This window comes from Tissierella sp. (genome assembly GCF_032104385.1).
GTDB lineage: Bacteria > Bacillota > Clostridia > Tissierellales > Tissierellaceae > Tissierella.
In genome coordinates, this window is the sequence record NZ_DAMCHJ010000002.1 from 233,856 (window position 1) to 291,526 (window position 57,671).

The 57,671-nt window shown below is 29.5% G+C and carries 58 protein-coding genes, 1 pseudogene, 2 riboswitches and 2 other annotated features (2 of these 63 cut by a window edge); of the genes and pseudogenes, 13 read left to right on the plus strand and 46 right to left on the minus strand.

The window, feature by feature from the left end; genetic code table 11:
- Positions 1-21: riboswitch (SAM riboswitch) on the plus strand (it extends 94 nt beyond the left edge of the window).
- A gap of 95 nt (positions 22-116) precedes the next feature.
- From RT714_RS03110 to RT714_RS03120, 3 genes are read left to right on the plus strand one after another with little or no spacing between them, the layout of a single operon-like run.
- Positions 117-1,121 (plus strand): ATP-binding cassette domain-containing protein, encoded by a 1,005-nt coding sequence (locus RT714_RS03110; RefSeq protein WP_313756149.1) that lies wholly within the window; start codon positions 117-119, stop codon positions 1,119-1,121.
- Positions 1,121-1,762 (plus strand): methionine ABC transporter permease, encoded by a 642-nt coding sequence (locus RT714_RS03115; protein WP_115322192.1) that lies wholly within the window; start codon positions 1,121-1,123, stop codon positions 1,760-1,762. Before RT714_RS03110 ends, RT714_RS03115 begins: the two co-directional genes overlap by 1 nt.
- A gap of 14 nt (positions 1,763-1,776) precedes the next feature.
- On the plus strand, positions 1,777-2,574 hold the full coding sequence (locus tag RT714_RS03120) for a MetQ/NlpA family ABC transporter substrate-binding protein (protein WP_313756150.1): 798 nt from the start codon (positions 1,777-1,779) through the stop codon (positions 2,572-2,574).
- Between the two features lie 48 nt (positions 2,575-2,622).
- Here the strand turns inward: RT714_RS03120 and RT714_RS03125 are convergent, their stop codons facing one another.
- From RT714_RS03125 to RT714_RS03205, 17 genes and pseudogenes are all read right to left on the minus strand, one after another.
- Positions 2,623-4,767 (minus strand): M1 family metallopeptidase, encoded by a 2,145-nt coding sequence (locus RT714_RS03125; protein ID WP_313756151.1) that lies wholly within the window; start codon positions 4,765-4,767, stop codon positions 2,623-2,625.
- A 121-nt stretch (positions 4,768-4,888) separates the two neighbouring features.
- Complete coding sequence (locus RT714_RS03130) at positions 4,889-5,329, minus strand: NUDIX domain-containing protein (protein ID WP_313756152.1); 441 nt, start codon at positions 5,327-5,329, stop codon at positions 4,889-4,891.
- A 108-nt stretch (positions 5,330-5,437) separates the two neighbouring features.
- A complete protein-coding gene (locus RT714_RS03135) occupies positions 5,438-6,073 on the minus strand; it encodes a hypothetical protein (RefSeq protein ID WP_313756153.1) in 636 nt (211 codons plus the stop codon).
- Between the two features lie 390 nt (positions 6,074-6,463).
- A complete protein-coding gene (locus tag RT714_RS03140; protein ID WP_313756154.1) occupies positions 6,464-7,282 on the minus strand; it encodes a dipeptide/oligopeptide/nickel ABC transporter ATP-binding protein in 819 nt (272 codons plus the stop codon).
- A complete protein-coding gene (locus tag RT714_RS03145) occupies positions 7,263-8,240 on the minus strand; it encodes an ABC transporter ATP-binding protein (RefSeq protein WP_313756155.1) in 978 nt (325 codons plus the stop codon). Before RT714_RS03145 ends, RT714_RS03140 begins: the two co-directional genes overlap by 20 nt.
- Before the next feature lie 16 nt (positions 8,241-8,256).
- Positions 8,257-9,060: an ABC transporter permease gene (locus RT714_RS03150; protein ID WP_313756156.1), complete on the minus strand. Its 804-nt coding sequence runs from the start codon at positions 9,058-9,060 to the stop codon at positions 8,257-8,259.
- Positions 9,047-9,985 carry an ABC transporter permease gene (locus RT714_RS03155; protein ID WP_313756157.1) on the minus strand — a complete coding sequence of 313 codons (939 nt, stop codon included), beginning with the start codon at positions 9,983-9,985 and terminating at the stop codon, positions 9,047-9,049. Before RT714_RS03155 ends, RT714_RS03150 begins: the two co-directional genes overlap by 14 nt.
- 11 nt (positions 9,986-9,996) lie before the next feature.
- On the minus strand, positions 9,997-11,619 hold the full coding sequence (locus RT714_RS03160) for an ABC transporter substrate-binding protein (protein WP_313756158.1): 1,623 nt from the start codon (positions 11,617-11,619) through the stop codon (positions 9,997-9,999).
- A gap of 15 nt (positions 11,620-11,634) precedes the next feature.
- Positions 11,635-13,722, minus strand: coding sequence for a molybdopterin-dependent oxidoreductase (locus RT714_RS03165; protein ID WP_313756159.1), 2,088 nt, complete (start codon positions 13,720-13,722; stop codon positions 11,635-11,637).
- Positions 13,723-14,031: 309 nt separating this feature from the next.
- Positions 14,032-14,364, minus strand: a complete 333-nt coding sequence (locus RT714_RS03170; protein ID WP_313756160.1) for a hypothetical protein — start codon at positions 14,362-14,364, stop codon at positions 14,032-14,034.
- Positions 14,365-14,411: 47 nt separating this feature from the next.
- A complete protein-coding gene (locus RT714_RS03175) occupies positions 14,412-14,915 on the minus strand; it encodes an NUDIX domain-containing protein (RefSeq protein WP_313756161.1) in 504 nt (167 codons plus the stop codon).
- Between the two features lie 332 nt (positions 14,916-15,247).
- Positions 15,248-16,318 carry a PrpR N-terminal domain-containing protein gene (locus tag RT714_RS03180; RefSeq protein ID WP_313756162.1) on the minus strand — a complete coding sequence of 357 codons (1,071 nt, stop codon included), beginning with the start codon at positions 16,316-16,318 and terminating at the stop codon, positions 15,248-15,250.
- A gap of 231 nt (positions 16,319-16,549) precedes the next feature.
- Positions 16,550-16,816 (minus strand): DUF2007 domain-containing protein, encoded by a 267-nt coding sequence (locus RT714_RS03185; protein WP_313756163.1) that lies wholly within the window; start codon positions 16,814-16,816, stop codon positions 16,550-16,552.
- 245 nt (positions 16,817-17,061) lie between these two features.
- A complete protein-coding gene (locus RT714_RS03190) occupies positions 17,062-17,247 on the minus strand; it encodes a hypothetical protein (protein WP_313756164.1) in 186 nt (61 codons plus the stop codon).
- A 189-nt stretch (positions 17,248-17,436) separates the two neighbouring features.
- A complete protein-coding gene (locus RT714_RS03195) occupies positions 17,437-19,092 on the minus strand; it encodes a putative manganese-dependent inorganic diphosphatase (protein WP_313756165.1) in 1,656 nt (551 codons plus the stop codon).
- A gap of 92 nt (positions 19,093-19,184) precedes the next feature.
- Positions 19,185-19,394: pseudogene (locus tag RT714_RS15910) on the minus strand (glutaredoxin); the annotation flags it as partial.
- A gap of 211 nt (positions 19,395-19,605) precedes the next feature.
- A complete protein-coding gene (locus RT714_RS03205; protein ID WP_313756167.1) occupies positions 19,606-21,390 on the minus strand; it encodes a flavocytochrome c in 1,785 nt (594 codons plus the stop codon).
- 182 nt (positions 21,391-21,572) lie between these two features.
- Between RT714_RS03205 and RT714_RS03210 the strand changes: the two genes are divergently transcribed.
- On the plus strand, positions 21,573-23,297 hold the full coding sequence (locus tag RT714_RS03210) for a sensor histidine kinase (RefSeq protein WP_313756168.1): 1,725 nt from the start codon (positions 21,573-21,575) through the stop codon (positions 23,295-23,297).
- Positions 23,285-24,049: a response regulator gene (locus tag RT714_RS03215; RefSeq protein WP_313756169.1), complete on the plus strand. Its 765-nt coding sequence runs from the start codon at positions 23,285-23,287 to the stop codon at positions 24,047-24,049. Before RT714_RS03210 ends, RT714_RS03215 begins: the two co-directional genes overlap by 13 nt.
- 92 nt (positions 24,050-24,141) lie before the next feature.
- Here RT714_RS03215 and RT714_RS03220 read toward each other — a convergent pair whose 3' ends face one another.
- The gene (locus RT714_RS03220; RefSeq protein WP_313756170.1) at positions 24,142-24,681 is read right to left on the minus strand and encodes a DUF5698 domain-containing protein; all 540 of its coding nucleotides are present in this window, start codon (positions 24,679-24,681) and stop codon (positions 24,142-24,144) included.
- A gap of 431 nt (positions 24,682-25,112) precedes the next feature.
- Positions 25,113-25,352: a binding site (T-box leader), on the plus strand.
- Positions 25,353-25,637: 285 nt separating this feature from the next.
- Here RT714_RS03220 and RT714_RS03225 point away from each other — a divergent pair.
- The 4 genes from RT714_RS03225 (at position 25,638) to RT714_RS03240 (ending at position 29,881) form a co-directional block, all read left to right on the plus strand.
- On the plus strand, positions 25,638-26,630 hold the full coding sequence (locus RT714_RS03225; RefSeq protein WP_313756171.1) for an ABC transporter substrate-binding protein: 993 nt from the start codon (positions 25,638-25,640) through the stop codon (positions 26,628-26,630).
- Positions 26,631-26,841: 211 nt separating this feature from the next.
- Positions 26,842-27,080, plus strand: a binding site (T-box leader).
- Positions 27,081-27,244: 164 nt separating this feature from the next.
- Positions 27,245-28,234, plus strand: a complete 990-nt coding sequence (locus tag RT714_RS03230) for an ABC transporter substrate-binding protein (RefSeq protein WP_313756172.1) — start codon at positions 27,245-27,247, stop codon at positions 28,232-28,234.
- Between the two features lie 17 nt (positions 28,235-28,251).
- Positions 28,252-29,151, plus strand: a complete 900-nt coding sequence (locus RT714_RS03235; RefSeq protein WP_313756173.1) for an ABC transporter permease subunit — start codon at positions 28,252-28,254, stop codon at positions 29,149-29,151.
- A complete protein-coding gene (locus RT714_RS03240; protein ID WP_313756174.1) occupies positions 29,117-29,881 on the plus strand; it encodes an ATP-binding cassette domain-containing protein in 765 nt (254 codons plus the stop codon). Before RT714_RS03235 ends, RT714_RS03240 begins: the two co-directional genes overlap by 35 nt.
- A gap of 53 nt (positions 29,882-29,934) precedes the next feature.
- On the opposite strand, the gene RT714_RS03245 is transcribed toward RT714_RS03240, so the two are convergent.
- From RT714_RS03245 to speD, 8 genes are all read right to left on the minus strand, one after another.
- Positions 29,935-30,057 carry a hypothetical protein gene (locus RT714_RS03245; RefSeq protein WP_313756175.1) on the minus strand — a complete coding sequence of 41 codons (123 nt, stop codon included), beginning with the start codon at positions 30,055-30,057 and terminating at the stop codon, positions 29,935-29,937.
- Positions 30,058-30,263: 206 nt separating this feature from the next.
- Complete coding sequence (locus RT714_RS03250; RefSeq protein ID WP_313756176.1) at positions 30,264-31,169, minus strand: DUF4846 domain-containing protein; 906 nt, start codon at positions 31,167-31,169, stop codon at positions 30,264-30,266.
- A gap of 211 nt (positions 31,170-31,380) precedes the next feature.
- The gene (gene murI / locus RT714_RS03255; RefSeq protein WP_313756177.1) at positions 31,381-32,163 is read right to left on the minus strand and encodes a glutamate racemase; all 783 of its coding nucleotides are present in this window, start codon (positions 32,161-32,163) and stop codon (positions 31,381-31,383) included.
- 83 nt (positions 32,164-32,246) lie between these two features.
- Entirely contained in the window at positions 32,247-33,164 is a 918-nt protein-coding gene (locus tag RT714_RS03260) for a diguanylate cyclase (protein WP_313756178.1), read from the minus strand.
- 79 nt (positions 33,165-33,243) lie between these two features.
- On the minus strand, positions 33,244-33,837 hold the full coding sequence (locus RT714_RS03265; RefSeq protein WP_313756179.1) for an HD domain-containing protein: 594 nt from the start codon (positions 33,835-33,837) through the stop codon (positions 33,244-33,246).
- Positions 33,838-33,841: 4 nt separating this feature from the next.
- Positions 33,842-34,339: an AI-2E family transporter gene (locus tag RT714_RS03270; RefSeq protein ID WP_313756180.1), complete on the minus strand. Its 498-nt coding sequence runs from the start codon at positions 34,337-34,339 to the stop codon at positions 33,842-33,844.
- Between the two features lie 101 nt (positions 34,340-34,440).
- Positions 34,441-35,289, minus strand: a complete 849-nt coding sequence (gene speE, locus RT714_RS03275) for a polyamine aminopropyltransferase (RefSeq protein ID WP_313756181.1) — start codon at positions 35,287-35,289, stop codon at positions 34,441-34,443.
- 12 nt (positions 35,290-35,301) lie between these two features.
- Positions 35,302-36,096, minus strand: a complete 795-nt coding sequence (gene speD / locus RT714_RS03280; protein WP_313756182.1) for an adenosylmethionine decarboxylase — start codon at positions 36,094-36,096, stop codon at positions 35,302-35,304.
- 164 nt (positions 36,097-36,260) lie between these two features.
- On the opposite strand from speD, the gene RT714_RS03285 reads away from it, so the two are divergent.
- The 4 genes from RT714_RS03285 to RT714_RS03300 all read left to right on the plus strand — a co-directional run bounded on the left by RT714_RS03285 (position 36,261) and on the right by RT714_RS03300 (position 38,314).
- Positions 36,261-36,683, plus strand: coding sequence for a ferritin-like domain-containing protein (locus tag RT714_RS03285; protein WP_313756183.1), 423 nt, complete (start codon positions 36,261-36,263; stop codon positions 36,681-36,683).
- A 153-nt stretch (positions 36,684-36,836) separates the two neighbouring features.
- Positions 36,837-37,769, plus strand: coding sequence for a VanW family protein (locus RT714_RS03290; protein ID WP_313756184.1), 933 nt, complete (start codon positions 36,837-36,839; stop codon positions 37,767-37,769).
- A gap of 19 nt (positions 37,770-37,788) precedes the next feature.
- Entirely contained in the window at positions 37,789-38,001 is a 213-nt protein-coding gene (locus RT714_RS03295; protein WP_313756185.1) for a DUF3787 domain-containing protein, read from the plus strand.
- Positions 38,002-38,077: 76 nt separating this feature from the next.
- Positions 38,078-38,314 (plus strand): hypothetical protein, encoded by a 237-nt coding sequence (locus tag RT714_RS03300; RefSeq protein ID WP_313756186.1) that lies wholly within the window; start codon positions 38,078-38,080, stop codon positions 38,312-38,314.
- A 33-nt stretch (positions 38,315-38,347) separates the two neighbouring features.
- Here RT714_RS03300 and RT714_RS03305 read toward each other — a convergent pair whose 3' ends face one another.
- From RT714_RS03305 to RT714_RS03400, 20 genes are all read right to left on the minus strand, one after another.
- Positions 38,348-39,712 carry a B12-binding domain-containing radical SAM protein gene (locus tag RT714_RS03305; protein ID WP_313756187.1) on the minus strand — a complete coding sequence of 455 codons (1,365 nt, stop codon included), beginning with the start codon at positions 39,710-39,712 and terminating at the stop codon, positions 38,348-38,350.
- A gap of 14 nt (positions 39,713-39,726) precedes the next feature.
- Complete coding sequence (locus RT714_RS03310) at positions 39,727-41,049, minus strand: B12-binding domain-containing radical SAM protein (protein ID WP_313756188.1); 1,323 nt, start codon at positions 41,047-41,049, stop codon at positions 39,727-39,729.
- Positions 41,049-42,413, minus strand: a complete 1,365-nt coding sequence (locus tag RT714_RS03315) for a B12-binding domain-containing radical SAM protein (protein ID WP_313756189.1) — start codon at positions 42,411-42,413, stop codon at positions 41,049-41,051. Before RT714_RS03315 ends, RT714_RS03310 begins: the two co-directional genes overlap by 1 nt.
- Entirely contained in the window at positions 42,410-43,033 is a 624-nt protein-coding gene (locus RT714_RS03320; RefSeq protein ID WP_313756190.1) for a class I SAM-dependent methyltransferase, read from the minus strand. The genes RT714_RS03315 and RT714_RS03320 overlap by 4 nt, the downstream gene beginning before the upstream one ends.
- Before the next feature lie 10 nt (positions 43,034-43,043).
- A complete protein-coding gene (locus RT714_RS03325) occupies positions 43,044-44,324 on the minus strand; it encodes a B12-binding domain-containing radical SAM protein (RefSeq protein WP_313756191.1) in 1,281 nt (426 codons plus the stop codon).
- 22 nt (positions 44,325-44,346) lie between these two features.
- Positions 44,347-45,315: a hypothetical protein gene (locus tag RT714_RS03330; RefSeq protein WP_313756192.1), complete on the minus strand. Its 969-nt coding sequence runs from the start codon at positions 45,313-45,315 to the stop codon at positions 44,347-44,349.
- Entirely contained in the window at positions 45,315-46,394 is a 1,080-nt protein-coding gene (locus RT714_RS03335) for a GNAT family N-acetyltransferase (protein ID WP_313756193.1), read from the minus strand. Before RT714_RS03335 ends, RT714_RS03330 begins: the two co-directional genes overlap by 1 nt.
- A gap of 145 nt (positions 46,395-46,539) precedes the next feature.
- Positions 46,540-47,235: an HAD hydrolase-like protein gene (locus RT714_RS03340; protein WP_313756194.1), complete on the minus strand. Its 696-nt coding sequence runs from the start codon at positions 47,233-47,235 to the stop codon at positions 46,540-46,542.
- Positions 47,236-47,239: 4 nt separating this feature from the next.
- A complete protein-coding gene (gene ribE, locus RT714_RS03345) occupies positions 47,240-47,701 on the minus strand; it encodes a 6,7-dimethyl-8-ribityllumazine synthase (protein ID WP_313756195.1) in 462 nt (153 codons plus the stop codon).
- 17 nt (positions 47,702-47,718) lie between these two features.
- Entirely contained in the window at positions 47,719-48,918 is a 1,200-nt protein-coding gene (locus RT714_RS03350) for a bifunctional 3,4-dihydroxy-2-butanone-4-phosphate synthase/GTP cyclohydrolase II (RefSeq protein ID WP_313756196.1), read from the minus strand.
- 12 nt (positions 48,919-48,930) lie between these two features.
- Positions 48,931-49,584: a riboflavin synthase gene (locus tag RT714_RS03355; protein ID WP_313756197.1), complete on the minus strand. Its 654-nt coding sequence runs from the start codon at positions 49,582-49,584 to the stop codon at positions 48,931-48,933.
- 5 nt (positions 49,585-49,589) lie between these two features.
- Positions 49,590-50,678, minus strand: a complete 1,089-nt coding sequence (gene ribD / locus RT714_RS03360) for a bifunctional diaminohydroxyphosphoribosylaminopyrimidine deaminase/5-amino-6-(5-phosphoribosylamino)uracil reductase RibD (RefSeq protein WP_313756198.1) — start codon at positions 50,676-50,678, stop codon at positions 49,590-49,592.
- A 204-nt stretch (positions 50,679-50,882) separates the two neighbouring features.
- Positions 50,883-50,998: riboswitch (FMN riboswitch) on the minus strand.
- Positions 50,999-51,196: 198 nt separating this feature from the next.
- A complete protein-coding gene (locus RT714_RS03365; RefSeq protein ID WP_313756199.1) occupies positions 51,197-52,426 on the minus strand; it encodes a M48 family metallopeptidase in 1,230 nt (409 codons plus the stop codon).
- A 214-nt stretch (positions 52,427-52,640) separates the two neighbouring features.
- Positions 52,641-53,498 carry a hypothetical protein gene (locus RT714_RS03370; RefSeq protein ID WP_313756200.1) on the minus strand — a complete coding sequence of 286 codons (858 nt, stop codon included), beginning with the start codon at positions 53,496-53,498 and terminating at the stop codon, positions 52,641-52,643.
- A 10-nt stretch (positions 53,499-53,508) separates the two neighbouring features.
- Entirely contained in the window at positions 53,509-54,207 is a 699-nt protein-coding gene (locus RT714_RS03375; protein ID WP_313756201.1) for an ABC transporter ATP-binding protein, read from the minus strand.
- Entirely contained in the window at positions 54,207-54,569 is a 363-nt protein-coding gene (locus RT714_RS03380; protein WP_313756202.1) for a GntR family transcriptional regulator, read from the minus strand. Before RT714_RS03380 ends, RT714_RS03375 begins: the two co-directional genes overlap by 1 nt.
- 105 nt (positions 54,570-54,674) lie before the next feature.
- Positions 54,675-55,379 carry a PrsW family glutamic-type intramembrane protease gene (locus RT714_RS03385; RefSeq protein ID WP_313756203.1) on the minus strand — a complete coding sequence of 235 codons (705 nt, stop codon included), beginning with the start codon at positions 55,377-55,379 and terminating at the stop codon, positions 54,675-54,677.
- Positions 55,380-55,445: 66 nt separating this feature from the next.
- Positions 55,446-56,042 carry a DUF5317 domain-containing protein gene (locus RT714_RS03390; protein WP_313756204.1) on the minus strand — a complete coding sequence of 199 codons (597 nt, stop codon included), beginning with the start codon at positions 56,040-56,042 and terminating at the stop codon, positions 55,446-55,448.
- A 204-nt stretch (positions 56,043-56,246) separates the two neighbouring features.
- Positions 56,247-56,792 carry a rubrerythrin family protein gene (locus RT714_RS03395; RefSeq protein WP_313756205.1) on the minus strand — a complete coding sequence of 182 codons (546 nt, stop codon included), beginning with the start codon at positions 56,790-56,792 and terminating at the stop codon, positions 56,247-56,249.
- Positions 56,793-56,933: 141 nt separating this feature from the next.
- Positions 56,934-57,671: the end of an FAD-dependent oxidoreductase gene (locus RT714_RS03400; RefSeq protein WP_313756206.1), read on the minus strand. 1,782 nt of this gene lie beyond the right edge of the window; only the last 738 of its 2,520 coding nucleotides appear in the window; its start codon lies off the right edge, out of view; it ends in the stop codon at positions 56,934-56,936.

Below are 57,671 nucleotides of genomic sequence, written 5' to 3' on the forward strand. Positions count from 1 at the left end.
ATTTATACCGAAAGATGAGAGAGGAACTTAAGCCTCTTTCTTCTAAAGAGGTTTTTTATTTAAGCCTCTTTTTAAAGAGGTTTTTGTTTTAAGAATTTAAGGGGTGAATACATTAAATGATTAAAATCCATAATTTATCTAAGGTCTTTACCAACGATAAAGAACAATTAATAGCAGTACAAGATGTAAATATAAATATAAAGAAAGGTGAAATTTTTGGAATTATTGGATTAAGCGGTGCTGGAAAATCAACTTTAATTAGATGCTTAAATAGGCTTGAAGAACCAACAGAAGGAAAGATATTTATAAATGGTATAGACTTAATAAATCTTGATAAAGAAGAACTAAGAAAAGAAAGAAAAGAAATAGGTATGATTTTTCAACATTTTAACTTATTATCTCAAAAAACCGTATATGAAAATATAGCTTTTCCTTTACGTTTGGAAAAAATGGATAATGAAAAAATCCACAATAGAGTTAATGAACTTTTAGAATATGTAGATTTAAAAGATAAAAAAGATAATTATCCTAGCCAATTAAGTGGAGGACAAAAACAAAGAGTAGCCATAGCCAGAGCTATTGCCAATAATCCTAAAATACTACTTAGCGATGAAGGAACCTCGGCATTAGATCCAAAGACTACAAAATCTATATTGGAACTATTAAGAAAAATAAGAAATGAACTAAATATAACCATAGTGATGATAACACACCAAATGGAAGTGGTAAAAGAAATTTGTGATAGAGTTGCTATTATGGAAAATGGAAAAGTTGTAGAAGAAAATACTGTAGAAAATCTCTTTAGAGAACCTAAAACAAAAATCGCACAAACATTTATAAATTCTTTACAAGGTAATATAGAAGAAGAAATTATAAATCCAAGTGATTTTAGGGGAAAAATTATTAGATTGAGTTTTTTAGGTGATAGTGCTAAAAAACCAATTGTATCTAAGGTTATTAGAAAGTTTAATATTGATGTAAATATATTATCTGGGAACATCAATGAATTACAATCCACCAGTGTAGGTCATCTAATATTAGAGTTAATTGGAGAAGAGGAAGAGGTAAATCAAGCTCTTTTATTTCTAAGAAATGAAAATGTTTATGTGGAGGTGATATAATGGCTGAATTAGTTATACCTTCTTTATTTGAAACTCTATATATGGTGTTTTTTTCAACAGTCTTTTCCTTATTAATAGGATTTCCCTTAGGAATTTTATTAGTAATTACAGAAAAAGATAATATCTGGGAAAAACCTATATTTAATAAAATTTTGGGAAGTATTATCAATATATTAAGATCATTACCCTTCATTATTTTAATGATTTTAGTCTTTCCAATTTCAAAACTCATTGTTGGAAAAACCATAGGAACAACAGCTACCATAGTACCCTTATCCATAGCAGCGGCTCCTTTTGTAGCTAGAGTTATGGAAGGAAGTCTAAAGGAAATCGACAAAGGTGTAATAGAATCTAGCCTTGCTATGGGTGCTACAGTTCCGCAGATTGTTGGGAAAGTTCTTATTCCAGAATCTCTTCCTTCTATAGTATCTGGAATAACTTTAACTATAATTAATCTAATTGGATATTCAGCAATGGCTGGTGCCATAGGAGGTGGTGGATTAGGTAATTTAGCTATTCGTTTTGGACTATATAGATTCCAAACAGATGTTATGGTTGTATCCCTTATAGCCATTATAGTCTTAGTTCAAGGAGTACAACTTTTAGGTAATTATATTTCTTTAAAAATAAATAAAAAATAAATGGGGGAATTAAATTGAAAAAATTATTATCACTTTTATTAGTTGTTGTATTATCATTATCAGTAATAGGCTGCAGCAAAAAAACTTCAGATGAAAATGTAATAAAAATAGGTGTATCTCCTGACCCACATGCGAAACTAGTTAGCCTAGTTGTAGATGATTTAAAAAAAGAAGGAATTGAAATTGAAATAATTGAATTCACAGATTATATAAAACCAAACTTAGCTGTTAATGATGGGGAAATAGATGCTAATTTCTTCCAACACGAGCCTTATTTCAATGATTTTAAAGCAAAAGAAAAATTAAATATAGTATCTTTAGGAAAAATTCATGTAGAGCCAATGGCATTATATTCATCTAAATATAAAACTATAGAAGAAATACCTGATGGTGCTGAAATAGCTATACCAAATGATACAGTAAATGGAGGCAGAGCCTTACTACTACTTGAAGCTAATGGATTAATTAAGTTAAAAGATGGAGTTGGATATGAAGCTACTGAAAATGATGTAACTGAAAATCTAAAAAATCTTAAATTTACTCCTCTAGAAGCAGCTTTTCTTCCAAAGTCCTTAGATGGTGTTGATGGTGCCGTAATCAATGGTAACTATGCCCTTGAAGGAGGCCTAAACCCTGTAAAAGATGGTCTTTTAATTGAAGGGGGAGAATCTCCTTATGCTAATCTTATAGCTGTAAGATCTGGAGAAGAAACTCAAGATAAGTTTGTTAAATTATTAAAAGCATTACAATCTGAAAAAGTTAAGAAATATATTGAAGAAAATTATGATGGTGCTGTAGTTCCAGCATTTTAAGAAGACAGAGGCAAGTTTATCTTGCCTCTGTTAATAAATACATGAAATTTATTTGGTTGATTTATATTTTCCCTGAATCTCTATATCTTTCATATTTATTATAAACTGCTTATCATGATTATACATTGGATTATATCTATGGATTGAAATATAGCCTTCTCTTAGTTCCACAGAATTACTTATATTATTTTTTTCTAAAGCAGTATTCTCATATAAGAATATCACCTGCACCAATTTTTTTCGATTCTTAGGATTTTCTGCTATAAAGGTTCCAGTAACATTTTCATTTTTAATAGTTAATCCATCTATATTAATAGTATCTCCATCTATTTTTATAGGTAATTCGGAGCTGATTTCCTTAATCATTCCATTCTTATTTGGATATCCAATTAAGATTAAATTGCCCTGTTTATCTGATTCTGTTAAATCTTTTTCTTCTTTAATCTTAATCTTTGAATTATCATCTTCTTCAACCTTAATTTCTCCCATGCTATCCCTTACTAACATTTGAGTAAATTCTTCAAATTTCATTGAATCTTCTTTAGTTAAATATTCTGGTTTTACTATTATTACCTCTTCTCCTTCTAAGGCGCGGAGAGCTATACTACCTATTATCAATCCATTTCTCTTTTCTGATTCCTTTAAATAACGTTTTTCTTGGTTTCTATATACAGCTTCTCGTTCCTCTCGAGTTAATTTAATATCCGCAGGAGAATAGTTGGGTTTTGTCACTGCATCTTCCAAAGAATTTCTAATATCTTTTCCAGCAACTTTTTCTATTATATCTAATAAATTTTCTATAGTTGCATTTTTAAATTTATACTCTTCAAAATATGTTTTTAATATTTTAATAAATTTTTCTTCCCCTACCTTCTGTTTTAAAGATTCAAAAAAAGCAGGTCCCCTCCTATATATAGTTTCACTATAATCTCCCCATTCTTGAAACTCATCTACACTACTATTTAATGGTAATATATTTAATGGATATATGGAATTTCTTATAGTATAATCAATTCCATTTTGATGTTCTTTTCCATATTCTTTTTCAAAATAGTATGCAGTAGTAAATACAGTTAAAGACTCATCAAGAAAAGGTTCTTCAAATTCATTATTTCCTACTGCTACATACCACCATTGGTGAATAGCTTCATGAACTGCTGCTTCTATTATAAATGGAGCATTTTCTTCTATGTCAATATCTTCTAAATCCCAGTATCCTCCCATTTGTAATACCTGAGGGTATTCCATTGCTCCCCCTCCTAGATATGTTTCCACTATTTTAAGCTCATCATAAGGATATTTTCCTATAATTTTGTTCATAAATTTTACAGTTTTAGCTACTTCATCTAATACCATAATAGCTGTATTCTCTTTTTTTCCTTCTTCCATAATATAATAGTTGCTGATTTTAATACCATCTACTTCTTTAGTTTTCACTTTATATCTATCACTCATAAATATAACAAAATCTCTAACATTTTCAGCTTTTATAACTATAGTCTTATTTTTATCATTTTCTTTTTCCTCTATTATGGTTCCTGTTGGTGCTACTACCATTTTCTTCGGTACAGTAAATACTACATTATAGTTTGAAACATCACTATAGTTAGACTCTCCTATGGGATGGTATGGATTTTCATCCCATTTTCCATCCTTCTCATTATAAATGGATAGTATTGGATACCAATTGGTTAGAGAATAAATTCCTTGTAGATGATGGAAGCGATGATATCCTTCGGGAATCTTTATGGTAAACTCAATTTTTATCTCTGCCTTTTCACCCTTCTTTAAGGGTTCTTCCATATTTATCTTTAGTATCTGATTATCATCTGTGTATTTAACTTCTTCATTATTAATCCTTACACCTTGTACCTTAATATAACCTTTTTGTTCCTCTGTTAATTTTGGTATTTCTTCTCCTTCATGTAAATACATACCACCTATAGCTGGTAATGTTCCGTAGGACTCATAGGCATTCGCATAAAGATGAAACACTAAACTATTTAAGTCTGTATTGTAAGTATTAGTAAAAATAACCTTCTGTTCTCCTTCTACAGTATGATTCTCAGTATTTAAGGTAATATTTATTTCATACTGAGTCAGATTATCTAAATCAGCTGTAAATCCTAATTGAAAACTACTTAATAGAATTACTAAAATTAACGTTATTAATAAAAATCTTTTTTTATTCATGTTATCCCCCCTATTTTTTACATATACATTATAATCTTATCATAAGTCTGCCTAAAGTTCTCAACTAAATATGCGAAAATACTGATAATTTTATCAAGTTATTATTTTTTTATTTTTCAAATTAATAGCCATAGAAAACTTCTATCTTGTTTTTAGAGTCCTCACTATTCCTTAATTCCTTTAATAATTGCTCAGTAAATCCGCCCAATTCATAATTATCAATCTCATTTAAATCTACCCAATCATATTCTTCAGCCTCATCATTTAAAATAACTTCCCATGAATTTGTTTTACACTTATAATCAATAAATATAAAATGCTTTCCTTCATGAAAAGTATCACTAAAAATACTCTCCTTTACACTTATTAATTCAATATCATATATTTCTAATCCAGTTTCTTCAAGTATTTCTCTCTGTAAAGCTTCTTCCATTTTTTCACCTAGTTCAATATGTCCACCAGGAATCACATACTTATTATTCCATTTATGTGACTTGCAAAGAAGTATTTTATTATCAGGATTAAAAATTATAGCTCCAACAGTAGGTTCAGGATATTTCATATCTATTTCACTCCTATATTTATTAATTCGATTTTATTATAATTCTAAAATGTATATTAAACTTAATATTCTAAAGTTCTCTATTAATAATACTTTACAGATTTCTTACTATAACCTATTAAATTTCTTCAAAGATAATAAAGCCTCCAAAGTTAGAATTCCCATCCACTCAATCTTAGAAATCTTCCATTCATCTAAATAGTTATCCCATTCCCATGTAGGTAACATTTTCTTATTTTCTTCAAGTTTAGCTATTAGGTAATCTAAGTTCTTATCTATAAATTTATTATCAATTCCAAAAAAGTTATCAGAGTTAAATTCTGTATGCTCATTCAAATTATCTATGGCATATTTAACAAGTGAAAATATATCTAATTTAGTAACGTATTCTCTATATTCATAAAGATACCCTATTAATTCAGCTGTAGGATTCCCCCATGAATAATCAATAGCTGTCATACCTATATCATTTCTATGCTTCCACCAAGGTGCATGGGGATAGCCATTGACAGTAACTGGAACGCTACACCAACCATTTCTTTCACTATCAAAAGTTGATTCCAGATATTCAATAGCTCTACCAAAACCCCCATCTGAATTTTGAAATTTCTCTAGCATGTCCAATATATCATCACCATTTGAATCATTAAAATAATAATTAAATATGGCTCTCTCTAATGGTCTAGATTCTTTGTTCATATAGACCTTTATTTCATTAAAAAGTTCTTTTGATAATTTCTGCATATTATATTTCCCCTTGTTATCAACTGCTCTTTAACCCTAATTTAGTACTTATCAACACTAGTATTATTTAAGAGTTTATCCATATTATCATAGATATATCCGATTTCCTCTATCTATTTATTCTAGATATGATACAATTTTATTTCTTTAACATTCACCTAGGCTATACATAATCATTCCCTACTTTTATAAAAATCAATTAAATTATGTGCTGCTTCGGAAGTCTCTATATAATTATATATTCTACTAATTTTGTTAAATCCCTTCTTTTTCAAATTAATATTTTCTAAAGCATTCAAAAAAGCATCCAACTTTTGAATCAGATACTTTTTCATTATAAACTTTAATCAAATAAAAAACATTCTGCAAAATGTCCATTTTATATCCGTCTTACAAATAGTTATCTATTCTTTCATAGGGTGAATTAGGTAATATACTTTCAAGTAGAAGCTTTGTATATGTCTGATTTGGATTTGTCATCACCTCTTGACTAATTCCCTGCTCTATTATTTTCCCCTTATATATAACTGCTATATCGTCACTCATATATTTTGTAACACTTAAATCATGAGATATAAATAAATAGGTTAGATTATAATCTTTCTGAATTTCCTTGAGCAAATTTAATATCTGCGCTTGTATAGATATATCTAATGCTGATACAGGCTCATCACATATAAGTACCTCAGGCATTAATAAAAGTGCCCTAGCTATGTTCATCCTTTGACATTGACCTCCACTTAACTGTCTAGGATATCTATGCTTTAAATCTATATCTAGGCCAACCTTCTCTAAAATTTCATCAACTTTTTCATCAGCTATTTTTTTATCAGCTACTTTGTATCTTAGCATAGGTTCTTTCAAGGAAAAATTAAAGTCTTTTTTGGGATCAAAGGATGAATAAGGATCTTGGAAAATCATCTGAATATTTTTTCTAAATTCTTTTCTCTGCTTAATACTATATTTAGAAATATCCTCATCTCTATAAAGTATCCTACCTTCATTAGGCTTTGTTATACCAATTATACATCGACCTATAGTAGTCTTTCCCGAGCCCGATTCCCCTACTAAACCTAATGTCTTACCACTTTCAAGCTCAAGACTAGCATTTGATACTACCTTATCAGTACCATATATCTTAGTTAAATTTTCAACTTTTAATATAACTTCATTATTAATATCCATAGCATCAATTTCCTTTACCTGCATAATGGCATTGTACAAAATGCTCTTTTTCTATCTCAACTAATCTTGGAGTGTTTTTTTTGCAATACTCTGTCCCATAAGAACATCTTGGGGCAAAATCACAGCCCCCTTTTATATCCTTCATATCTATAACTGTACCTTGTAATGTAGGCAACAAACTATCCATCTCCATTTCCATAGTTACTATGGACTCAAGAAGTGCCTTAGTATATGGATGAAGAGGATTATCATAAATATTTTTTACAGATGCAGATTCAACAATATTACCTGCATACATGACATTAACCCTATCACATATATCCCATATAACTCCAAAATTATGAGTTATTATAATAATAGACATATCCAGCTTATCTCTTAGTTCTTTCAACAACTTTAATATTTGGGCTTGAATACTGACATCTAATGCTGTTGTAGGTTCATCCGCAATTAATATTTTAGGATTGCATGATATGGCCATGGCTATAGCTGCTCTTTGTAACATTCCACCTGAAAATTGATGAGGATATTTTTTACTGTTTTTTTCCGGATCTATTATATTCATTTTATCTAATAACTCTATTGCCTTAATGTTTGCCTCTTGCTTTCTAACCTTTTCATGAATTAATATGCTATCACTTATATGTTTCTTAATAGTAAACATTGGATTAAATGCAGACATAGGATTTTGCATAAGATAAGCTATTTCCTTACCTCTTATACTTCTCATTTCTTTATCTGTTAGTTTTTGTAATTCCTTTCCATAATAAATTATTTCTCCAGATACTATTTTACCAGACTTCTCTACAAGTCCCATTATAGATTTAGACATTACACTTTTTCCGCAACCAGACTCTCCTACTATTCCTAGTATTTCTCTTTTATTTAAATTAAAATTAACATCCCTTACTGCCTTTACTATACCATCATCGGTGTAAAACCAAGTATTTAAATTCTTTACTTCAAGTAATTTTTCTGTCATATAGATACCATCCTTTTTATACCATCAGCTTTTTTTCTAATTCTTCACTAATACCAAATAAAATAAGTATCGTTATAGCTAATATTGCACTGGATGAACTAACTAAAGCTGGATATACCTTAATATAAGGAAGTCCTGTCCTTATCATATTTCCCCAGGATGGAAAAGGTGGCTGTATTCCTATTCCAATAAAGCTTAAGGTTGATTCAAATATAATAGTTGTGGCAAAATTGAATATAATTTTAGGTATTAAAGGTGGCATTAAATGTAACAATACATGATCTTTAAATATAAACCTATCTTCAATTCCTAAAGTAGTCAGTACTTCTATAAAAGGTTCATTTTTTATCTTCAATACTAAAGTCCTTACATGTCTAAAGTATACTGGTATTTCTGCTAATGCTATGGATACTACTATGGAATTTAGCCCAACCCCTACAATACCAGATAAAGTTAAGGCTAATATTATAGTTGGAAACGAAAACAAAACCTCCATAATCCTATTAAGTATTGATATGGCAAATCCTGACTTAGTTCCACTTATATATCCAAGGACTGAACCAATAGGAAATGCTACTATCTCAACTATAAAGGCTATAAAAAGGCTGATTCTCCCTCCAAATAATAGCCTTGAAAATATGTCACGACCTAGTTTGTCAGTACCTAATAAAAACCTCTCTGAAGGCTTTTGCCAAGTATCATCTAAATGCATTTCGTTAAAATCATAAGGTGCAATAATAAGTGCTAAAATAGCACCTAGAACAATCAGTAATAAAAGTATTATATTTATATTAAGTAAATAATTTTTAAACAACTTCATTTCTACCTCTCAATCTTGGATCTAGAACATAATGCAAAATATCCATAACAAAATTAATGCTAGTATAAGTAAAAGTACTTAGTAAAATAATCCCCATGATTACAGGATAATCTCTTTTAAAAATTGAATCCACTGCCACTCTTCCTAAACCCGGTATATTAAATACTAGCTCTGCAATAAATGTTCCTTCTAACATCCTACCAAACATCATTCCTAAGCTTGTAGTTACTGGTATTAAGGTATTGGGCATTACCTCTAACACTATAATCCTCATATAACCCATACCTCTTGCTCTACACATATATACATAGGGTTTTCCCAATTCCTCTATTACTAAAGCCCTTACCATTTTAGCTAAACTTAAAGAAGGCCAAAGAGAAATAAAAATAGCCGGAAGGAATAAATGTTTAGGTTGCCCCCATCCTGCTATGGGAAATATCTTTAGTTTCATAGCAAAGATAAATGCTAAGAATATAGCCAATGGTACATCTGGTATTGCTGTTAATATAGCAGTAATAAAATTTAATAGTTTATCAAAAAATTTTCCATTTTTATAAGCTGCTAGGCATCCTAAAACTATACCTAAGATAGCCGATACCGGAAAAGCTAATATTGCTAATTTGAATGTATTTCTAAAGGCTTTGTATATCAAATCATTTACAGACTTGCCTACAAAAAAGTAGCTGTAACCAAAATCAAATTTTAATAAATCCTTTATATACAAAATATATTGCTCTAATAATGGCTTATCTAAATTGTAAATCTTTTTTATATTTTCCATTACCTTTGGTGACACATCTTTTTCGCCAAACATTAAAGCAATAGGGTCTCCTGGCATTACCCTAATAGCTAAAAATGCCAAAAGACTCATTAAGAACATAACAATTATTAAATTAATTGCTTTTTTTCCTATATTTCTTGCCAATGCTAAAACCTCTATTTTACTATATTAATTGTATCGAATGTATCCATTCCTAATCCACTAATCTTCATATCCTTAACATATGGCTTAACTAATAAATAGGCCTTACTTGAATACATTGGTACACAACCAAAATCATCCATTAGTGCTTTCTCAGCTTGTAAATATAATACTCCTCTTTCCTCTTGAGATGAAAGCTTAGCAGCCTCATTTATTGGATTATCATAGTTTGGATTGTTATAATCTGAGAAATTTCTTTTTCCACTACTATGAAAAGCTGTATACATAATACTACGAGCATCTCCATAACTAGCTGTAGAACCAAATATATAAAATGAAACTTTTCTATCTAATAAATCTGAAAGTAAAGCTGAAAAATCTGGACTTTCAAGTTTAACTTCCCAATTTAACTCTTTCTTTAATTGCTCAGCAATATATACTGCATTGTCTTCATCCATTTGCACATATGATAAAATAATAGGTGGTAATGGATTGTTTGCATCATATCCTGCTTCTTTTAATAATTCCCTTGCTTTCTCTGAATTATATTCTAATGGTTTAATATTTTTATCATATACACTAAACCCAACAGGTATAACTCCATATAAAGGATACACTGTATCCTGCATGATTTTCTTAGCCATATCATCTGGGCTTATTACTAATGATATTGCTTGTCTAACTCTTATATCCTTGAAAGGTTCATATAGATTTTGAGACATTCCTAAATAAGTAGCATCTGCTATTGGATATTCTACTAATTCTTTACTTAATTCTGCATCTTCTTTAATTAAATCTAACTGACCCCAAGGTGCTTCTATAACGTCTAATTCTCCATTTTGATACATCATCATTGCAGTTTCTTCTTCTGGTACTACTATGAATTCAAGTCTGTTAAGACCTGGTTTTCCTCTGAAATAATCTTCATGAACTACAAAAACTGTCTTCTCATCCATGCTAAACTCTTCTAGTTTATAAGGTCCTGTACCTGCTGACATTGTTTCCCACCAGTTTTCATCCTTTCCTTCTACAGCTGCTTGCTCAATTATATACAAGGATTCTACACTACAATATTCTGGGAAATAAATCTCTGGTTCAGTAAATTCTATTTCAAATTCATAATCATTTATAATTTTAAATCCTGCTAGCTCTTTAGTTTTGCCATCCATAACCTCATCATATCCAACTATACTTGATAAAAATGATGAACCACCACCGCTATCTCTTGTTGGATCTATGGCATATTCAAAAGTAAACTTAACATCAGATGCTTTTAATTCATTTCCTGAATGAAATTTAACTCCTTGCTCAAGAACAAAGTGATATACTTTTCCTCCATCTTTTGCTTCCCATGATTTTGCAAGACCTGGAATAGTTTTTCCATCTGGTGTCCTATCTGTTAGACCATTATATGATTGTCTAACCATTTCATATGAAAATATATCCTTTAGGTTTGTTGGGTCAATGCTTCCTGGTGATTTCATAACACCATATCTTAAGATTTGTTCTGCTGACTCTTCCTTAGCTGCTGTAGGTTGTTCTTGTGGTGCTTCTGCAACATCCTTTTTACCACAAGCAGTTAAAGACAATACCATGGTTAGTGCTAATAATAGTGCTAAAACTCTTTTCATGTTCATTTTACTTCCTCCTTGTTATTCTTTTGTCTTTGATATATTACATGGTACAGCTTTGCAGGTTATAAATCCTGATATATCATCTCTAAAGTTGTAACCACATATTTCATTTGGATTATATTTACTCCATCCTTCTACTTGGAAAGAACTCCCACCTCCATATGGTATATGGAGAACCCCCTCCATAATATTAGAAATCTTGGCTGGGAATACCATGGAACCAAAAGGTGTTTCAACTTTTACCTTTTCACCATCTTCTATATTAAAATGCTCTGCATCACGCTGACTAATAGCGACATTGACCTCCTTCTCTTTTATAGCAAGCTCCTCAATATTAGAACCGAAGGAATTATATCTAAATAGACTTCTTGCTCCAGTAGTAAGTAAAAATTTATATTTTTCTTCTTTATATCCTAACTCATAAGGGTCTATATACACTGGTAATCCTTCATATCCATACTTTTCTAATATAGTAGATTTTATTTCAAACTTACCTGTTGGAGTTGGAAATCCCTTTTCACCATCTTTTCTTAAATGTCCTGTTTCATATTTTTTATATTTTACTTCTGGTTCTTTTCTTTTTACTCCATAAAGATTTTCCTTTATACCTTTTAATGTGTCCTTATCATCTTTAAAAGCCATTTCTAAGATTTCTCTGTCAGTCTTTGGAAAAAGATGTCCAAAACCAAGTTTGTCAGCTATAGATTGAAGAATAAATATATCATTTTTAGCCTCACCTACTGGCTCTATAATCTTCTCCCTTAGCCTTATACTATCTGGATAATAACAATAGGAAGTATTTTCGTAATAAGTTGTAGCAGGTAAAACTACATCAGCCCACTTACATTCTTCATTCATAAACCTATCTATTACTACTAAAAAATCTAACTTTTTATAAACTGATTTCCAAATATCTTTATTTGGATAGGATAATATAGGAGAGCCTCCTAAAGTAAGCAGACCCTTTACAGGATAAGGATTATCCTCCAATACAGCCTTTGGAAATTCAACAAATTGACCACGACCGCATAGTGCTGAAAATACAGGATATTCTTTTGCCCCTACCGGTATATTATCTATATTAAATTCATACTCTGTTGCCTGTTCTGCTGGATACCTATCTATGTGAAGTCCACCTTTTACATCTAGTTTACCTCCCAGTGCCCATAAGCAATAAATGGCTCTAGTGTTTTGTACTGCACTAGGTTGATATTCTAGGCCGGTATAAAATATAACAGAAGCTTTTTCTGTACTACAAAATATATCCGTTATTTCCTTTATTAATTCTATTTCTATTCCACAACATTTTGAAAGATATTCTAAGGTTAAGGAATTTAAGTACACTATTAAGTCTTCAAAACCATATGTATACTCATGAGCAAATTTCTTATCGTATCTTTCACTATTGATTATTAACTTTAACATTGCCAATATAAGAGCACCATCGGTACCTGGCTTAATGGATACCCAAATATCTGATACTTCGGCAGTCTCGTTCTTTAATGGGTCAATAGTAATTATCTTTGCTCCTCGCTTCTTAGCATTTAATACCTTCCTAAACTGCCCTATCCCTGAATCCGTCTTAGGGTTTGTTCCCCAAGCCAATACTACATCACTATTATCTATATCAGATGTAAATGCCCTACTATATAGTCCAGTTGTAGTAACAGGAGCTAAAATTCTTGAAGCTACATAACAAATTGAACCACTGCTCATATCATTAGGTGAACCAATATGTCCAAAATAATCTATATAAAAATCATTTAAGGAATCTTCTAAAGAACCTCCTCCCATATAACTTGCCAATGCTTTAGAACCATATATAGAAATTATTTTATTAAAGTTTTCACCAACTATATCAATAGCCTCTTCCCATGTGGCTTCTCTAAAGGAAACAGTTCCCTTCCTCTCAGTTCTTATCAAAGGCTTTTTTATACGTCTATCTGAATATACAATATGTGGTGCAACCTTCCCCCTAGGACATAAGTTACCATGAGGTGAGTCTTTATCTGGTAAAACATCTATTATTATGTTGTTTTCCAATACAACGACTACATGACAATTATATGGACATATTCCACATATACCTTTCTTTTTTGTTTGCAATTTTTCATCTCCTCATACACAGATATATTCTCTTGAAATATTAATCAGTGAATATTTTATCATAGGCATGTCCAATTACAATGGTTTTGAATATTGTATTTTTTAATTGATAATCATTATCTATTTATAAAATTTATAGTAAATAAAAAACTATTTCTTTAGGGTTTCATTTCTAAAGAAACAGTTCTATCAAATGTATAGCAAACATGCACACTGTTTGTAATCCACATATCAGCACATAAAAGATTACCTATTAAAATTTTCAACTATCTTATATTAAAGTACCTAATTCCTAAAACTATTTTTTTCTTATTCAAATAAACCATTCATAATTGGAATTATATTAAATAATGGTTCTTCATAGGGATGAATTTTTCTAATAGCTCCAATTGCATCTTTAACATATTCTATTTTACATCTTACTTCAACCTTACATTCCTCCCCTTCACAGATCTCTCCTACTTGCCCATTATAGGGATTGGCTCCTTCTAATGGTTTCCAATATCCTTTAACATTAGTTATAGACATACAGTTATCATAATCTCCTACTCTACAAGCATTTGCTTTATTCAGCTCATCTCTTAACTCTATAACATATTCCTCTGGAATATAGATTTCAATTTTTACCTCTTTAATTTCCATAGTTTTATTTACTCCTTTTTTTATTTAACTTTTATTTTTGCTATGAATTATTTAAATTTCATTTTATACCTTAAGTATTTCTTCAACGTTATAACATGCATTGGATAAAAAGCTTTATAATTATTTTCCAATAATTCTTCCAATTCATTCAATGATATCCATCTAATATTATTTGTTTCATTTGTTCTTTTTAGCAGTTCTCCATTTGCTTTACAGATAAATATCTGCACCATTATAGGGTATGTTCCTTGAATATTTTGACTGCATGAAAAAGGAATATAATTTAAAACCTTATAGCCATTTTCCTCAAAAATTATAGTTTCATCCTCACCTTCAATATATGTAACTCTTAGTCCTGTTTCTTCCAAAACCTCCCTTCTTAGACAATCAAAAATATTTTCAAATTCTCTAATCTTTCCTGCAGGAATTTCAATTAATCCCGATTCTATTTTAGCATCATCTTTATACCTATCTTGAATTAATATATAATCTATTCCAGATATGTTTTTCTCAATTATTCCTCCTACAGCAGGTTTAGAAAAAAACTCCATAGCTTTATTCTCCTAAGTTTATATCTCTATCCTTAATAAATACGGTGGTTCTCCTTTTACAATTCAATTCTCTAACTTATATATCCCTTATTTCATTATTTATGACCTTTACAATACAAAAAGATTGCATATTAAATATAATATTCTTTGGAAAATTTCATGTGAAGACAATGAAATTTTCTTTATCTAAATATAAAACTTAGAACAAATACTTGATGATGTTGTAGTTCCAACATCTCAATGTGATATAGAAAAGTAGATGGTGCTTTTTTCCATCTACTTTATTTATAAACTTTGAAATTTAAAAATATCTTTCATCCCATTATAAATTACTAAGATATAATTGTTAGTTCTTGTCCTATTTCTTTAAGACTATCTAATCTTTCAGATAATGTTTGAATGGACTTTGCCTGCTCTTGAGTTATTACATTACATTGTTCAACGTTATGATGTACATACATTACAGAATCTTTAAATTCCTTAAGCATATTATCTATATTTTTTGTTGATTTATTGGTTTCATCTGCTAATTTCCGAATCTCTTCAGCTACAACTGAAAATCCCAATCCTTGTTCACCTGCACGAGCAGCCTCTATAGCAGCATTAAGTCCTAATAAGTTACTTTGCTTAGCTACCATCTGAATAACTTCTAATATTTCAAAAATACCTTTCATTTCTTCTGTAACCTTTAAAGCAATATCAGAGGATTCCTGACTTGAAGCAGCAAGCTCTTCTGAGGATGCTGTTAACTCCTCTACAAAAGAAACCGACTGTTCTAAATTTAAATAAAGCTGAGATAATACATTCTCAAATTTACGTGTTTTTTCTCTTTCTCTTTCACGTTCTCGTTCCTGAGCTTGAGCTATTTTCATAGCATCTTTTATAGCTCGACTTACTGCCAAAACATCAGATTCTAAAAGATCTACAGTATAACCATGTTCTTTAGCTACTGTATATCCACCTTTATCCCCTGTAATTGAAGTAACACCTATTTTATTCAATTCATCTAGTATATTTGGTATGTCATCAAGTGTATTCCATGGTCTCACATATATAGACACTTCTCCTACAACAAAATCAGAACTATCTATCTCTAAAAATCCTTCATGAGCTACAACCCCAACCCTAATTGCTCCGCTCTTTGTTAAACGTCCCACTGCTTGCAACATCTCGTCAATGGTCATAGTAATTCCAACTACTGGTACATCAGTATGTTCCCTCAGTAAATCAACCATAAGACCTCTACTGATCATAACATCAACATTAGGATTAGCTTCTACTACCTCTGGAACTTTTTCAAAACTTACTACTTCAATAGGAAAAGATAAATTAAGTTTATGCATTGATTGCTTAGCCACCTGAGCCATACCAGGGGTTAAGGCCACAAAGAAAATTGATTCCATTATTTAACCTCCAATTATCTAAAACACTAGATTTTTTTGTTGATCTTTTAGACAAATGTTAATGACCTCTACTAATGTCTAATTTGTGACAAATTTAGAAAATATAACCTTGTTTATATCATCATTATATCATTTTTTTACAAAAGTTCTAGTAAACTTATAAATAATTTGTGTAATGTGCTAAAATGATAAAGAGTTTATTAAAAGATTTATAAATTTTCCAAAATATTCTCACTCAAAAGTAATCTGTTCTAAAATTTCCTTTGCTTGATTATAATTAGATTTTTCTACTAGGACATCAGTTCTATATGGTGAATCACCACTAATTATCCTCATATATCCCCCAGCACCATAATCCTTTACAATGTAAGGAATATTATTATCATCTAATATACTTTTGATTATTCCCAATTCAAAATTATTGTTAGTGGTTCTTAAAAGAACTAAATCAATTTCATTCGATTGTTTATTCTTTTTGGCATTTTTTCTCTTAAACATAATCTCTCCTCCTATAATTATTAATTTATATATTGTTTTCCAAACTTCTTCTTTTCCAAAATAATTTTTCTATAGTGTTATATTAAATAATACCTAATACAAAAGATTATAGAAATTTGGATAATAACATATCAATAATATAGTCTTTCCTATAGTAATATCTTCATCAATTTCATCTAAAACTTAATTTTCTATATTCATCCATATCCATCAATCATTAATGCTATACAGATTATACTCCATTATTAGATATACATTAACATTATATATATGGGAATCACTATTAACATTAAACTAATGCAACATGCTACTGTATATTTTTCCGTCTGCCTCCCTTCTTTAATAGCTTTTATAGCCCCAATTAAATTAATCACAAATATAATTGGGGTAACCCAAATTGTATAAAATCCAATTCCTGCTATAAATTGCATTTCTTCCCCTCCTATTCTTTACATATAATATAAATGATATATCTGAACCATTTCTAATACTATTCTACATTTTTCCTCCAATTCCTTCCCATTTCAAAATATTTTTATACTTCAACCCATAATAAGCTAAATATAAAAGGCTATAGTAATCAAATGATTACTATAGCCTTTTATTCTCCTTAGTTAATTCTATAATTCTTTAATATTTGTCAATGTATTTGTTATTGGTGGAACTACTTGTTTTTTTCTTGAAAGTACTCCTGGTGCATAAAATGAGTTGTTAACAAGGCTTTTTCCAAATGCCTTTGCCACTAATTCTTTGTTATGCCCCACCACTACCATTTCCGAAGCCTCTTTGAATATATCTGTTAACATCAATATAAATATAGAATATCCTCTTTCTTCTGCTCTTTCTTCCATTAATGATATTAAGTCACATTTCATATCCTTTAGGCTATCTGGATCCATAGTATATACTTGAGCAATCCCTATCTTATCTTCATCTATAGTAAAAGTTTTGAAATCTTCACTAAGTAATTCCTGAGGTGTTTTTCCAACTAAGGAAGTACCTGCTTTAAACATCTCCATTGCAAATTTCTCTACGTCTAAATCTGCTATTCTTGCCAATCTTTCCAATATCATTCTATCAACATTAGTTGATGTAGGAGATCTAAATAATAAAGTATCGGATATTATAGCTGCCGAAAGTATTCCTGCTATTTTTTTTGAAGGTCTTCTTCCATTTTCAAATAATATGGAGGCTATTATAGTAGATGTACTTCCTACAGGTTCATTTCTAAAATATATAGGATTCCCTGTAAATACATCTGCAACTCTATGGTGGTCAATAATCTCTAGTATTTCACATTCTTCTAAGCCATCTACTGATTGGCTGCGTTCATTGTGATCAACTAAGATTACTTTCTTCTTCATACTAGATATTAAATGATATCTGGATATTAAGCCAACTACTTTATTGTTATTATCATCATCTATTACTGGGTAAGATCTATATCTTGTTTGTGACATCTTTTCCTTTACATTGTCCACTAAATCATCAAGAGTGAATAACTCTAAATTATCCTTTGACATCACATGGCTAACAGGAATAGATTGAGTTATTAATCTAGAAGTAGTAAATGTATCATAGGGAGTAGCTATTATAGTTATACCTTTTTCTCTTCCTAGAGTTATTATATCTTCATCTACTTTAATATTCCCAGTTACAATCATTAAAGAAATACTGCTACTTACTGCTAGTTCCTGTGCATCCTTTCTATTTCCGCATATAACTATATCATTTTCCTCTATATATTCTCCTGCAGATTTAGGTTCCATAGCTAGAACCAAAATCTTACCTGTAAGAGGTTTTACTTCATTTGGAATTGTAATTATCTTAGCAGACAAAGTATCTACAATATTATCTATAGAAGTGCCTGATTTCCCTAAAATGCCGTTATCCCATACATCTATATATGATCCTATTATATCTGATATTGTTACAATACCTGCTAGTTGCTCATTCTCATCTATTACAGGAAGACTGTTCAAATTGTTTTTCTTCATCAATTCTAAAGCCATACGTAATGATATATCTGGACTAATGGGAGCGATTTTATCAAAATCTAAGTCTTCAACACTTAATCTCACAGTTTCTAGAAGGATAGGCATTTGAACTCCAAAATATTCTAAAATAAACTGTGTTTCTCTATTTATTTCTCCAAGCCTAACAGGAATAGCATTAATATCTCCATTGGCATTTTTATATTCTGCATAAGCTAAAGCCGCACATATTGAGTCTGAATCAGGATTTTTATGACCTGTTATATATATTGTTTCTTTCATATTTTCCTCCACTATTGTTTATCTTTAGTTCATATTATACCACTAAAATATTAATATTAAATGATAAAAAGCTGATGCAAGACATCAACTTTTTATATCTCTAATTCATTATAATCAAAAATAATCCTTTCTCCATCATTTATAACTATACAAGGTAATCCTACTCTTCCAGATTCCTTAACCTCTTTAAATTCTTCATAATTGTCCCTATACTTCAAAAACCTTTTTAAATTCATCATACCTTCTGAAATATCTAAATATAAAAACTTAATATCATGACTTGAAAGATACTCTTTCGCAGGCTCACAATCTGGTCAATATTTACTTCCAAATACAATTATTTTTTTCATTTGCATCTCTCCTTACTTAAATTATTAATTCTATCTATAACCTGTATTTTAACATTATTATACCTTATAGTTTTATATTTTTGAACCCTCATTCTTCCTTTTATTCTTCTAAATAAAATAACTATCATTTTAGTGTCAAACACCAAAATGATAGTTATTAAATTTATTTAGCTGCATTTTGTCCAGCAATTCTGCCAAATACTGTGATATCAGCAAGTGCATTGCTACCTAATCTATTTGCCCCTTGAACTCCTCCTGTTACTTCTCCTGCTGCATATAATCCTTCTATTACATTTCCTTCTTTATTTAATACTTGAGCCTTTGTATTGATTTTTATACCACCCATTGTATGATGAACAGCTGGAGTTGCCTTTAATATATAAAATGGTCCAACTTCTATAGTTGAAGGTAAGCTTCTTTTATTAAATTCTGGATCCTTTCCATCTGCTACATACCCATTATATTTATCAACAGTTTTTTGTAATTCTACTGCATCTATTCCAAAGAATTCAGCAGCTTCTTTGATAGTATCTGCTTTTACTAATAAATCATTTTTATATAAGTAATCAAGTTCTGGTTCATGGTTTTCTTGTAATTTACTTGCTTCAAATCCATTTTGGTCAATTAATTCGTAACATACATGTCCTGTCTGAGCTTTAATAGCCATAGACATTACATCACGTCTGCCTAATTCTTCTACAAATCTTTTGCCTTCTTTATTTACAATGACAGTATGTCCATATAACCTTGCATCATCATAATAAAGCAATGTACCTGTTAATGGATCACATATTGGATACGTCTGAATATATTCCATACCTACTAAATCTGCACCGATTTTTTCAGCCATTGAAATACCGTCTCCTGTACTGCCTGTTGAGTTGGTAGATAAAATTGTTTCGTCTATATCAGGATTGTATTTCTTTCTCATCTCAATATTGGAGCCAAATCCTCCTGATGCTATGATTACTGCCTTATTAGTATTGAAAGTATAATTTGCTTTTTCACCATCTGCCTTTACTCCAACAACCTTTCCATTTTCATCTACAATTAAATCAGTTGCTTTAGTGTTTAAAAGAACGGAAATCCCCATACTTTCAGCCTTAGCTAATTGTTTAGTTATTATTTCCCTACCACTAGCACCTTCTGGGACTAAACTTCTTTTAACTGAATGTCCTCCAAAGAACATTAACTCATCTTCCCAAACAACTCCAACTTCATCTCTTAACCATTCAGCACCAGCTAGAGCATTTTCTGCTAACACCTTAACTAATTCTTCATTTCCCTTATTATCTCCACCTTTTAAGGTATCTTGAATATGAAGCTCTATACTATCTTCAATGCCTTCTTTTTTCTGTAACCAGTTATTTGAACAGGCATATTCTGCACCTGATATCAAGGTATTTCCACCAGCCATAGGCATTTTTTCTAAAACTATTACATCAGCTCCTGCTGCTTTAGCTTCTATAGCTGCAGAAAGTCCTGCTCCACCAGCACCAATTACTACAATATCATGAGTTTCCGTAATTTCTTCCTTACTTTCACCATTAGCTGTAGCATCTATCTTTTTCAACATATCCGATGTTGCACCTGCTGCTTTCAATGCTGCATTTACTGCCTCTAAAAATCCATTGGAAGTAAAAGTACATCCTGAAACTCCATCTACCTCAAGACTATTTTGTGATATAATACTTTCTGTTAATGTTTCCATAGCAGTATCAAATCCTGGTGTTTCATTATGGCTTAGTACTTTAATAACCGTAATCCTATCATCTGCAATTGTTACTTCAACTTTTATCTCTCCACCTTTACCTGTACCAACACCTTCATATACACCATCCTTTATAGATGTTGCAGTGTTTCCATTATTTACCTTTTCACTCTTATTACAACCTACCAAACCTATTACCATAGTAGCTACTAATAAAAATACTAAAAACTTTTTCAACTTTTGTCCCTCCTATTTATGTTAACTTATTGTTTATATTGTTATTAGTTTAACACAGATATTCCTTTTAGTATTTACACTGATATGTCTATTTTTGCACTTTAAAATACAGTATTTAAAAATATGAAAAAATCTTATATAATAATTATTAAGTTTAAATGTCTAAATTAAAGGTGGAAATCATGTCTTTACGTTTAAAAATTATCTTAGTTTTTGTTTTATGTATAATACTTACCTTTTCTCCTCTATTATTTATATTGGAAACAAAAGTTAAAGCTTTAAACATGGAACAACTTGAACATCAAACTTTACAATTAATCGATTCAAAGTCAATTGAAATTGGTTCTTGGCTAAATCAACGAATAAGTGAAATAAGAATTATACATGAATATGTTTCAACTAATGAATTTAATTTAATGGCTTCAAGACTTTATTTGACTCGATTAAATAAAGTTTTAAGTAAACAATATGGAAATTTAAATGAAACATTTGCAATAGGTGCTTTAGATGGATATGGATGGATAAATGATAATATTACTATTCATGTATCTAATAGAGATTACTTCAATAAAGTAATGTCCTCAGATGTAGAATATGTTATATCTAAACCATTAGTTTCTAAATCTGATAATACTCCTATTTTTATTATTTGCTATCCCATTATAAATGATAAAAATAAAAAAATAGGATTTATTAATGGTGCTGTTAATTTAGAAAAAATTTCTGAAATAGCAAGTAGTATTGATGTCTATAATGGATTTTCTTGGATTATGAATAAGGATATGGATATTTATTCTATTTCAAAGGATATTTTGACTAACAAATATATTTCTGCTGAAGAATTAAATAAAATAATTAAGAAATCTAAAGAAATAAACTCTGGAACAATTTCCTTGAAAAATATATATAATAAAGATGCAACATTGTTCTTTTCCTCTATTCCTTATACAGAAGATTGGATATTATGTACTATAATAGAAAATAATTATATTCATGCTCAAACTAACAATATAATTAACTTAGTCATTATTCTAGGAATAATCTTGTTATTCTTTTCTATTTTACTTGCAATTATTATTTCTGGTACTCTTGTAAAACCAATATATAAATTAAAAAATCATATGGTAGAAGTGTCCAACGGAAACTTAGATTCCTATTATGAAACTAAAAATAATGATGAAATTTCTATTTTAGGTAAAGTTTTTAATCAAATGCTTATGGATATAAAAAAATTAATAAATCAAGTATATAAAGTCCAAACCCAAAAAAGAAATGCTGAGTTAAGAGTATTACAATCTCAAATAAATCCCCATTTTTTATATAATACACTAGATACAATTCAGTGGAAAGCTTTAGAGTATAAGGCCTTTGACGTTGCCGATATGATTAATTCTTTATCAATATTTTTTAGAATATCCTTAAGTGATGGAAAAGAATTCATTACAATATCAGATGAAATAGAACATGTACGCAATTATTTGGAAATTCAAAAAACACGTTATAAAGATAAAATTAGTTATAGCATTAACTTAAATGAATCAATTTCTCAAAATTTAGTACCTAAAATGATTATACAGCCTTTAGTAGAAAACTCTATTTATCATGGACTAAAGCTTAAAAAGCAAAAAGGAATTATTAATATAAATGTATTATCTGAAAATGATTATATTATTATAGAAGTTATAGATAATGGTATAGGTATGGATCATAAAATGCTTGCTACAACTAAAGATAATTTATATAATTCTATTGAATCTGAGCATTATGGATTGTATAATATCAACGAACGTTTAAAGCTTACTTTCAAAGATAAATATAATATTGATATTGACAGTGAATTTGGAAAAGGAACTAAAGTATTGTTAAAGATACCAAAAATAAGTGAGGGATTTCAATGTTTAGAATAGTCATAGCTGATGATGAAGAAATAATACGCAATGGTTTAAAAAATTTAATTGAATCTTATGATTTGGATTTATCAGTTGTTGGAACAGCTCAGGATGGAGAAGAAGCTCTACAGTTAGTCAATATATACCAACCTGAAATTATTTTAATGGACATCAATATGCCCTTTATCAATGGTCTTGAAGTAATAGAAAAGGTTAAAGAAATTGACCCTAATTCCAAGATAATTATTATATCAGGATATGATCAATTTGAATATGCACAGAAAGCATTAGAACTTGGAGTATTTAGTTACTTACTTAAACCTATACAATATAGAAACTTTAAAAATATTATTGTTAAAGCCATGGACTCCTATTGTGAAAGAATGTGGGAAATAAATAAATTGAAGGAAATAGATGGTGATAATATTAGTCAAAAATGTGTTGGAAATCAAGCAATTAATTATATAAAGGAAAATTTTACTAGAAATGATCTAACATTAAATCTTATAGCTGAAAATTTGCATATAAGTCAGTCCTATCTTACTAGATTAATAAAACAAAAAACAGGAGCCAACTTCACTGATTACCTTAATAAACTAAGAATTAATATGTCTATAAATCTTCTATTGGATAAAGATAAAGACTATACAATACACGATATTTCAAATATGGTTGGTTACAGCACCCAGCATTATTTTAGTAGAGCTTTTAAAAATTATATGGGACTTTCACCTAATCAATATAGAAATAAAAATTCTATTAAGCATTAAATTCTCGGAAATACTTCAGCTTTCATTATTTTTTCAATAACAGCTGATTTATTTCCAATTCATATCTATTACCACAATTTAAATAAAAACTTCTAAGCTTCTTTAAATTTTGTAGTAGTAATCTTACCATCTACTTTACTTAAAGTTTTAACTTTCAATGTTGGATTGATTACATCAAATTGTGCTATAATATCTTCAAATATTTTAAATTCTTTTCTTTTAATTACAACTTCTATTTGATATCTCTTTTTCTCATCGTTTCCTCCAACAAGAAAGTTATTAACTGTATATCCTGTTTCTCTAAGTTTCTTTGCTATTTCCATAACCTTGTCTTTATCACTTAAAAATAAATCTACTTCTAAAATTCCCAAAGCTAATCTATCTTCAATTTTACCACCTATATAAACTCCCGCCGTTCTTCCTAAAGCATATGCTACAGTAAATTGAATACCATCTGAGCTAGTGACCTTACTAACAATAGTTGCAAAAATCATGGCATCTGCAAAAACTAATAAATAAACTGGATTCATAATTTTTTTAGACATTAATATTGTCTTTAGTGTTGCTAAAATATTTGTAAAAGCAGTCACTAAAAACAAACCTACAAGTGCAAATATAACATTTATTCCCATTTAAACACCTCCTTTTTAATTTTTATATCACAAAAACTAATATACAAATTGTATATTAGTTAGCAATTAATTAGTCGTATTCCTATTTAATAATCCAAATGGAAAATTCAAGATTGAATAAATCTGATACCCTTTCGGGACATATAGGGATAAAGCAAATGGTTCATAGCTAAAAATCACCATTATAACTTTAAAATAAAGATAAGATTGATGTAAAAATTATTTTAAATACTTTAACTAAGTTCCAACTATTAATCTAACCATATTAGTATACTACATATCTTAATTATTTGCAAATTACAATTTGTTTTTACATCTCATTATTTTATATCAAATATATATTGTATAGAATTATCATACTTTATATAGAAAAACACTTAAAAAAACTGTTGACATTATCATATTAAAGTGTTATCATCTTTTTTAATATTAAAAATGCTTTGATGGAGAGAAAGATATCTAAACTTATTTACAGAGAGTTGGAAAGGTGAAAACCAACATTAAGAAGATATGTAATATTCACTCCTAAGCTGATTCGTTAAACCCATTCTGCAAGTAGACGAATCCGAAAGCCCATCGTTATAGGGGATAGGACTGTTAGGTCTGATTGAGTGATGACTTTTTGTCATAATTAGGGTGGTACCACGGAGATATAATCTTTCGTCCCTATAAATATATAAAATTATATTTATAGGGATTGAAAGATTTTTTTTATGACCTAATACAACGAAGGTTGTGAGTTAATGTAGGTCAAAGGCAATGAGCACCAACCTTAATGTAGAATTTATCATGGGAGTGCCAGTTAGGGCCGAATCTATAGAAGCTTATCCAGTGAATAGATTTGAGTTGCGAAACTGCGTGAGGTTATTTAAGAAAATTCTAATTATCTAATTGCATTCAATCTATGCCAATTATCCTATAAATCCTATTAATTACATTACAAGGAGGATAAAAAAATGAAAAAAAGTAAGATTAGTAAATTAGTATCTTTAGCAGTAAGTGGTATAGTACTTTTATCAGGTTGTAATTCAAATGTAAGTAAGCCAAATAGTGTATCTGAAGAAAAAATATTTAGAATTGGAATCAGCCAATTAGCAGACCATCCAGCACTGGATGATGCTAGATTAGGTTTTGAAGATGGATTAAAAGAACTTGGAATAAATGCAGAAATAGACTACCAAAATGCACAAGGAGATATTCCTACTACAATGAGCATATCTCAAAAATTTGTAAGAGATAAAGTTGATTTGATTTATGCTATAGCAACACCAGCAGCCCAATCTGCAAAGCAATCTACTAATGATATTCCTATACTATTTAGTGCAGTAACTGACCCTGTGAAATCAGAAATAGTTACAGATTGGAAGAATGTTGGTGGCAATGTAACTGGAACATCTGACATGGCTCCTACAGATTCTCAGTTAAAAATGTTTAAAGAAATTGACCCTAGTATAAAAACTATTGGTATATTATATAATACCTCTGAAGCAAATTCTGAAATTCAAATAGAAGAAGTAAAAAATCTAGCTCCAAATGAAGGTTTAGAAATAATTACAGTTGGAATAAGTAATGTTAATGAACTTCCTCAGGCTATAGATTCAATATTAAACAAAGTTGATGGTATTTATGCTCTTAGTGATAATCTCATAGCTTCTTCTGTGGAGTTATTATCAAAAAAACTTATGGATAAAAAAATCATATCTGTTTGTGCAGAAGAAACCCAAGTAAAAGGAGGATTATTGGTAACAAATGGACTTAGTTATTATGAGTTAGGTAAACAAACGGCTAAAATGGCAAAAGAAATACTTGTAGATAAAAAGCATGTTTCTACTATACCAGTCGGTGTAGCAGAAAAAACTATAACAACAGTAAATATAAAAACTTTAGAAGCATTAGAATTAGATATAAATCTTTCACTCTTTAAAGATGCTATAAAGATAGAAGAATAACCTAAAAATACAACTTAATATTTTCAACTATACTTATAAGAAAGACATCTATGATCTATAGAGGCAACTTCTCTTAAACATTCCATAAGCCGCTTCCATGAAATTAGAGATTTCAGCTGCCTTCTATAGGAAACCATCAGAGATTTTTAAATTTTTTCAAAAAAGGTATTGACATTACTACAATAAAGTATTATCATTTTATCTAATATTAAAAAATGCTCTGATGGAGAGAAAGATATCATTGATTATTTAAAGAGAGTTGGGAAGGGTGAAAACCAACAATAACAAGATATGTAATATACACTCCTGAGCCGATTTGCTAAAAGGTTATCCAAGTAGGCGAATCCGAAAGCCCATCGTTATAAGGGATAAGACTGTTAGGTCTGATTGAGTGATGACTTTTGTCATAATTAGGGTGGTACCACGGAGATATAATCTTTCGTCCCTATAAGTATAGTTAAAAACTATATTTATAGAGATTGAAAGATTTTTTTTATGACTTAACACAGAAAATTAAGTTAGGTTAAATTTAATTGGAAAACTACGTGAGGTTACTTAACCAAATTTAAATTGTCAATTCTCAATCGTCAATTCAAATTGAGGAGGATAAAAAAATGAAAAAAAGCAAAATTAGTAAATTAGTATCTTTAGCAGTAAGTGGTATAGTATTTTTATCAGGTTGTAATTCAAATGTAAGTAAGCCAAATAGTGTATCTGAAGAAAAAATATTTAGAATTGGAATCAGCCAATTAGCAGACCATCCAGCACTGGATGATGCTAGATTAGGTTTTGAAGATGGATTAAAAGAACTTGGAATAAATGCAGAAATAGACTACCAAAATGCACAAGGAGATATTCCTACTACAATGAGCATATCTCAAAAATTTATTAAAGATAAAGTTGATTTGATTTATGCTATAGCAACACCAGCAGCCCAGTCTGCCAAACAATCTACTAATGATATTCCTATACTATTTAGTGCAGTAACTGACCCTGTAGTTGCAGAATTAGTAGATTCAATGGAAAACCCTGGTGGGAATGTTACTGGAACATCAGATGCCAGTCCAATGGATAGACAATTACAATTATTTAAGGATTTAGATAGTAATATTAAAAAAGTTGGAATCATTTTTAATACCAGCGAACCCAATTCCCAAGTCCAAGTTGAAATGGCAAAAGATTTAGCACCTTCCATAGGTCTAGAAATAGTAGAAATTGGAATATCTAGTATATCTGATATGCCTCAGGCAATAGATTCAATAGTTAAAAAAGTTGATGGCATCTATACTATAACTGACAATATGGTAGCATCTGCAATAAATATAGTTTCTGAAAAGGCTATATCAAACAAATTAATTACTGTTGGTGCTGAAGATTCTCATGTTAGTGGTGGTATTCTTGTTACTGATGGAATTAGCTACTATGAGTTAGGTAAACAAACTGCACAAATGGCTAAGGAAATCTTAGTTGATAAAACTTTACCTTCCAATGTTCCATCACAAACTGCTACTAATACTAAAAAGGTTTTTAATATGAAAACATTAAAGGCTTTAGAAATTGATGAAAATAATGAAGTATTTAAAGATGCTTCAAAAATTGATTAAAAATTGGAGTGATATATATGAATTCATTAATTATTACATCGTTAGAGCAAGGACTTATATTTGCAGTCTTAGCTATGGGAGTATTCTTGACTTATAAGGTCTTAGATATAGCAGACCTTTCTGTAGAAGGAACATTCCCTTTTGGGGCATTCATATTTGCTAAGTTTATATCTATGGGAATTAATCCAATAGTTAGCACCTTAATGGCTTTTTGTTTTGGAACCTTAGCTGGATTACTTACGGCAACACTCTTTACAAAACTAAGAATAAAACCTTTGTTGTCAGGTATATTAACTATGACTATACTCTATTCAGTAAATTTAAAAATAAATGGAAAATCTAATTTCCCATTATTTAAATATAATTCAATTTTTGATTTAGGCCCAACTTTATTGGTATTAATCATAATTGTATTGTTGATAAAAATTACACTAGATCAATTTTTAAAAACTGAAACAGGATATTTACTAATTGCAACAGGAGACAATGAATCTCTTGTAAAATCTCTTGGAGAAAATAGTAATAAATATAAGGTATTAGGATTAATGTTAGCTAATGGTTTAGTAGCTTTAAGTGGTGCTTTAATGGCTCAGATCCAAGGCTTTGCAGATATAACTATGGGAAATTCCATTATAGTAATAGCCCTTGCTTCAATTATAATAGGAGATACTATAAAAAAGAATTCTAACAAAATAAAAAATACAACAAAAGTAATATTGGGAGCAATAATCTACAAAATTATTGGTGGAATCGCTATAGATTTAGGTCTAGATCCCAATGATCTTAGAGCTATAAATGCAATAATTGTAATAGTATTTCTATCCTATAATAATTTTGCAGCTGATTTATTTGAAACTATGAAAAACAAAGGAGGTAAAACAAATGTTGAAAATAGTAAACCTATCAAAGAATTTTAATAAAAATACAGATAATGAAATAAATATATTTAATAATTTTAATTTAGATATAGAGAAAAATAAATGTACAGCAATTATTGGTTCTAACGGTTGTGGAAAATCTACTCTTCTCAATTTAATAGGAGGAAGCATCTTAGCAGATAAGGGACAAATAATATTGAATGGAAAAAGTATTGAAGGACTAAAAGAAGAGCAACGAGCAATCCATATAGGAAGAGTATATCAAAATCCATCTATGGGAGTATCTCCTTCCCTTACTATATTGGAGAATATGTCCTTAGCAGATAAAAAAGGAACAAAATTTACTTTAAGAAAACTTATAAAAAAGAATAATATAGATAAATATATAGAATTATTAAAAGACCTAGATTTAGGTCTTGAAAACAAGTTAAATACCAAGGTAAAGTTTCTATCTGGCGGACAAAGACAGTCTCTATCTTTAGTAATGGCTGCTATGAAGCATCCTGATTTGCTCTTGCTTGATGAGCATACAGCCGCATTAGACCCTAAAACCTCTAATGTTGTAATGCAAAAAACCAAAGAGTTAATAAGGAAAAACTCTATGACAACTATAATGATTTCTCATAATATGAAGGATGCCATAGAATATTCAGATAGAATAATAATGTTAGATAAGGGTCAAATAGTATTAGATAAGCCAAGTATAAATGTAACAGAGAAAGAATTATTTGATATCTACAGGGAAAAGCTTGTGGAAAATGTAGCATAAATCATTAAACCACTCCTTCTTATTAAATAGCAGGAGTGGTTTATAATTTTTTACTAAGGTGTTTTTAGCAACTCTGTTACTGCACTCTTTCCTGCCCCTCCTAGACCATCAATTCCAACAATTATAGTTTTTCCCGAGTTATATTTGCCTATTATTTTATTCAATAATTCTTCCATTTAAGATTATCTCCTTCTAACATAAAAATTTCTTAGCTACCAAGTAAATTCAGATTGAAATTTATAGAGTCTTTCAATTTAGCACATTATAACATAAACATTTTAAATATTATCTGAATTTTTTTAAAAAACTTCATATAAATATTACTTTAATAAATTTAAAAATGAGATTATAGCAAATCTATAACCTCATTTTTAATCCCCTCTTATTCTACAAATCTTTTCAATCTATTTAATTCAAATGTCCATTCAGGAGTTCTGAGCTTTTCTTTATCTTTTATTGAATACCACGGACTTATTTCTTCATTCATAGGATTAATAAGTATCTGAGTCTGTTGGGCTGGCATATATGATTGGGCAAGGATAAATATCTTTTCATCATTATTATTTATAGCCATATCTACAATAATAACCGCATGACCTGGGCTTCCTCCAATAATAAACACATCTCCGATTTCCATTTCCTCTATGTCAATAAATTCTAATTCCTTTTCCAAAGACAAAGTGCCAGAGTAGGCAAAGACCATGTCCATAAATTTTCTAAAATTCTCATAAGTATTTGATGGTTCTACAGCTTTGTAATAGCTTACATTGTTTCCATCAACCTTAATTCTATATCCTTCCATCCACTTCTTATATTCAGCCTTAAATCCTGAAACGAAGTTAAAACTAATATCCTCATATTTACCTACTGAATAAAGATACTCTGCCCTTAAAAGCATAATAGCATCTGCACATTGATGAAGATCCCTATCTCCTATCTCAACATCTATAACACTATCATAAACACCATTTTTATTTTTCTCTCTGCCATTATAGTATAGAACCTTTTCACCATATGGCTTTAAACTTTGATTTCTCAAAAATTCTTGAAAGCTATTTTTTTCTACTTCTATTCTTTTATATCCTTCTAAAGTTAAGTATCTTTCCTGTATTGTATTGCCATTTTTATTAAGATAATTAATTTGCTTGTTACTCTCAAATTTTGTTGAAAACTCTGTTTCTAATATTATATCCTTCTTTGGTAAACTATTAATATTAAAGAACCTCCAATATATTATAAAAATTAGAGAGCCTGCTATTATAAATATTGCTATTAACCTTTTATTCAACTAATTCACCCCTAGCAATATTATTTGATAAATAACATATAAAAAGTATATCTTAATTTAGTTCTCATCCTGCTCTTCACTTTTTTATTTATAATATTCTATTAATGCATTATATACCCCTTCATGAACAGCACCACGAACTATATAGTAAATAATTCCAGGAAATATAAGCAAACAAAGAATATGCACTCTATCACCTCTTTACTCAACATTATCCATTAATATAATCGAGTATCTCAAATAACTCATTATAGTTATTTAACTTATCCTTGTCCTCCACCTTCAATCCTGAATTATAAAAGGTGATATTACCATTTCCTTCATTCAAAGCATTCATATTTCTTAAAAGCCCTTTTAAATGTTTTACAGTACCAAGATTTCCATCAATTATATTTGTATCTGCTGGAAGTATTTTTCTAAATACATCTTTATAAAAAGAAAAGTGAGTACATCCCAAAACGATAGTTTCGTACTTATTTAGATCATATTTAAGTAATTCTTCCTCAAGATAAGGCATTACCTCTTTTTCATTAAACTCAAATCTTTCTGCAAACTCAACTAATCCTGGAAGTGGTAATAAATCAACAATATGATCATTGTCTAATTTAGTAATGAGATTTTGAAGTTTTTCTTCCTTTAAAGTCAAAGCAGTTGCAGTTACTAAGACTCGTTTATCTACATTCTTATTTTTTTCAACAGCAGGCTTCACAGCAGGTTCCATTCCAATAATTGGAATATTATATTTAGCCCTCAATTCTTCAATAGCAACACTTGTAGCAGTATTGCAAGCAATAACTATAGCCTTAACTCCCTGCTCTATTATAAACTCTATAGCATTAAATATATATTTTTTAACTTCTTCCTTCGTTTTTTGCCCATATGGAACATTTATTGTATCTGCATAATATATATAATCTTCATTAGGTAATATTTTTAATGTATCATATAATACAGTGATTCCCCCTATACCGGAATCAAAAAAACCTATTTGCATTTTATCCCTCCAATAATATAAACTAACTATAAATTTTATATGAAAATAGTATATTTTAAAATAGGCAGATATTATACCTGTCATTAATCTATTACTATCTTGTTTCTTCCTGTGTTTTTTGCATCATATAATCTCTTGTCCGCTTTACAAACCAAACTTTCTATTGATAAATTTCCTTTATCAATTTCCAATACATCACATATTCCGCAGCTAAATGTAATTTTTATCTCTTTATCCTCATATGCAAAAGTAGAGTTTCTCACTTCTTCTAGAATTCTCTTAATTATCTTTGCCGATGTTTTCTTCCTTATGCCATGTAAAATTAAAATAAATTCTTCGCCTCCATATCTGCCTGCTATATCATATACTCTGATACCTGAGGTAAGGATTTCTGAAAACTCTTTTAATACATAGTCCCCTGCCTGGTGCCCATAAGTATCATTTATATCCTTGAAAAAGTCCATATCAATTATTGCCAGGGAAAATCCTTCCCCATTTCTTTTAAATATTTCTAGACATTGACTTAATCTTTCAAATATATATCCTCTATTATATAAATTGGTCAAAGGGTCTCTTATTGAGGTTTGTTTTAGCTTTTCTTCCAGATATTTCCTCCGTGAAACATCCTGTTTAACTCCTAAAAAATTTACTATCTTTCCTTCATTATCAATTATAGGTGTAATTCTAGCTTCTTCATAATAAATGGTACCATCCTTTTTTTTGTTAATCAAGTCTCCTTTCCAGTTCTGGCCTCCAATTATAGTTTCCCACATATCCTTGAATACCTCATCTGAAATTAATCCACTTTTAAGGATTCTTGGATTTTGTCCAATTACCTCTTCAAAAGAATAGCCCGTTGTCTGTTCAAAAGCTGGATTACAATATTGAATATTACCATCTATATCTGTCATTATAATAGATACAGCTGCCTGATCAATAGCTGCAATGAGTCTTAACTTTTCCTCATCCCTTAAAAAATCAATATTATTTTTTCGCACCACAATATCTCCCCTAAATAAATGGTTTTCCTCCCATTTTAAATATATCCACTTTTTCCAACCTACAAGAGTACTATATTTATTATTCCTTCAATATTAACCCCTTATTATATGAATCTTCAATCATATTCTGAACAAAATCCCATAATTCATCTGACGAATTCTTAACCGGTGCTATTCTTTTATAAATATCCTCTTTAGCCACGTTAAACTTTTTCCAAGTCCCCCCGTTATTATGGTAATTATTTAGCATTGGCTGAAGTCTATCCATAGATGCTGCAAATAATGCTTCCGTAGTTTCCATCTCTTCAAACTCATCCCATAATGCTCTTAGATCTCTACCTTTGTCTTCATCCAACATCCCAAATATTTTCTCTGCTGCTAACTCCTCTCTTTCCTTTTTATCTTCATTTCCAGCTTTATCGTAGCAAAATGTATCTCCAGCAAATATTTCTACTAAGTCGTGAGTCAGTAACATTTTTATTACCTTGCATATATCTACCTTTTCATTGGAATATTCTCCTAAAATCATTGCCATTACAGATATATGCCAAGAATGTTGGGCATCATCCTCTCTTCTTTCTCCACCAATTATACTTGTTTGCCTCAAAATAGATTTCATTTTATCTAACTCTACAATAAATTTTATATCTTTTAATAATCTTTCATTTATCATATCTTTATCTCCTATTATCTGGTTGTTTTTTTATCTTCATAATTGAATTAATTATTACAGCTGTTATAGGTCCTAGTACAATACCTATTGGCCCCAATATCATAGATCCTAGTATCGTTGCAATAAATGTATAAATAGGTCTAACTCCAATCTCTTTTCCTACTACCTTTGGTTCTGCAAGTTGTCTTAATATAACCAGAACAACATAAAGAGTTGCCAAATCTGTGCCTATCTCTTTATTCCCTATTAGAAAATTAATTATAGCCCAAGGTAACATTACTATACCTGCACCCAATACAGGAATAATATCTAATATGGATATTCCTGCTGATATTAATATAGAATATTGGACTTTTATAGCAGTTAGACCAATACTAAGAATTATAAAGGTTATAAACATTAATGTAGCTTGAGCTTTCATATAACCCTTGATACCTTTTCCAGTATCATAGATTACTTGTTTTAGAAAATCTTTTTTATTATGCATCTTTAATCTCCTCAATTTGCTAACCTAATAATTCTATTATATGAAATTATATCATAGCTATACTGCTTGTAAACAAAAAAGCTCTAAAATATTAAATATTTCAGAGCTTTTATATATTATACTGATTCTAATAATTCTCTTACATAGGTTGGTAGCATAAATGCTCCTTGATGAATTTGAGAGTTATAATATTTAGTTTTTAGATTAAGACTCTCCCATTTTTCAGCCTTATGATCTTTCGTTGGATGCAGCCCTTTAGATGCAAATCCAAATAGCCAATGTCCAGATGAATATGTGGGCATATGAAATTGATATACTTCACAAACATCAAAGATTTTCTTTAATTTACCATGTGCCTTTAGCATTTCTATCCTATATTCTTCAAAATATGGACTCTCATGTTGATTAATAAGGATACCATTTCCATTTAATGCCTTATAACAATCTTTATAAAAGCTCATGGTAAATAATCCTTCCCCTGGTCCAATTGGATCCGTTGAATCTACCAATATTAAATCATAAAAATTTTCTTTGATTTTTACAAACTCTACTCCATCTTCAAAATATAAGGTAACTCTTCTATCTTCAAGCTTAGACGAGGTTATTGGTAAATATTTTTGACATAGCCTTACTACTCGTTCATCTATCTCCACCATATGAATTTGTTCGATACTATTATATCTTATTAATTCTCTTACTGTACCACCATCTCCCCCACCTATTACAAGTACATTTTTAATATTAGGATTTACTGCCATGGGAACATGAACTATCATATCATGGTATATAAACTCATCTTTTTCATTTACCATCATCATACCGTCTAATGTAAAAAATTTTCCAAAATCATAAGAGTCAAAAAAATCGATTTTTTGGAAAGGTGTTTTCTCTGAATATATGGGCTCCTTCACTTTTATTGAAAGCTTACAACTTTCTGTATTCCATTCATTAAACCATAAATCCATTTTACAACCTCCTTAGAAATTTCGACCATAATATATTTCATGCATTTCCTGATTTAATTTATTTAGTATATCATTTTTTTCATTTTCATTCAAATCTTCAGCTTTCATCTCAAATAAATAGTTGTCAAGATTTAATTCTTTTAATATCATTTTTGTATGAAATACATTTTCTTGATATACATTGACATCGATACTATTATATAAGTTTAAATTTTTTGAAGATATAAAGTCTTGTATTGAATTAATCCGATGATCTTTAAAATGCTTGTTTCCATTTATATCTCTTGTAAATCCTCTTATGCGATAATCACAAATTATAATATCCGAATCAAAATTCTCAATTAAATAATTTAGTGCATTAAGTGGTGATATTTCTCCACATGTTGATACATCCACATCTACTCTAAATGTCATTATTCCTTTATCAGGATGACTTTCAGGATAAGTATGAACTGTAATGTGGCTTTTATCTAAATGTCCCACTACATGCCTTGGTGTAGGTATCAAGGTACCTAGATTACAGGATGGATCTACTGAAACAATTGGTATAGCTTCTTCTGTAATTAATAGATTCACACTAGCACCTTGAGGTTCATAGTCTTGCTTAGCAATGTTTAAAACATTGGCACCTATTATTTTAGTAATTTCTACGAGTATTTCTGTTAATCTAGTTGAATTATATTGTTCATCAATATATTCAATATACCTTTGTTTGTCTTCTGGTGTCACAGCATAACAAACATCATAGATATTAAAACTAAGTGTCTTAGTTAGGTTATTAAACCCATATAGCTTAAGCTTTTCCATTTCTTACCCCATTTCTAAATATCATATGCGGCTTTTGCCTTATACAATTTTACTTTATTTATCTATTTATGTCTATAGTTTATCTTTTTAATACTAAACTCGGTACTCACATTATCTTTTTCTATGAATAAAATATAATGCAAATAATTTTTAGGAGGGATAGTATGTTACCACTTTTAGGATGCCATAATATACCACAAATCATTGAATTTGTCTATGATACAATTGTGGATGAAGCCACTGCTGCCGAATTCTATTCAAGATTATTAAAGGAAGCACCAAATGATTTACACAAGGAATTTATTCATCATGCTATGGAAGATGAGTTAGATCATTTAGAAAAATTCACTAAACTCTATTGCTATCTTACTGGGAATTTACCACAATATATGATAACTCCTGTTAGCTTCCCAAATTATAAGGAAGGAATATTGATGGCATTAAAAGATGAATTGGCAGCAGGAGAATTTTATAGAGATGTCCAGCTCTCTACTACAGATCAATTTGTTAGAGATACATTCTATTATGCAATGGTTGATGAATTAGAACATGCAACTATGTTCAGTACCATATATAATACTCTTTAAATTTTGAAGGCGTATAAAATATTTTATACGCCTTCAAAATTTTTTAGTATATTTCATAACATATAATGGCAATTCATATTAGAATATTTTTTACATAAATTTAAGAAACTATATTACTAAGGTATAAATTTTATTTTATATATGGAGGTTTCTATGAATAAATTTAAATTAACTATTCTACCTATTAGTTTATCTATATTATTGTCAACAACAGTTTATACTGCTAATAATAGCTTTGATTATCTAAAATTTAATAATCTTTTTTCTAATACCAATCAGAATCCAGAGCTTATGATTAATAAAAGAAATGATCGATATGATATTCCTGAAACATCGGGGCAAATAAGTAATATGCCCTGGAGAAATGATAATGATTTTTTAAAGACCAAGGAAAAATATAATACTCCTATTCTTATAGCAGGTTTTTGTGCTGTACTTAATAATCCCTTACCAGGTGAGGAATATAATGTTAATCTAGCCAGCCAAAAAGTTAAAGGTCAAGTAATAAAACCTTCAAAAATATTTTCTCAAAACTCTGCCATAGGCCCTTATACTAAGCTTAAAGGTTTTAAAGAAGGTGCCTCATATATAGGAGGTAATATTATAATGACAGAAGGTGGGGGAGTATGTAAAATTGCCACAACCCTTTACAATTTAGCAGTATTATCTAATCTTGAAATTATAGAAAGGCACAATCACTCCATGCCAGTTAACTATGTACCTTATGGCCAAGATGCAACTGTTGCTTATGGTGTAAAAGATTTAATATTTAAAAATACTACTGAAAATTCAATATTGATTTGGGCAGAGATGATTGGTAATAGATTGTATATGGGATTTTACGGTAGTAAAAAACCTCCTAAAACAGAATGGAATCATGAAATTAACAACATTACGAAACCATCTATAAAATATATTAAAAATGAAAATTTAAATCCTGGGGAAACAAAAATTGTATTAGGTGGAATGGATGGAGCTACAGTTAAATCTACTCTTACAATATTTTATGGTGATGACCATTATATTATAAAAAATATGGGAATTAGTAAGTATCAACCATTACCAAAAGTAATAGAAACTAATTAATTATTAAGGAGGAATTTATATGAAAGAGAATAAGAAAAGTCTAAATACCAAAACAGACTATACATCAGCAACAGGTTCCTATAAAAATCATAAAGACCCCGATTTTGGATATTCACCAACAGATATATACTATAATACTGAAGAAAAGATACCAGATTCTGGGGTTTCAATACCAACCTATGATGCTGTAATAAAAGCGAAAGAATGGGTAGATGATATAAATAAAAAGTAATGTCCAATTTATTTTTTATGATAATTTCTATATATTATGACATACTAATTCTATAGATATATGAAAGGATGATAGTATGGAAAATCCAAGAGCTATGGCTGAAATACTTAATCAAGCTAAAAAAATAGAAGAAAATAATTTTTCTAATATGGAGCATTTTACAAGTATTAGTATGTTGCTTAGTGCTAATGATTTAGGAAATACAAAGGATAAGGAACTATCTAAAAAATTTGACAAACTAAATAAGCAGATGGAAGATATAAATAAACTAACATCAGATTTATTAAATGATTTAGCAAGTAGACATAATTAAGAGAAGGCAAAGGATTCCCTTGCCTTCTCTTAATTATGCTTTTATCATTAAATTTATATATTTTATAACAGATTTTAGGGAACCTCTAATTATTCTAAAAATATTGTTTATCCCATATCTATGAATCATCTTTGTATTTTTATTTATAAATAAATTTATATATAGATTTGTCTTTAATAGCTCATAGTAATATCGTCGTAAACTCATCTTAGATGGCTTGATTATTACCTGTCCAAAACTCCACTTCTCATAATCTTCTTTATTATAAAGCAATCTATTTTCATATTGTTTATACATTGGTAGATTAGGAAAGGGAGTCAAAGGACTAATAGAGGATATCTGTGGTCTTAGTTCTTTTATAAATGCTCTAAATAATTGGAAATCTTTTTTATTCCAATCTGGGTGAGCCATAAATGAAGCCCATGCATCAATTCCCAACTCTCTAAGTATAGTAGCTGTCTTATAACTATCTTCTATAGTAGATTTTTTTCGATACTTTTCCATCTCCACTTCATTAAAAGTTTCGTATCCAACAAGAACAGCCTTTAAACCTAACTCAACAAATTCCTTAATAACATCCTTATATTCTATTATTCCTTTCACAGAACCATATACTATATAATTCTTTTTTAAGTCTAATTCTTTTACAAGCTTAATAAATGTTTTAATTTTTTCTTCACTGGCAAAAAAGTCATTATCTATAAACATTATAGTTGGCTCTTTAATCTGTACTAAATCTTTTTTAGTTATATCTAAATCAATTAATCTTTCTTTTACTCCTTCAATCCTCCATCTAAGGCAGAAATCACAAACCTTTTCACATCCCATACCAAATTCCATAATAGCTGCAGGTTGATATCCAAAGTATGAATATTCATTACGATATTTTGCAGTTGAAGCTCTATCTGGAAGCAAATATTCATTGATACCTTTTTTGCCTGTAGGTTTATAGTTTAATACTCTTGATCTAATACCATCTATAGGAATGACTTTCTCCTCTATTGATATTACGTTGAAAAACTTCTTTAAATTTTCTCTTTGAGTATATTCGAAAATATGATCTACTGCACCATGTATAAAAGCTTCTGGATTAAGATAACTTTGTGTGCCCCCTATAAAAGTTATTATCCTTTCATCTACTCTCTTAGCTTCAATACATAATTCAATAACCTTATTTACATCTATACATAAGCTTGTTATCCCTAATATATCAGGTTTATATGAGTTTAGTTTCTCAGTTAATTCCATAGTTTCAACCATCATATCAAAGATTTCAACCTCATAGTCATCCTTTATTACACCATAAATCATTTCAAGACCTAGAGGTTCTGAAAACATAAAATCACTTACAGTTATTGCCTGTTTAATTCTTGGAGGTCTAACTAACAATATTTTCATATACTTTCCCCTGTCTAAAATATATTAGGTGTAATTCTTTGTTTTATCTGATATCTATAATATAAATTTATTAAAGAATAAAATAAGAATTTACCTGGGCTTCTTAAGAAATCCTTTCTTAAAATATTACGTTTAATAATAGACCTTAAAGTAAAAACAGATTCATATAACTCCCAATAGGATTTAGTTAATTCTTCTGGTGTCATATTAGCTGGCTTATGCACGGCTTGTGTTCCATCATAATCATATATATTATCATTTATCAATCTTCCTTGGTTTACTATTTCCTTAAAAAATTTTGTCCCTGGAATAGGAGTCAAAATATAAAATCTAGGCACAGAAATTTTATTTTCCTCTATAAAATTCTTTGTTGCCCTAATGGATTCTATTGTATCTCCCTCTCCTCCAACTACCATTTCTGTAGATACTTCTATACCATAAGACTTAATATTCTTTATTAATCTAGAGTATTCTAAAGGATTTGCCCAACCTTTATTCATAGCTATCAAGCTATCCTTTGAAATGCTTTCAAGACCGAAACTAAGAGCAGCACAACCACTTTCTGATAATGCCTTTAGTAATTCATTATCTTTTCCTATTCTAATATCACATTGACTCATCCATTCCATATTCATTTTTTTAATTTCCTTTAATAAACTCATTAAATAATCTCTATCAGAAAAAATATTATCGTCTAAAAGTAAAAATTTTTTAAATCCTAAATCCTTTACCTGTCTAATATCTCGTAGTACCTCTTCCATATCTTTCCTTATATATGAGCCTTTATATAAACAAGCAACAGAACAAAAACTACAAATATTTGGACATCCTCTTCCTGCTTGAACAGGTAGAAAATCTCCAATACTCTTATTTATTATTAAATCAAAACGAGGAAGCGGTGTTGAGTATATACCATTCTCTATTCTTTTTTCGTAGATTTTCTTTAAATTTCCTTTTCCAAAATCCTCAAGTAACTCTTTAAACACAAGCTCTCCGTCTCCAATTACTACAGCATCACAATATTTTAATGCTTCTTCTGCCATTATACTTGCCATATAACCTCCTAAAACTACTGTTTTTCCCTTAGCACGAAATGCTTTAGCTATGTCAATAGAGCGAATTACACCATGACCCATGGTACTAATCCCAATTAAGTCTGCATCTGTATCCATAGGTATATCTTCGATTATTTCAAGAATAATCTCCGCCTTCCAGTCTTCTGGTAACATAGCTGCTAAAAGGGGCATAGCAAGTCCTACAAAATATAGCCTTTTTTTCTTAATAGGTTTGTCAGCTTGGTCATATGGACTAGGTTGAATAAGAAGTATTTTTTTCATCAATAGCCCCTCACAATCTTGTAAATATATTGGAAGCTCACACAACTGCTGCCCAACAGCATTTTAAGATTAGATTTTATTCCATATTTTTTAATTAATCCATACATATGCTTAGGTCTCATGATTATTCTATAGTATGCAATTAACAATTCTAAATAAAATCTTCTAATACTCATAAATTTAGGTCTTAGAATTACATGAGCCATATCCCATAGATGATAATCCTCTCTTTTTACTAACAATTCAGGTAAATATCTTTCAAATATCTCAGTTCCTGGTATTGGTGTTAAGGGTTGAAGGTTAACAAACCTTATATCTAAGCCCTTTAACCATTTAGTCAATTGTCTAAAATCATCTACGGTAAAATCTAATGGCACAATTAAAGTTGCATATAGCTCAATATCTAGCTCTTTTAATATCTTTATACACTCTTCATTAATCTCTCTAGTTGTTCCCTTGTTATATGCTTTTAAGTCTTTAGATTTAAAGGATTCAATCCCTACTATAACTGCCTGTAGCCCACATTCCTTAAGTTCCTTTAAAATCTCTTTGTTTTTTACAATAAAATCTGCTCTGCCATAAACTAAATATTTCTTTTTTATATTTCTTCTTTTGACAGTATAAACAAATTCCTGAAGCCTGTCCACATTATAAAGAAAATCATCATCTACAATATATATTTCTTCCTCTTTAATTTTCTCTAGCTCATCTATTATATCTTCAATTTCCCTTGCAAAATACTTTCCATCGGTTATTTCTTTACAAAAACAAAAACTACAATTATATGGACATCCATAAGATGTTTTTATTAAAGCACAAGGACTATGAAACATATAATAATAATGCTTTCTATACTTAGAAACTGCCTCCCTTTGAGGGTACTTATAATTAAATTCTGTCTTTTTAGACTCTAAGCTCATAAGCATATAATTGATTTCCTTAGTTTCCTTATAATTCAATAGTTCTTCTAATGTTAGATTAAACCCATCAATACCATTTCGAGTATATATGAAATCTATATATTCTGAGTTAAAGTCCTTACCCACTACTTCTGCATGGACTCCCCCTACACCTATTTTTACATCTGGAAATAATTCTTTGGATTCCTTTGCCAATTCCTTTATAATACCTACGTGAGTAATATATCCTGTATATACAACGAAATCAGGCTTTTCTTCTAGTAAGATATGCTTATAAGGAGATTTCTCAACTATCAAATCTATTATCTTTGCTTCAACTTTATCTTGTATTCTATCTGGTATATTAGATACTAAGTATTCCAATTCCAAAGGCTCACATATCATTACATGCTGTAGCCCAATAGTTTCTTTATGGGGTTTAGGACGAACTAATAATACTTTCATATCTTTACCTTCTTTAAAGTATATATTGCAATTCTAGGCATAAAAAATCTTTCCCTTATAATATTTAAATCTTCTATCTCAAAATAAGGTTCAATGAGATTTCTAAACCTTCTATCTGAATAATAATTTGCAGAACCAGTGGTAATTTTTACAAAAAATAATGCCAATTTATCATAAAAACTATCACCACTGGCAAACCCAATAATTATTCTTCCATCATCCTCTAATAATCTGGACAACTGTGTTATTACATTATGAGGAGTCTTATAGTATGGTAAAGAATGGGTACAAGTAATAATATGGAATTTATCCTCTAATTTATCTAAATCATCTACATTCATATTGATATGTTTAACTTTAGGATTTCTTTTTCTAGATACCTCCAACATACCTTCGGAAAAATCAATTCCAGTAATATCTAGATTCTTATATTCATGCTCTAAATCTCGGATTAATTCTCCTGGTCCACAACCTAAATCTAATATTTTAGTATTTTTTTCTTTTTTTATATATTTACTTATGATCCTTGTAATATAATCTCTAGTAGGTCTTAGGGAATATTTTTGCACCCACAACCTTTCATATTTCTTAGCCCAAAAGTTCCATATTTTTGCTGTCATTTTTAGTCCCCTATTTCTTTAAAATATATTTCCAAATCCTTTTGGATTTTAATAATCTTATATGTATACCATAGAATAATAAATAGAATACTACCTTAGGCAATTTAGGTTTAAATACTAAATGCAAAAAATCAAAATTCCTAGGATCTTGAGTAATTAATTTCGATTTTGATATTTCATAGTTTTGTGTACCCTTTATAGGTGTAAGAATGGATATGGTGAATACTTCGATATTATTTCTCTTTATAAATCTATATAAATTTCTAAAATCTTTAAAAGTATAATCTGGTTGCACCATAAAAAGTGCTGTCAAATCAATTTCATTATCTCTAAGTAAAGATATTACTTCAGGATAGTCCAAGGCATCTGTAGTTTTTTCATATCCCTTTAATTCTTCATTGTTAGTAGCTTCAAAACCAACAATTACCTCCCAAAGTCCTGCCTCCTTTAATTTAGGAAGCAAGTCCCTTTCTCTTAGAATATAGTCTGCCCTCAGATAGCCTATGATTTTTCTATGAGTATTTTGCATAATATCTATAAAATTCAATGCATCCTTTCTATCAGCAAATAGTACATCATCCACTATCCAAAAATAATCCGCATCTGTTTTTTCCATTTCCCTAGACATATTTTCATAATCTGGTTTTATATAATGACTACCATTAATCTCTCTACAAAAACAATAGGAGCAATTATATGGACATCCAATACTTCCTTTAATTAATGCAACTGATTTCTTCTCTAAATAACGTACTTGATCAGATATTTCTTTAAATAGTTCTCTATTGGGAAGGATGTTCTCATTTTTAGAAATCCATTGTTTATTTCCTATATGAAAGCATTTCTCTTCCATAAGATTGTCTATGAAAGTATCTACACCATAATCTATGGGAGTTTGATTTTTATTTATAATGTTTTCTATGAGCTTTTTAAATGTACATAAGCCATGAGAATGATAGACATAATCTATCCCTTCTACATGAAAGTCTAAAGTATTTAGTTGAATATGGACGCCTCCTACTATTATCTTTACCTCTGGATATATCTTTTTATAATTCCTAGCCTGTCTTATAATCTCATTCTCCGCCACATTATATCCAGTTAATACTATTATATCTGGTATTAGGTTTTTAGAAGGTTTTAATTTAAACAAATCATCTACTATATAGTTTTCTACATCCATTTCATCTAAAACAGTTTTTAAATAAGACAACTCTAATGGCTCTACCTTTACTGGGTCAAAAGCAGAGAATATTGTTTTTACCCTTACCTTTTTCAAGAATACAATCATAAATTCTCCACCTTTATATCTTTTATTTAAAAACATTATGCTTTATACCATAGGGCTTGTATGAAAACAAAGGTATTAACAGTCTAATAAACCAATTAATTATTATATTACTATGATGTACATAAACATACTTTGGTACCTCTATACATCCAATTTTCAATTTACTTTCTTCTGCTGTCTGGCCAAATTCAATTGTCTTCGCTTGCTTTTCAATGCCAATTTCAATAACCTTCAGCAGCATATTATAGTAAATATCATAAATCTCATTATCTTCTTTTCTAAACCCTCCAAAGATAAAGCACAATCTATCTTTTATTAATTTCGTTTGAATAAACCCTACTATATTTTTAGTTTTCCTATGAACAAATTCATATATTTCCGATTCATATGCTTTAAAAAACTCTATTGATAGCGTTTCTAGTGGGTGTTTCGTTCTATCCATTATACTTAAGTATAAATTATAATGATCTTCATTAAAATCTTTATTATCTAATTTGATTATCTCTAAATCTTTTCTGTGCATAAGAGCTTTCCTAATTCGTCTTCTATATGGACTCCTTAGTGATTCTATATACTCTCCAAATGTTGAAAACCTATTATTAAAAATAAAGGTCGATAGAGTTTTTCCACCATGGCTAAATTCTCTATCTCCATTAAGTATTATCTTGAGTCCTTTTCTCTTTTTAATATTTTTTTCAACTAAAGCTTCTTTACCCCAATAACCTTTTTCCGATATAGATATAGGTAGCCCTATAATTTCTGCTGTTACATTCAATGGAAATAAATCCCTGAAGTTAAATATATTTATCCTTAGTAAATAAGAAATAATTATGTTATCTTCAACTATTTCATATCTTTGATTACAAAAGTTAATTTTCTCCAATAATTCTAATAAGGGAACCAAGTCATAATTAAACCCTATTTGACAATTTATCTCTTCTCTTTTTTTAAAATCTATATATAATTCGTTTATAGAACTATAACTACTCATTATATCAAATCCTTAATATATGCTTTATAACGTTTGGACTCACCATCTGCCCATTTTATTCCAAAGGCCTTAGATTTTTGATTATCAGATAATATCCATCCAGATTCGCAGTAATGAAACTTGTCCTTAGAATGCTTATAGCAATAATCAAACAAGGCCAAAACAGCTCCCTTACTTTGTTCTTCAGGTATTACTCCCACTTCTACAATCTTAAAAGTATCTATTTTTCTTGAGAATAATTTATTTTTTATTACTGTTAATACCCCTACCGTTTCTTTAGGATTCATTATTTGATGAAAATCTGGATACCATAGCATGAAACCAACAGGTTCTCCCTTTTTTTCTACGAATATAAGATTTTCTGGTTTTAATAAATATTTAAAATCATTAAATAGTTCTAGATCTTCAAAAGCTTGCCTTTGATAATAAAAAAGATGATCCTTAAAGGCTTTGTTGTTAATTTCAGTATATAAATTTGCTTCATACTCTAAATTCTTCAAATTTACAGGACGTACCCTATAACTTTCTTTTAATCTATCTTTTAACCTATCACTAAATAAATTTTCCATAGTTCTTATATCTTTTTTATAACTTAACATCTCTATATCTTTAAATCCATTTTGTTCAAAAAAATCATGGTAAAAATCTGGATTATGAGCCATGCCAAAGCTCTGTTCCTTATCATAATCACTAGCTAAAAATCCTAATCCATAATTTATATGAACATTTAAAGATGCAGATATTTTTATTGCCCCTTTTTCTTTGGCTAAGGTTTCAGCTCTATTCATAATTAATCTAAAGGCGTCTAAATCATACCTTTCAGCTTCAAAAAAACCTATTTGTAAGACTTCCGACATTCTATGTGCATAAGCTAATATACAAATCATAAGTATTTCCTTGCCTTCTATTATCATTAATGGTTCTAAATCTACAGATTTACATAGCTCAGATTTCCCATTGATTAATCCTTTCAAAAGTCCATATAATGAATTTCTTTTTAATGGATTATTTAGATATTGCCTTTTATAAAATTCAAGAAACTTTCCCTTGTTTTTATGACTTACTTTAACAAGATCCATTTTATCTCTCCTTGGGTTACAGTTATGTCAAATTATAATACAAAATATCATTTAATAACTTATTATATCATAATAAAGTCGTTTTTTCTGTTTTCTACATTTGCAATAATTTAGTAACTAATAAAATAAAGTGATGGAAATCCCATCACTTTATTTTATTCAGATAAATATTAGAGAAATGATTATACTTCTCAATTACTTCCTTTATTTCTAAAACATTATCCACTAAAAAATCAAAGTCCTCAAGCTCTTCTTCTTTTCCAAAACCATATTTACAGCCAATAGAAACTAAATTATGAATTTTAGCAATCTCTAAATCTTGATATCTATCTCCAACCACTAAAAAATCGCCACTATATTTTACTTTTATTTTTTGAAAGATTTCATATTTAGGTATAAAGCCAAATTCTTCACTACAATAGAAGTCTTTAAAATACATATCTAAGTTAAAACTTTTCCTATGGGCTTCCATATACTCTATTTTACAGTTGCTGAGAAAGATTAAATTAAAGCCTTCATTTTTCAAATATTCAAGAATATCTATTGAACCTTCATAAAGCTCGGCTTTATTTTCCTTTATGCATTGAATCATATGTGAACCTATTATGCTACTGCATTTCTGCTTCTCCACTTCTGGTAGTTCTTGCATAAACTGATTCCACATATCCTTGCTGCTTAAACCAATCCATCTGCTTATTTCATTATCTTCCCATAATTTTTCCTCAGCATAACCCTTTTCTACTAAATATTTATAGGCTTGTCTAAATCCTTTGGCATATATTATTATACTATTATGCAATGTACCATCATAATCAAATATAATGTTTTTTACTTTATTCATAGCGCTAAAAATTCTTTAATAAGTTTGCCATTTCTATAGCTGCTACTGCTGCATCATACCCCTTATTGCCTGCTTTAGTTCCAGCCCTTTCTATAGCCTGCTCTATACTATCTGTTGTTAGTACTCCAAAGATAACTGGAAGCTCCGAGTTTAATGATACATTAGCAATTCCCTTTGATACTTCAGCACAAACATAATCAAAATGTGGTGTTGACCCGCGAATTACAGCACCTAAACATATTACTGCATGGTACTTTTTACTATTAGCCATTTTTTTAGCTACTAGTGGAATTTCAAATGCACCTGGCACCCAAGCTATTTCAACATTTTCATCCTCTACCCCATGTCTTTTCAAGCCATCAAGTGCACCACCTAATAACTTTGAAACTATAAATTCATTGAACCTACCTACTACTATTCCAACTTTAATACCTTGTGCTACTAAATTTCCTTCAATTGTTCTCATTTTTTTATTCCTCCCTCTTAGTATTTCAATATATGATTCATTTTTATTTGCTTTGTCTTTAAATAAAACTCATTTACCTCATTATGATTCATTTGGATTGGTACTCTTTCAACTATTTCAATATCATAACCAGATAATCCACTTATTTTTCTAGGATTATTTGTCATTAACCTAAGTTTTTTAATTCCTAAATCATTTAATATTTGAGCTCCTATGCCATATTCACGCATATCAGCAGGAAACCCAAGTTTAATATTTGCTTCAACTGTATCAAATCCTTGGTCTTGAAGAGCATAAGCCTTTAGTTTGTTAATGAGACCTATTCCTCTACCCTCTTGTCTCATATATAGTAGTACCCCTCTACCTTCCTCTGCAATTTTTCTCATAGCTGCAGCATATTGCTCCCCACAATCACATCTTTTTGACCCTAGGGCATCTCCTGTAAGACATTCAGAGTGAATTCTTGCTAGAACTGGCTCATCAGTTGCTATAGTACCTTTTACTAAGGCTACATGATGTTCGCCATTTATTTTATTTATAAATCCATATATCATAAAATCTCCATATTTTGTTGGCATCTTTGTTTCTACTACTCTTTCAACTAATTTTTCCTTATGTCTCCTATAAGAAATTAAATCTGCTATTGTTATAATTTTTAGTTTATGCTCCTGTGCAAATTCCATAAGCTCTGGAGTTCTTGACATTGTACCATCATCATTCATTATTTCACATATTACTCCTGCTGGCTTTAATCCAGCTAACTTTGCTAAATCTACTGCTGCTTCCGTATGGCCAGTTCGCTTTAATACTCCACCTTCTCTTGCTTTTAGAGGAAATATATGTCCTGGTCTTCTAAAATCATCCTTATTTATACCTTCTTCCAATACTTTTTTTATAGTCAAAGCTCTTTCATAAGCTGAAATTCCTGTTGTTGTATCTATATGATCTATAGATACTGTAAAGGCAGTTTCATGATTATCCGTATTATTCTCAACCATAGGTTGAATTTCAAGTTCTTTTAATTTTTTCCCCTCTATAGGCATACATATGAGTCCACGTCCATACTTTGCCATAAAGTTTATATCCTCTGGAGCAGCCTTTTCAGCTGCCATCAACAAATCTCCTTCATTTTCTCTATCAGGATCATCTACTACAATTATCATTTTGCCTGCTTTAATATCCTCAATAGCTTCATCAATACTATTAAACTTGTACATCATAATTCCTCCTTAAATAAATCCATTAATTTTTAAAAAATCCTCATTTATTTTGCTACCACCTATATTCTCCTGCTTTTGTAAACCCAATAGCTTTTCAACATATTTACCTAGTTGGTCACATTCTAAATTTACTGTTTCTCCTTGTAACTTGTCTAGCAATGTTGTATGCTCACCAGTATGTGGAATTATAGAAACCTTAAATATATGATCATCTACATATGCTACAGTTAAACTAATACCATCAATTGCAATAGAACCTTTTTCTATTACAAACTTAAGTATTTCTGACGAAGCCTTTATTGTAATCCAAAGAGCATTGTCTTCTTTTTCTCTTGATACTATCTCTCCTACCCCATCTATATGTCCACTTACTAAATGTCCCCCAAGCCTTTTATCTAAAGTCAATGCTCTTTCAAGATTTACATGATCTCCTATTTTGAGATTTGCTAGATTGCTTCTCCTCAAGGTTTCTGCCATAACATCTGCTTCAAAGCTGCCCTTATTTATCTTTGTAACTGTCAGGCATACTCCATTGGTACAAATACTATCTCCTACAAAAGTTTTATCTAAAACTTGAAAGGCAGAGATTGTAATTATAGATGATTTTTCTCCATGTCTTATTCCTCGAATTTTACCTATTTCTTCTACTATTCCTGTAAACATTATCTTCACCGCCTTATATATCCTTCTATTAATATATCTTCATCTATGGTTTTATAACTTATTCTATGAAGTTGAAATGCCTTTGTTAAATCCTCGATTCCACTGCCCTCTACAGGTGTCTTTGATTTTTCTCCTCCAATTATCTTTGGGGCTATATAAACCTGAACTTTATCAACTATGCCTTGTTCTAATGCAGAATAATTAAGAGTCCCACCTCCCTCTAGAAGTATGCTATCAATATTTTTCTGTCCTAACTTTGACATAAGATCTTGTAAATCTACTCTTCCATCAAGACTTTTAGTAATTAATACCTTAACTCCTTTTTTCTCTATTTCTATTTTTTTCAGCATATCTGCTTGATCTGTTGTGGCTATTATTGTTTTTACTATACATTGGTTATTTAAGACCTTAGAATCTATTGGTATCCTAAGTTTACTATCTACTATTATTCTTATAGGATTATTACCATTTTCAATTCTGCAGGTTAATTCGGGATTATCTGCAATTACAGTATTTACACCTACCATAATTCCTGCTACTTCATTTCTAAGTCTATGAACATTCTTTCTTGATCCTAATCCTGTAATCCACTTTGACTCATCTGTTTTAGTTGCAATTTTCCCATCTAAAGACATGGCTGTTTTCATTATGGCAAAAGGTTTTTTTTCTACTATATATTTCATAAATACTTCGTTTAATTCTCTGCATTGTTTTTCTAAGATTCCTGTTGTAACTTCTATACCTGCATCAATTAACTTTTGAACTCCTTTCCCCGAAACTAAAGGGTTAGGGTCAAGTGAACCAATAAAAACTCTTTTTATTTTTTTATCTATTATTTTATCTACACATGGCGGCGTTTTTCCGTAATGAGAGCATGGCTCTAAAGTTACATAAAGAGTAGCTCCTTCTACATCTTCAATTGCATTTTCAAAAGCCTTCGCTTCTGCATGGGCTTCTCCATAGCCCTTATGATATCCCTTACCTATTACTTTGTTTTCCTTTACAATAACTGCACCTACCATAGGATTAGGACTAACCTTTCCCCTTCCTTTTTCAGCTAATTCTAAGGCTAGTTTCATATAATTCTCGTGCATAAAATACCTCCTCTTTATATCTCTTGGACTAGATTAACTCAAACATATTCACAAAGTAAAAGCCCTGATTCTATAAATCAGGGCTAATATATAACAAACAAATATGATTTTTTATGAAACTTAATAAAAAAGGCTCTGAAATATATAATATTTCAGAGCCTAATATCCTAAATAAATTAGCATATTAAATTCACTAAGATTCACATTGTTCTTCTTTCATCCAGACTTTACTGTCGGCTTCGGAGTTTCACCGAATCATGCCTATAAGGCTCGCGGGCTATACCGCCGGTAGGGAATTACACCCTGCCCTGAAGAATTATTTAGTTTTCAATGTAATTATATATAATTGCCATTTGTTTGTCAATAAATCTTTATTACAATAAAAGATTCTTTATACTCATATCTAATGCCTTAACCAAATAAATAAACATACCTAAAGATTTCCATTTCTATTTCAGTGTTTCTGGTTATTAAGCAAATAGCAGTTTAATGGCAATCCATCACTTTAATTTCTTGAATTATTCAATGGGATAATTTCTATAAAATTCTACTCTTTCTTCTAAAGTAGGGTGAGTATGGTACCATATTTTAAATATATTGCTTGGTCTAGGCAACCCTAAACTTTCCTTATATAATTTTTCCATAGCTGATGCGGCTGACTTTCTATCCTCTGTAAGAATTATTTCATAGGCATCTGCTTCAATTTCCATTTGCCTTGAAAAATAATTGGTAATTGGTAAACTTATGAATGAATAAAAATTAAGAGCCAAAAGTAATAGTGGTATTGCCGCTATATCATAGAGCTTTCTAACTCCAAATACTCCATTTGATAAATCAAGTATCCATGTAGAAGTAATATATATTAAGAAAAATAATAAAATTGTACCTATGCTACTTAAAAATATATTCTTCCAAATATGTCCTTTTACATAATGACCTATTTCATGTGCAGTTATACTAAGAACTTCTTTTTCTTCTAAATTATTAATAGTTGTATCCCAAAGAACTATCCTTTTTGAATGAAATATGCCAGTCATATAAGCATTCATAGTCTTAGTATCTTTACTCTTATCTACTTTATATATCTTAGCATCTTGTATATCTGCCTTATGAAGTAGCTCTGTTATTTCTCTTCCTAGTTTTTCATTTTCTATGGAAGTATATTTATTAAATATAGGATCTATAACAAATGGAGAAATAAATACCATAAATATAATAAAAGGTATTGCTAAAAATGATAATTGTAGCCACCACATCTTAGGACTCCTATATATAAGATAAAATGGAAAGAATATAAAGAGTGAAATAATTAAATCGTTTACAACAAAACTTTTTAATGTGACTTCAATCCATCTTCCAAGAGTCTGATTAGATAATCCATATTTATGCTTTAAATAAAATGAACTATAATAATCCAGAGGAAGATTTATTAGAAACATTATAGTAAAAAAAATAATACCATATAATAGTCCTGTAAGAAATAAGGATTTATTATTCTCTACAAAATACCTTATCCTATAGGATAACCGTGATGTAAGAAATAATAAGGGTATAAGGAATTGAAGAATTAATCTAATAGCCCATACTTTTAAACTATCCTTTCTAAAATTATAGGTATCCTTAGGTAAATCGGGATATTCAGTTTTTATTTTATTCATATTTATATATTCACTAGCTAAAACAACCCCAATAAAAAATAATAAAATCAAGAAAAATAAAATAACGGCTAATTTTAATTTGCTATTCACAATATCACCCCTAGCTATATTTGCTCCTTTAATATATTATTCCCAATAACACTAGTTTATGATTATCTTATATAAGCTCCATTGTAATAAAATATTCTTATTACATACCTTTATATTATTATAATCTAAAATAGTTTTCAAGTATTCTAAAAATAATATATTTAATAAATACATTAATAATAAAAGGTGGATTTCTCCACCTTTTTAAATAATTTTATAAATCTATTTTCTTTTCTATTAAATAGCCTGTAGCCAAAAATGCACTTATACCAATTATTAGCATTGATAAAATGCCAAATACATTTATATATACATCAAAATTGTTTCCAAATAGTATTATTTGATGTTTAGCGATATTGCCTAAACTCGGCAAAAAGTTTAATTCATAAGAATGAAGTATCTTAAAACTATCTAAACTAAGAAAATATGGGAATACATTAACAATTTTAACAGTAAAATAACCTACTAGAGAGTTTAATATAATAAATATTATAAACCATAAACCACCAATTTTCTTATTTCTTATATTTACTCGACTTAATGCCATTGAAAAATATATCAAAATTAAGGTCACTATAGCTGATAATAAGGATACTATTCCTATGGAGAATATCTCTAGATTTACATTGCCTATTATTTCTCTAATAGAATTTATAAAGTTTGTCCACTGGGAACCATATAGTAGTACACCTAATAGTAAATTATATGCAAATATTGAGATACCTAAAGCTAAAAACCAGATGATTGCTACCAGTAACTTCGCTCCTAAAATCTTATTACCTGTAAGAGGAAGTGTAAAGGTTAGATATCCTCTGTCTTCATATAATTCTTTCCTAAAAGAACCTATAATCTGAAAAAATGCTGTTAAAAATGCTCCGAATATGACTGATATAGATACAACTAACATAAATGTACCAAAACCACTAATTGTATTTGATGAATCTAAATTATTGAATTTTATTTGTCCAGATATATTAACTTGAATAATAGTTGATGCGATTAATACCATTGCTATAATCCCCAAGATAATTTTATAACTTCCCTTTATTTCATATTTCATGTATTTTCTCATCTTATCCCTCCTACTCCCCAAATATTTCTTTATAAAGGTCGTCTATTTGCATATTTTTTTCTTCCCTTAAAGCTTCTGCATTCCCTGTTAAGTAAACTTCTCCTTCTCTAAGGAAAACTACATCATCAAAGATGTTTTCCATATCCCTAACTAAGTGAGTAGTAATAAGCATTGTACTATTTTCATTATAATTCTTTATTATTGCATCAAGTATCTGATCCCTAGCCACTGGGTCTACTCCTGCAATTGGTTCATCCAATATATATACTTTAGCATTTCTTGATAATACTAAAGTAAGATTTAACTTTTCTACCATCCCCTTAGAAAGAGAATTTATTTTCATATTTCTATCTAATTTCATAAACTTTAATAACTCATAAGTCTTATTTTCATCAAAGTCTTCATAGAAATCTTTATAAAAATTAACTGCTTCTTGTATATTCATCCAGTTATATAAAAAGTTTCTATCTGGCAAATAAGATACTATTGACTTTGTAATTACTCCTGGTTTTTTTCCATCTATTAGTACTTCACCATTAGATTCCCTAAGTATACCTGTAATAATTTTAATCATAGTAGTTTTTCCACTACCATTAGGTCCTAGTATTCCAACAACTTTTCCTTTTTCAATCTCTAAATATATATTATTTAATGCTTTTTTATTAAAATAGGATTTCGTAAGTCCTTTAATTTCAATTATATTTTCCATCATTTTATCTCCTTTGCAGTCTCATTAATTAATTCTATAATTTCTAAAGAGTTAAATCCCAATGACTTCATATCTGTAATAAAGGATTTAACTACATTTGACGCCATATTCTTTTTCAAATCTTTTATAGTTTCTTTATTCTCCACAACAAAAGTACCCATTCCTCTTTGTGTAAATACTAATTCTTCTCTTTCCAGCTCTTGATAAGACCTTTGTATAGTATTTGGATTTACTTTAAGTTCTGTAGATAATTCTCTAACCGACGGCAATTTATCCCCCTCCTTTAATTCTCCTATAACTATTCTTTTTTTAATCAAATTAATAATCTGAATATAAATTGGTAAATTATCATTAAATATCATTTATCTCACCTCGCTCAGTACCAGTGTGTTAATTATATAGTACACCAACATTCTATGTATGTCAATAAATTATTCTAAATAATTTAAAAAAATAAGCCTTTCGGCTTATTCTTTTCTTTTTAGACCTATTACTCTAGATTTTGAGTCATACATGAAATTTGCCAGTTTTCTTTGATTTAATACCCACATAAATATTACATAAGGAACAAAAATCATAGTAAGCTGTGGTATTTCAGCCATTAGTATAAAATCAAATATTCCATGCATAATAAGGGGCATATATAATGACTTTCTCATATTCATTCTCTTTCTATCTATATTTGTATCAAACTTTGCTAAAGATAGATAATAGCCCATAGTTATACCAAAAACAGCATGAGCTGGTACTGAAAATATCCCTCTATATAATCCAATAAAAGGATTGTTAGTATATCTATAGGCAACATAGATTATATTTTCCACAGTTGCAAATCCCATGGTTGCAAATACTGAATATACTATACCATCTAGTTTTTCATCGAAAAACTTTGTTTTATAAGGATATTTTAGTACAACTAATCTTTTAAAAAATTCTTCTGTAAATCCTGCAACAAAAAATGCATTATAGAAGGCACCTAATACTCCAGGAAATATATTAAATCCTATTAAAAATTCTTCAACTATAACGGAAGGAATTACAGTTAAAGCTCCCAAGATATAGGTAAATAGTAAAACCTTTAGAGGTTCTCTATCATGTCTATCAGATAAGTATATACCTGTAATTATGACGGCAGCAGGTATTATAGCTATAATGAAAAGTCTAAGTTCCAAATAATTACCTCCTCATGTCTTTTCTTATAGTTTGCCTAAAATATAAAAAAATAAACCCTAATGATATTAGGGTCTATAAAATTCTATAGTTTTTCCTTCTGATTCATATCTCTTTTTCATATAAGATTGAATCAATATTAAAAGTCCCAGTGATATAAAAATATCTCCTATGCTTATTACCTTGGGAAAAGGATAAGGTTTTGGTATTGGTATTATATCTCCCAGAAAAACCAATCTTGTAAACTTATTTGCCAAAGTATGAGTCATTATTCTTCCCTCTTCTAATAATGCCAACTGGGTATATAGTTTGGAAGACTTAAGGGCATTTAATGCAACTGGCATTCTTCCATTATTTAAAGAAAGAGGTAAAAAATTTAAAACAGCTCCCAATAAGGTTATTCTAAATCCATTCTCATGAAAATTTATACTTAAACCAATGATTAGTAATAAATAAATGAATATATGTATATAAAAAAAGTTATTTTCTATTATATCATTTAAATTTCCACTGGTTCTAGAAACTATTAACAAGGATATGATTTCTACTAAAAAAGATATAACAAATAAATACCATCCATTTATATATAAATTACCAATATTTCTTATCTTTCCACCCTTTAGCTTTCCAAGTAACAAAGATAAAATAATAGTTTCGATTACCATATAAAACAACTCCTATACATCAATTGATAGCCATAAGCCACCTACGCAATTAATATAAGAAAAGCTTCTAACTATGTATTAGATGTAGCTTCTCTTGAAATTCATTTACAGAAAGTTCCTTATATAAAAAATCTGCAAGCAGAACTTTCCTATTCATTATAAAAACAAAAGCTAGACACAAGGTGTCTAGCATCATATTGCTTATTAATATGCTACAAATAAATCTTTCTTAGCACCACAAATTGGACATTTATCCTCTTCACCTGTTAATGTAATATATCCACAAACTGGACATAGTTCTACAGCCTTTGCTTCTAAATCTTTTCCAGCATCTACCGCTTCTTTAGCTTGAGTAAAAAGCTCTGCATGAACTTTTTCAGCTTCAATAGCAAATCTCATAGCTGATACAGCCGCTTTCTCTTCTTGCATCTCTGCTACTTTTATGTAAGCTGGATACATTTGGTTTACCTCATGTAATTCTCCATTAATTGCTCCTTGAAGATTATCTGAAGTAGTACTAAGTCCAAATCCTGCTCCAGATGCTACTAAAAAATCACCTGCAACATCTTTTAAAGCTTTGAAATGTAGTGTAGCATGAACTTCTTCTGCATCTGATGTAGCCATGAATAGTCTAGCTACAGTTGGAAAACCATCTTTTTTTGCCTTATCACTCCATATTCTATATCTCATATGAGCTTGGGATTCACCACCAAATGCTGATCTTAAATTTTCTGCCGTCATTGCGTTCATTAAAAATTCCTCCTTTATAATTTTACTATATATATTTTATAACATATTCTAGACAATGTCTAGAATATACAACTTTCTTAATATATATGCCCATTTTCTATAAAGCTAATCACAAAAAACAGGACTTTTCAGTCCCATTTTTTATATAAATAAACTCATATTAGAATCATCTGCAGCATTAAGCATTGTTGCTACTCCACCAATTTCTACTCCGTCTAGAAGTTCTTCTTTAGTTATTCCCATTACATCCATTGACATTTGACAAGCTACCATTTTAATTCCAGATTTAATGCCTTGCTCTATTAGTTCCTCTAATGAAGAAATATTTTTATCCTTCATTACCGCCCTTATCATTTTAGGTCCTATACCTGCCATATTCATCTTAGAAAGCCCAAGATTTTTGCTGCTCTTTGGCATCATCATTCCAAACATTTTAGCCATAAAATCCTTCTTTGTCTTTACATGAGTCTCTTTTTTAATTATATTCAATCCCCAAAATGTAAAGAACATAGTAACTTCCTTGCCCATTGCTTTTGCTCCATTAGCTATAATAAAGGATGCAATGGCTTTATCAAGATCTCCACTAAAAACTATAATGTTTTTATCATCTTTTACTGAAGATACTATTTCATTAGTTTTTTTTTTAGCATTGCTTCCTTTTTGAATAACAGCAATAAATTTCTTGTCTGCCTTTTCTGTTTCTATCAAAGTATTACCTGTGTTTTTACACCAAGCTTGAATATCATTAACAAAACCTGGGTCTGTTGACATTACTTCTAATATATCTCCATCATTAATCATTTTCACTTTTTCACTTACTTGCATAATAGGACCTGGACAAGATAAGCCACAGGCATTCAATTTAAAAATTTCACCTGT

Bases quoted from the DNA above. Each gene is read 5' to 3' on its own strand.
- RT714_RS03110 (WP_313756149.1), top strand. From the start codon at position 117: ATGATTAAAATCCATAATTTATCTAAGGTCTTTACCAACGATAAAGAA.
- RT714_RS03115 (WP_115322192.1), top strand. From the start codon at position 1,121: ATGGCTGAATTAGTTATACCTTCTTTATTTGAAACTCTATATATGGTG.
- RT714_RS03125 (WP_313756151.1), bottom strand. From the start codon at position 4,767: ATGAATAAAAAAAGATTTTTATTAATAACGTTAATTTTAGTAATTCTA.
- RT714_RS03130 (WP_313756152.1), bottom strand. From the start codon at position 5,329: ATGAAATATCCTGAACCTACTGTTGGAGCTATAATTTTTAATCCTGAT.
- RT714_RS03135 (WP_313756153.1), bottom strand. From the start codon at position 6,073: ATGCAGAAATTATCAAAAGAACTTTTTAATGAAATAAAGGTCTATATG.
- RT714_RS03140 (WP_313756154.1), bottom strand. From the start codon at position 7,282: ATGCAGGTAAAGGAAATTGATGCTATGGATATTAATAATGAAGTTATA.
- RT714_RS03145 (WP_313756155.1), bottom strand. From the start codon at position 8,240: ATGACAGAAAAATTACTTGAAGTAAAGAATTTAAATACTTGGTTTTAC.
- RT714_RS03150 (WP_313756156.1), bottom strand. From the start codon at position 9,060: ATGAAGTTGTTTAAAAATTATTTACTTAATATAAATATAATACTTTTA.
- RT714_RS03160 (WP_313756158.1), bottom strand. From the start codon at position 11,619: ATGAACATGAAAAGAGTTTTAGCACTATTATTAGCACTAACCATGGTA.
- RT714_RS03170 (WP_313756160.1), bottom strand. From the start codon at position 14,364: ATGGAAATTAAAGAGGTAAAAATTGAAATCTATATTCCAGAGGAATAT.
- RT714_RS03175 (WP_313756161.1), bottom strand. From the start codon at position 14,915: ATGGAGTTTTTTTCTAAACCTGCTGTAGGAGGAATAATTGAGAAAAAC.
- RT714_RS03180 (WP_313756162.1), bottom strand. From the start codon at position 16,318: ATGGAATCAATTTTCTTTGTGGCCTTAACCCCTGGTATGGCTCAGGTG.
- RT714_RS03185 (WP_313756163.1), bottom strand. From the start codon at position 16,816: ATGTTTAAGAGAAAAAATGCCAAAAAGAATAAACAATCGAATGAAATT.
- RT714_RS03190 (WP_313756164.1), bottom strand. From the start codon at position 17,247: ATGCAATTTATAGCAGGAATTGGATTTTATACAATTTGGGTTACCCCA.
- RT714_RS03195 (WP_313756165.1), bottom strand. From the start codon at position 19,092: ATGAAAGAAACAATATATATAACAGGTCATAAAAATCCTGATTCAGAC.
- RT714_RS03210 (WP_313756168.1), top strand. From the start codon at position 21,573: ATGTCTTTACGTTTAAAAATTATCTTAGTTTTTGTTTTATGTATAATA.
- RT714_RS03215 (WP_313756169.1), top strand. From the start codon at position 23,285: ATGTTTAGAATAGTCATAGCTGATGATGAAGAAATAATACGCAATGGT.
- RT714_RS03220 (WP_313756170.1), bottom strand. From the start codon at position 24,681: ATGGGAATAAATGTTATATTTGCACTTGTAGGTTTGTTTTTAGTGACT.
- RT714_RS03225 (WP_313756171.1), top strand. From the start codon at position 25,638: ATGAAAAAAAGTAAGATTAGTAAATTAGTATCTTTAGCAGTAAGTGGT.
- RT714_RS03230 (WP_313756172.1), top strand. From the start codon at position 27,245: ATGAAAAAAAGCAAAATTAGTAAATTAGTATCTTTAGCAGTAAGTGGT.
- RT714_RS03235 (WP_313756173.1), top strand. From the start codon at position 28,252: ATGAATTCATTAATTATTACATCGTTAGAGCAAGGACTTATATTTGCA.
- RT714_RS03240 (WP_313756174.1), top strand. From the start codon at position 29,117: ATGTTGAAAATAGTAAACCTATCAAAGAATTTTAATAAAAATACAGAT.
- RT714_RS03245 (WP_313756175.1), bottom strand. From the start codon at position 30,057: ATGGAAGAATTATTGAATAAAATAATAGGCAAATATAACTCGGGAAAA.
- murI (WP_313756177.1), bottom strand. From the start codon at position 32,163: ATGCAAATAGGTTTTTTTGATTCCGGTATAGGGGGAATCACTGTATTA.
- RT714_RS03265 (WP_313756179.1), bottom strand. From the start codon at position 33,837: ATGATAAATGAAAGATTATTAAAAGATATAAAATTTATTGTAGAGTTA.
- speE (WP_313756181.1), bottom strand. From the start codon at position 35,289: ATGGATTTATGGTTTAATGAATGGAATACAGAAAGTTGTAAGCTTTCA.
- speD (WP_313756182.1), bottom strand. From the start codon at position 36,096: ATGGAAAAGCTTAAGCTATATGGGTTTAATAACCTAACTAAGACACTT.
- RT714_RS03285 (WP_313756183.1), top strand. From the start codon at position 36,261: ATGTTACCACTTTTAGGATGCCATAATATACCACAAATCATTGAATTT.
- RT714_RS03290 (WP_313756184.1), top strand. From the start codon at position 36,837: ATGAATAAATTTAAATTAACTATTCTACCTATTAGTTTATCTATATTA.
- RT714_RS03295 (WP_313756185.1), top strand. From the start codon at position 37,789: ATGAAAGAGAATAAGAAAAGTCTAAATACCAAAACAGACTATACATCA.
- RT714_RS03300 (WP_313756186.1), top strand. From the start codon at position 38,078: ATGGAAAATCCAAGAGCTATGGCTGAAATACTTAATCAAGCTAAAAAA.
- RT714_RS03305 (WP_313756187.1), bottom strand. From the start codon at position 39,712: ATGAAAATATTGTTAGTTAGACCTCCAAGAATTAAACAGGCAATAACT.
- RT714_RS03310 (WP_313756188.1), bottom strand. From the start codon at position 41,049: ATGAAAAAAATACTTCTTATTCAACCTAGTCCATATGACCAAGCTGAC.
- RT714_RS03315 (WP_313756189.1), bottom strand. From the start codon at position 42,413: ATGAAAGTATTATTAGTTCGTCCTAAACCCCATAAAGAAACTATTGGG.
- RT714_RS03320 (WP_313756190.1), bottom strand. From the start codon at position 43,033: ATGACAGCAAAAATATGGAACTTTTGGGCTAAGAAATATGAAAGGTTG.
- RT714_RS03325 (WP_313756191.1), bottom strand. From the start codon at position 44,324: ATGATTGTATTCTTGAAAAAGGTAAGGGTAAAAACAATATTCTCTGCT.
- RT714_RS03330 (WP_313756192.1), bottom strand. From the start codon at position 45,315: ATGAGTAGTTATAGTTCTATAAACGAATTATATATAGATTTTAAAAAA.
- RT714_RS03335 (WP_313756193.1), bottom strand. From the start codon at position 46,394: ATGGATCTTGTTAAAGTAAGTCATAAAAACAAGGGAAAGTTTCTTGAA.
- RT714_RS03340 (WP_313756194.1), bottom strand. From the start codon at position 47,235: ATGAATAAAGTAAAAAACATTATATTTGATTATGATGGTACATTGCAT.
- ribE (WP_313756195.1), bottom strand. From the start codon at position 47,701: ATGAGAACAATTGAAGGAAATTTAGTAGCACAAGGTATTAAAGTTGGA.
- RT714_RS03350 (WP_313756196.1), bottom strand. From the start codon at position 48,918: ATGTACAAGTTTAATAGTATTGATGAAGCTATTGAGGATATTAAAGCA.
- RT714_RS03355 (WP_313756197.1), bottom strand. From the start codon at position 49,584: ATGTTTACAGGAATAGTAGAAGAAATAGGTAAAATTCGAGGAATAAGA.
- ribD (WP_313756198.1), bottom strand. From the start codon at position 50,678: ATGCACGAGAATTATATGAAACTAGCCTTAGAATTAGCTGAAAAAGGA.
- RT714_RS03370 (WP_313756200.1), bottom strand. From the start codon at position 53,498: ATGAGAAAATACATGAAATATGAAATAAAGGGAAGTTATAAAATTATC.
- RT714_RS03375 (WP_313756201.1), bottom strand. From the start codon at position 54,207: ATGGAAAATATAATTGAAATTAAAGGACTTACGAAATCCTATTTTAAT.
- RT714_RS03380 (WP_313756202.1), bottom strand. From the start codon at position 54,569: ATGATATTTAATGATAATTTACCAATTTATATTCAGATTATTAATTTG.
- RT714_RS03390 (WP_313756204.1), bottom strand. From the start codon at position 56,042: ATGGTAATCGAAACTATTATTTTATCTTTGTTACTTGGAAAGCTAAAG.
- RT714_RS03395 (WP_313756205.1), bottom strand. From the start codon at position 56,792: ATGAACGCAATGACGGCAGAAAATTTAAGATCAGCATTTGGTGGTGAA.